The 40516-nt window shown below is 67.0% G+C and carries 38 protein-coding genes and 1 pseudogene; 32 read left to right on the forward strand and 7 right to left on the reverse strand.

Features of this window, described 5'->3' with window-relative positions:
- Positions 1–169 precede the first annotated feature (169 nt).
- The 9 genes from A6M56_RS15280 (at position 170) to A6M56_RS15320 (ending at position 9780) form a co-directional block, all read left to right on the forward strand.
- Positions 170–2194: an acetyl/propionyl/methylcrotonyl-CoA carboxylase subunit alpha gene (locus tag A6M56_RS15280; RefSeq protein ID WP_102080663.1), complete on the forward strand. Its 2025-nt coding sequence runs from the start codon at positions 170–172 to the stop codon at positions 2192–2194.
- Between the two features lie 84 nt (positions 2195–2278).
- Positions 2279–3220, forward strand: a complete 942-nt coding sequence (locus tag A6M56_RS15285; protein ID WP_045785602.1) for a 2-hydroxyacid dehydrogenase — start codon at positions 2279–2281, stop codon at positions 3218–3220.
- Between the two features lies 1 nt (position 3221).
- Entirely contained in the window at positions 3222–4151 is a 930-nt protein-coding gene (locus A6M56_RS15290) for a hydroxymethylglutaryl-CoA lyase (RefSeq protein WP_102080662.1), read from the forward strand.
- 22 nt (positions 4152–4173) lie between these two features.
- The gene (locus A6M56_RS15295) at positions 4174–4674 is read left to right on the forward strand and encodes a YbaK/EbsC family protein (RefSeq protein WP_045785600.1); all 501 of its coding nucleotides are present in this window, start codon (positions 4174–4176) and stop codon (positions 4672–4674) included.
- 8 nt (positions 4675–4682) lie between these two features.
- Positions 4683–4949: a DUF1289 domain-containing protein gene (locus tag A6M56_RS15300; RefSeq protein ID WP_045785599.1), complete on the forward strand. Its 267-nt coding sequence runs from the start codon at positions 4683–4685 to the stop codon at positions 4947–4949.
- A 1-nt stretch (position 4950) separates the two neighbouring features.
- Positions 4951–5898 (forward strand): MBL fold metallo-hydrolase, encoded by a 948-nt coding sequence (locus A6M56_RS15305; RefSeq protein WP_045785598.1) that lies wholly within the window; start codon positions 4951–4953, stop codon positions 5896–5898.
- Between the two features lie 179 nt (positions 5899–6077).
- Positions 6078–8357 (forward strand): TonB-dependent receptor, encoded by a 2280-nt coding sequence (locus A6M56_RS15310; RefSeq protein WP_102080661.1) that lies wholly within the window; start codon positions 6078–6080, stop codon positions 8355–8357.
- Positions 8357–9106 (forward strand): tetratricopeptide repeat protein, encoded by a 750-nt coding sequence (locus A6M56_RS15315; RefSeq protein ID WP_045785596.1) that lies wholly within the window; start codon positions 8357–8359, stop codon positions 9104–9106. The genes A6M56_RS15310 and A6M56_RS15315 overlap by 1 nt, the downstream gene beginning before the upstream one ends.
- Positions 9097–9780, forward strand: a complete 684-nt coding sequence (locus tag A6M56_RS15320; protein WP_102080660.1) for a Fe2+-dependent dioxygenase — start codon at positions 9097–9099, stop codon at positions 9778–9780. The genes A6M56_RS15315 and A6M56_RS15320 overlap by 10 nt, the downstream gene beginning before the upstream one ends.
- Before the next feature lie 15 nt (positions 9781–9795).
- On the opposite strand, the gene A6M56_RS15325 is transcribed toward A6M56_RS15320, so the two are convergent.
- Positions 9796–10722, reverse strand: coding sequence for an alpha/beta fold hydrolase (locus tag A6M56_RS15325; RefSeq protein WP_102080659.1), 927 nt, complete (start codon positions 10720–10722; stop codon positions 9796–9798).
- Positions 10723–10849: 127 nt separating this feature from the next.
- Here A6M56_RS15325 and A6M56_RS15330 point away from each other — a divergent pair, with 127 nt between their 5' ends.
- The 3 genes from A6M56_RS15330 to A6M56_RS15340 all read left to right on the forward strand — a co-directional run bounded on the left by A6M56_RS15330 (position 10850) and on the right by A6M56_RS15340 (position 14104).
- Entirely contained in the window at positions 10850–11398 is a 549-nt protein-coding gene (locus A6M56_RS15330) for a type 1 glutamine amidotransferase domain-containing protein (protein WP_102080658.1), read from the forward strand.
- A 76-nt stretch (positions 11399–11474) separates the two neighbouring features.
- Complete coding sequence (locus A6M56_RS15335) at positions 11475–12458, forward strand: NAD(P)H-dependent flavin oxidoreductase (protein WP_102080657.1); 984 nt, start codon at positions 11475–11477, stop codon at positions 12456–12458.
- A gap of 197 nt (positions 12459–12655) precedes the next feature.
- Positions 12656–14104: a DUF1254 domain-containing protein gene (locus tag A6M56_RS15340; RefSeq protein ID WP_286758228.1), complete on the forward strand. Its 1449-nt coding sequence runs from the start codon at positions 12656–12658 to the stop codon at positions 14102–14104.
- 21 nt (positions 14105–14125) lie between these two features.
- On the opposite strand, the gene curA is transcribed toward A6M56_RS15340, so the two are convergent.
- Positions 14126–15157 (reverse strand): NADPH-dependent curcumin/dihydrocurcumin reductase, encoded by a 1032-nt coding sequence (gene curA / locus A6M56_RS15345; RefSeq protein WP_045785590.1) that lies wholly within the window; start codon positions 15155–15157, stop codon positions 14126–14128.
- A gap of 180 nt (positions 15158–15337) precedes the next feature.
- On the opposite strand from curA, the gene A6M56_RS15350 reads away from it, so the two are divergent.
- Both A6M56_RS15350 and A6M56_RS15355 read left to right on the forward strand, forming a co-directional pair.
- Positions 15338–15922: a helix-turn-helix domain-containing protein gene (locus tag A6M56_RS15350; protein ID WP_045785589.1), complete on the forward strand. Its 585-nt coding sequence runs from the start codon at positions 15338–15340 to the stop codon at positions 15920–15922.
- Positions 15922–16461 (forward strand): GNAT family N-acetyltransferase, encoded by a 540-nt coding sequence (locus A6M56_RS15355; protein WP_045785588.1) that lies wholly within the window; start codon positions 15922–15924, stop codon positions 16459–16461. Before A6M56_RS15350 ends, A6M56_RS15355 begins: the two co-directional genes overlap by 1 nt.
- Here A6M56_RS15355 and A6M56_RS15360 read toward each other — a convergent pair.
- From A6M56_RS15360 to A6M56_RS15370, 3 genes are all read right to left on the reverse strand, one after another.
- The gene (locus A6M56_RS15360) at positions 16458–17315 is read right to left on the reverse strand and encodes a PhzF family phenazine biosynthesis protein (RefSeq protein ID WP_045787742.1); all 858 of its coding nucleotides are present in this window, start codon (positions 17313–17315) and stop codon (positions 16458–16460) included. The two genes, A6M56_RS15355 and A6M56_RS15360, sit on opposite strands and share 4 nt — an antisense overlap.
- Before the next feature lie 132 nt (positions 17316–17447).
- Entirely contained in the window at positions 17448–17876 is a 429-nt protein-coding gene (locus A6M56_RS15365) for an acyl-CoA thioesterase (RefSeq protein WP_027678466.1), read from the reverse strand.
- A gap of 29 nt (positions 17877–17905) precedes the next feature.
- Positions 17906–18760, reverse strand: coding sequence for a 3-hydroxybutyryl-CoA dehydrogenase (locus A6M56_RS15370; RefSeq protein ID WP_102080655.1), 855 nt, complete (start codon positions 18758–18760; stop codon positions 17906–17908).
- A 185-nt stretch (positions 18761–18945) separates the two neighbouring features.
- Between A6M56_RS15370 and A6M56_RS15375 the strand changes: the two genes are divergently transcribed.
- The 7 genes and pseudogenes from A6M56_RS15375 (at position 18946) to A6M56_RS15405 (ending at position 24376) form a co-directional block, all read left to right on the forward strand.
- A complete protein-coding gene (locus A6M56_RS15375) occupies positions 18946–19878 on the forward strand; it encodes a LysR family transcriptional regulator (protein ID WP_045785586.1) in 933 nt (310 codons plus the stop codon).
- Positions 19879–20133: 255 nt separating this feature from the next.
- Positions 20134–20817, forward strand: a complete 684-nt coding sequence (locus A6M56_RS15380) for a hydrolase (RefSeq protein WP_027678469.1) — start codon at positions 20134–20136, stop codon at positions 20815–20817.
- Positions 20818–20921: 104 nt separating this feature from the next.
- Positions 20922–21062: pseudogene (locus A6M56_RS15385) on the forward strand (alpha/beta fold hydrolase); the annotation flags it as partial.
- A gap of 17 nt (positions 21063–21079) precedes the next feature.
- On the forward strand, positions 21080–21400 hold the full coding sequence (locus A6M56_RS15390) for a XapX domain-containing protein (protein ID WP_045785585.1): 321 nt from the start codon (positions 21080–21082) through the stop codon (positions 21398–21400).
- Positions 21401–21404: 4 nt separating this feature from the next.
- Positions 21405–21836 (forward strand): DoxX family protein, encoded by a 432-nt coding sequence (locus tag A6M56_RS15395; RefSeq protein ID WP_045785584.1) that lies wholly within the window; start codon positions 21405–21407, stop codon positions 21834–21836.
- A 4-nt stretch (positions 21837–21840) separates the two neighbouring features.
- A complete protein-coding gene (locus tag A6M56_RS15400; protein WP_062738706.1) occupies positions 21841–23679 on the forward strand; it encodes an amidohydrolase in 1839 nt (612 codons plus the stop codon).
- Positions 23669–24376 (forward strand): YoaK family protein, encoded by a 708-nt coding sequence (locus tag A6M56_RS15405; RefSeq protein ID WP_045785582.1) that lies wholly within the window; start codon positions 23669–23671, stop codon positions 24374–24376. Before A6M56_RS15400 ends, A6M56_RS15405 begins: the two co-directional genes overlap by 11 nt.
- A gap of 12 nt (positions 24377–24388) precedes the next feature.
- Here the strand turns inward: A6M56_RS15405 and A6M56_RS15410 are convergent, their stop codons facing one another.
- Positions 24389–25111: a GntR family transcriptional regulator gene (locus tag A6M56_RS15410; protein WP_045785581.1), complete on the reverse strand. Its 723-nt coding sequence runs from the start codon at positions 25109–25111 to the stop codon at positions 24389–24391.
- 274 nt (positions 25112–25385) lie between these two features.
- Here A6M56_RS15410 and A6M56_RS15415 point away from each other — a divergent pair, with 274 nt between their 5' ends.
- The 6 genes from A6M56_RS15415 to A6M56_RS15440 all read left to right on the forward strand — a co-directional run bounded on the left by A6M56_RS15415 (position 25386) and on the right by A6M56_RS15440 (position 31589).
- A complete protein-coding gene (locus A6M56_RS15415) occupies positions 25386–26453 on the forward strand; it encodes a porin (RefSeq protein WP_062738709.1) in 1068 nt (355 codons plus the stop codon).
- Between the two features lie 147 nt (positions 26454–26600).
- Entirely contained in the window at positions 26601–27659 is a 1059-nt protein-coding gene (locus A6M56_RS15420; RefSeq protein WP_102080654.1) for an ABC transporter ATP-binding protein, read from the forward strand.
- A 77-nt stretch (positions 27660–27736) separates the two neighbouring features.
- Positions 27737–29002 (forward strand): ABC transporter substrate-binding protein, encoded by a 1266-nt coding sequence (locus A6M56_RS15425; protein WP_102080653.1) that lies wholly within the window; start codon positions 27737–27739, stop codon positions 29000–29002.
- A gap of 2 nt (positions 29003–29004) precedes the next feature.
- On the forward strand, positions 29005–29958 hold the full coding sequence (locus A6M56_RS15430) for an ABC transporter permease (RefSeq protein WP_102080652.1): 954 nt from the start codon (positions 29005–29007) through the stop codon (positions 29956–29958).
- A 1-nt stretch (position 29959) separates the two neighbouring features.
- Positions 29960–30856 carry an ABC transporter permease gene (locus A6M56_RS15435; RefSeq protein ID WP_102080651.1) on the forward strand — a complete coding sequence of 299 codons (897 nt, stop codon included), beginning with the start codon at positions 29960–29962 and terminating at the stop codon, positions 30854–30856.
- A gap of 10 nt (positions 30857–30866) precedes the next feature.
- Positions 30867–31589: an aspartate/glutamate racemase family protein gene (locus tag A6M56_RS15440; RefSeq protein WP_102080650.1), complete on the forward strand. Its 723-nt coding sequence runs from the start codon at positions 30867–30869 to the stop codon at positions 31587–31589.
- A gap of 12 nt (positions 31590–31601) precedes the next feature.
- On the opposite strand, the gene icmF is transcribed toward A6M56_RS15440, so the two are convergent.
- Positions 31602–34889 carry a fused isobutyryl-CoA mutase/GTPase IcmF gene (icmF, locus tag A6M56_RS15445; RefSeq protein WP_102080649.1) on the reverse strand — a complete coding sequence of 1096 codons (3288 nt, stop codon included), beginning with the start codon at positions 34887–34889 and terminating at the stop codon, positions 31602–31604.
- A gap of 309 nt (positions 34890–35198) precedes the next feature.
- Between icmF and A6M56_RS15450 the strand changes: the two genes are divergently transcribed.
- From A6M56_RS15450 to A6M56_RS15470, 5 genes are all read left to right on the forward strand, one after another.
- Positions 35199–36227, forward strand: coding sequence for a hypothetical protein (locus tag A6M56_RS15450; protein WP_102080648.1), 1029 nt, complete (start codon positions 35199–35201; stop codon positions 36225–36227).
- Between the two features lie 254 nt (positions 36228–36481).
- On the forward strand, positions 36482–37684 hold the full coding sequence (locus A6M56_RS15455; protein ID WP_027678482.1) for an ammonium transporter: 1203 nt from the start codon (positions 36482–36484) through the stop codon (positions 37682–37684).
- 84 nt (positions 37685–37768) lie between these two features.
- Positions 37769–38125 (forward strand): DUF427 domain-containing protein, encoded by a 357-nt coding sequence (locus A6M56_RS15460; protein WP_012760922.1) that lies wholly within the window; start codon positions 37769–37771, stop codon positions 38123–38125.
- 174 nt (positions 38126–38299) lie between these two features.
- Entirely contained in the window at positions 38300–39022 is a 723-nt protein-coding gene (locus A6M56_RS15465) for an AraC family transcriptional regulator (RefSeq protein ID WP_045785573.1), read from the forward strand.
- Positions 39023–39128: 106 nt separating this feature from the next.
- Entirely contained in the window at positions 39129–40109 is a 981-nt protein-coding gene (locus A6M56_RS15470) for a DMT family transporter (RefSeq protein WP_045785572.1), read from the forward strand.
- The last annotated feature ends 407 nt before the right edge of the window (positions 40110–40516 follow it).

Below are 40516 nucleotides of genomic sequence, written 5' to 3' on the forward strand. Positions count from 1 at the left end.
TCTCGGGCGCGCCTTTCTTTTGCCTACTTTTCTTTGGCAAGACAAAGAAAAGTACGTCGTGCCCGGCAGGGTACGAAACAGGGATGGACCAAAACCGCCCGCCCCGGCAGGGGATGAAACAAGGAATGCACCACAAGTGCAAAAACAAACACGGAGACTCAACAACACCATGCTGACAAAACTCCTCATCGCCAACCGAGGCGAAATCGCCTGCCGGGTCGCCGCCACCTGCCGCAAGCTCGGCATCCGCACGGTCGCGGTCTACTCCGATGCCGACGCCAACGCCCGCCACGTCGCGGCCTGCGACGAAGCCATCCACATCGGTGAGCCCGCCGCCCGCGACAGCTACCTCCGCGCCGACCGCATCCTCGAAGCCGCACGCGCCACGGGCGCGCAAGCCGTCCATCCCGGCTACGGCTTCCTGTCGGAAAACGAAGCCTTCGCCAAAGCCTGCGCAGACGCCGGCATCATCTTCGTCGGCCCGCCGGCCTCGGCCATCGAAGCGATGGGCAGCAAGAGCGCGGCCAAGGCGCTGATGGAAACGGCAGGCGTGCCGCTCGTCCCCGGCTACCACGGTGACAACCAGGACGCCGCGTTCCTGCGCACGCAGGCCGATCGCATCGGCTATCCCGTGCTCATCAAGGCAAGCGCCGGCGGCGGCGGCAAGGGCATGCGCGTGGTGGAATCGGGCGACGCGTTCGAAGCGTCGCTGGCCTCAGTCAAGCGTGAGGCGTCGTCCAGCTTTGGCGATGACCGCGTGCTGATCGAGAAGTACCTCACGCGCCCGCGCCACATCGAAATCCAGGTCTTCGCCGACAGCCTCGGCAATGCCGTCTACCTGTTCGAGCGCGATTGCTCGGTGCAGCGCCGCCACCAGAAGGTGCTGGAAGAAGCCCCGGCCCCGGGCATGACGCTGGAGCGTCGCCGCGCGATGGGCGAAGCCGCCGTGGCTGCCGCGCGCGCCGTGGGCTACGTGGGCGCCGGCACGGTCGAGTTCATCGTCGACGAAGACGGCACGTTCTACTTCATGGAGATGAACACGCGCCTGCAGGTCGAGCACCCGGTCACCGAAATGATCACGGGCGAAGACCTGGTCGAATGGCAATTGCGCGTGGCCTCTGGCGAGCCGCTGCCGCGCACGCAGGACGAACTGCACATTCACGGCCACGCGCTCGAAGCGCGCATCTACGCAGAAAATCCCGACCGGGATTTCCTGCCCTCCATCGGCACGCTGAAGGTGCTGCGCACGCCAGCAGCGGTGGAGTTCACCGTGGGCGCGCGAGCCAACGGCGAACCCGCCGCCGTGCGCATCGACGCTGGCGTGCGCGAGGGCGACGCCATCAGCCCGTACTACGACCCGATGATCGCCAAGCTGATCGTCTGGGGCCGCGACCGTGACGAAGCGCTCGCGCGCATGCTGCAGGCGCTGGGCAGCTTCCACCTGGTGGGGCTGTCGTCCAACGTGGCGTTCCTGCGCCGGCTTGTTGCATCGAAGCCGTTTGCGACCGCCGATCTGGATACCGGCCTGATCGCGCGCAATCACGACACGCTGTTCCCCGCCGCAGCGGACGTGCCGCAAGACGCCATCGCGCTGGCGGTGGCAGCGTTGCTCGCCCGCGAGGCGCGCAGCCTGCGCACCGACACGCGCGACCCGCATTCGCCGTGGGCACGCGGCAGCGGCTGGCGGCTGAACGGTGCTGCTGAGCGCACGCTGCGTTTCACGCATGGCGATCAGTCCATCGACGCGACCCTCATCTACGGCCGCGACGGCTCGCGCCTGAAAACGAAGGGGCATGAGGCGCCCTTCACCACGCAGCGCCATGCCGAGACCTTCACCGTCACGCTCGGCACGCACAAGGCGACCGGCCAGGTGCACGCCGATGGCGATGCCTTCCACGTCTTCACTGGCGGCGCGCACTGGACGCTCGAGCGTCACGACCCGCTCGCCCATGCCGGCGAAGCCGATGACGAAGGCGGCAAGCTCACGGCGCCGATGCCGGGCAAGGTCATCGCCGTGCTGGCCGCGCCCGGGCAGACCGTCACCAAGGGCGCGCCGCTGGTCGTCATGGAGGCCATGAAGATGGAGCACACGCTCACCGCACCCGCCGACGGCGTCGTCGAATCGGTGCTGTATGGCGTGGGCGATCAGGTGACGGAGGGCGTGCAGTTGCTGGCCTTCAAACCCGCCGAGTGACGCCACTGCGGGCCGCCGCGCGGCATGGCGGCCCCTGCTACACTGCTTGACGTATACGTCAACTCAGACCCGAAGTTGCCTCACATGCACATCCAGATCTACACGCCCGACGGCAAGCCCCAACCCTGGCTCGACGGTTTTGCGCAGGCGCTGCCCGAAGCGCGGCTGTCGGTGTGGGAGCCGGGCGCGACGCCAGACGCCGACTACGCCGTCGTCTGGCAGCCGCCCGCCGAGATGCTGCGCGGGCGCCGGGATCTGCGTGCGGTGTTCAACCTGGGCGCGGGTGTCGATGCCATTCTGGGCTTGCGTGCGCAGTCGCCGGATGCCATTCCCGAGGGGCTGCCGATCGTGCGCCTGGACGACGCCGGCATGGCCGCGCAGATGAGCGAGTACGTCACGCACGCCGTGCTGCGCTTCTTCCGCCGGCTCGACGAATACGAGCGTCAGCAGCAAGCGAAGATGTGGCGATTCCTCAAGCCGTTCAACCGCGACGAATTCGTCGTCGGCGTGCTCGGCCTGGGCGTGCTGGGCACGCACATCGCCAAGACGCTGGCAGGCTTCGGCTTTCCGGTGCGCGGCTGGAGCCGCTCCGCCAAGCACGTCGATGGCGTCGATTGCCGCGCGGGCAGCGATGCACTGCCGGGCTTTCTCGCCGGCACGCGCGTGCTGGTGAACGTGCTGCCGCTGACGGCCGACACCGAAAACGTGATCGACGCGAAGCTGCTGGCTCAACTCACGCCGGGCGCGTTCCTCGTCAACGTGGCGCGCGGCAAGCATGTGGTGGAAGACGACCTGCTGGCCGCCGTGCGCAGCGGCCACATTGCCGGGGCCGCGCTCGACGTGTTCCGCACCGAGCCGCTGCCGGCCGACCACCCGTTCTGGACCGAACCGCGCATCCACATCACGCCGCACATTTCCGCGCTGACGCTGCGCGAGATCAGCATTGCGCAGATCGCGGGCAAGATCCGCGCGCTGGAAGCCGGCGAACCGATTGCCGGCATCGTCGATCTGCAACGAGGTTATTGAGATGACACTCCCGAATTTTGTGAAGGTGGTGGAAGTTGGCCCGCGCGACGGTCTGCAGAACGAGAAGTCGCCGGTCTCGGCCGACACCAAGGTCGAACTGGTGAACCGGCTGTCCGACGCCGGCTTCGTCAACGTGGAAGCGGCGTCGTTCGTGTCGCCCAAGTGGGTGCCGCAGATGGCCGACGGCGCCGATGTGATGGCGCGCATCCAGCGCCGGCCGGGCACGCTGTATTCGGCGCTCACGCCCAACATGAAGGGCTTCGAGGCCGCTGCCGCCGCCGGTGCGGATGAAGTCGTGATCTTCAGCGCGGCCAGCGAGGCCTTCTCGCAGAAGAACATCAACTGCTCGATTGCCGAATCGATCGAGCGGTTCGTGCCGGTGGCCAAGGCCGCGAAGGATGCGGGCATTCGCGTGCGCGGATCGATCTCGTGCTCGCTCGGGTGCCCCTATCAGGGCGAGGTGCCGGTGTCGGCGGTGGTGGATGTGATCCAGCGCATGGCCGACCTCGGCTGCGACGAGATCGACATTGCCGACACCATCGGCGTGGGCACGGCCGGGCAGGTGAAAACCGTGATGGAAGCCGCCGCGGCGACGTTCCCGATCGACCGCCTCTCGGGCCATTTCCACGACACGTACGGCCAGGCGCTGGCCAACATCCTCGCCAGCCTGGAAGTCGGCATCGCGATCTTCCACGCCTCGGTGGCGGGGCTGGGCGGCTGCCCGTATGCCAAGGGCGCGACCGGCAACGTCGCCACCGAAGATGTGCTGTACCTGCTGCACGGCCTGGGCATCCGCACCGGCATCGACCTCGACAAGGTGGTGCTGGCGGGTGACTTCATCTCGCAGGCCATCGGCCGCCCGACGGCTTCACGCGCCGGACGCGCGCTGCTGCTCAAGCTGCAGGACCAGGTCGCGCAGGCCTGCATCTGACGACGGACGAAGAACAACGACGATGACTGCTACCGATACGAACGCCCCCCTGCCCGAATCCGCCCAGCGCGTGGCTGACCACCTGCGTGCGCTCGGCTATGAGAAAGACATCGTGATGCTGCCTGCCACCGGCAAGACGTCTGCCGAAGCCGCGGCCGGCCTCGGCTGCTCGGTGGCGGAGATCGCCAAGTCGATCATCTTCCGCCGCGCCGAAGACGATGCGCCCGTGCTGGTGATCGCCAGCGGCACCAATCGCGTCGACGAAGCCAAGGTTTCGGCGCACGTCGGCGCGCTGGCCAAGGCCGATGCCAAGTTCGTGCGCGAGAAGACCGGCTACGCCATCGGCGGCGTGTGCCCCGTCGGCCATGCGGTCAAGCCCATCATGCTGCTCGATCGCGACCTGTTCCAGTACGACAGCGTGTGGGCCGCCGCCGGCCACCCGCATGCGGTGTTCAACCTCACGCCCGCCGAGCTGCAAGCCATGACCGGCGCGCCCGTCGCCGACATCGCCCTGCGCGATTGACCCACGCCATGGATGCCTGCACGCGCGCGCAACTCAAGCTTGCCCTGGGCAAGCTGCGCAACAGCCGTGTGCAGGCCGAGCGCACGCAGCCGGTGGCGTCGCCGTGCATCAGCGTGTGCAAGATGGACGAAGCACGCGGCCTGTGCGTCGGCTGCATGCGCACCCTCGACGAGATCGCCGCGTGGTCGACCATGACCGACGCGGCACGCCTGGCCGTGTGGCAGACCCTGCCCGAGCGCGCCTGCGCGTGGCTCAACGACACGTCTGGCGGCTGACATGGCCGAGCACGACGTCGTCGCCTTGCCAGCGTCGATGCGCGTGTTCGAGCGCGGCTGGCTGTCGTCCAACAACATTCTCTTTTTCGATGACGATGCACACGGCGGCTGCGCGCTGATCGACTCCGGCTACGTCACCCACGCGCCGCAGACCACCGCGCTGGTCCAGCACGCGCTGCAAGGCAAGCCGCTGCGCCGCCTGCTGAATACGCACCTGCATTCCGACCACTGCGGCGGCAACGCGGCGCTGCAGGCGCTGTACGGCTGCCACACCCGCGTGCCTGCCGCGCAAGTCGACGACGTGCGCCGCTGGGACACCACCGCCCTCAGCTACGCGCCCACCGGCCAGCAGTGCGCGCGCTTTGCGCTGCCCGAAGCGGGGGCCGGCCTCGCAGACGGCATGACGTTGCGCCTCGGGGGCTTCGACTGGCAGGTCATCGGCGCGCCAGGACACGATCCGAATGCCGTCATCGTCTACAGCCCCGAGACGCGCGTGCTCGTCTCCGCCGATGCGCTGTGGGAGCGCGGCTTTGGCGTGATCTTTCCCGAGCTGGAGGGCGAGAGCGGCTTTGCCGAGCAGCAGGCCATTCTGGAGCGCATCGCCCGGCTCGACGCGCGCGTGGTGGTGCCGGGGCACGGTCGCCCGTTCACCGGCGTCAGCGCCGCCATCGATGCTGCGTTCAGCCGGCTCGCGTATCTGCGCGCCGACCCTGAGCGCAACGCCCTGCACGCCATCCGGGTGCTGGTGAAGTTCAAGCTGCTGGAGCAGCAGGCCCTCACGCACGAGGCACTGGCCGCGTGGTTTGCGCAGACCACGCTGATGCCGCGCCTTCAGGCACGCTTCTTTCCCACGACGTCGCTCGCCGAGATGCTCGACGCGGCCGTCGCCGGGCTCGTCAAGGCCGGGGCCGCCACGATCGAATACGGCCGCCTTCACAACCGCGACTGAGACGGCACGTCGCCGCCACGCGGCCGGCCCATGCCGGTAAGCGCCTGACCCCATTCGATATTTTTTGTCAACGTAAGGCAATCGCCAGTTTTTGCGTTGACTCCTTCACATGTAAACAATAACAATTCTCATTTGCATTCATCAGATCATTGGATCTCTCAAGGGAGCGGCATCACGCCATGCAAGCAGCACAGACGGAACGCAAGCGCACCGAACACTCGGTGGTCGGCTACCTCACGGGGGCGATGAGCTTTGCCGTGGCCTCCGCGCCGGCCATGGCGGACACCGACAAGCCTCACGTCACGGCCACGCTGCCCGAGCAGACCGTCACCGGCAGCAGCGGCTTCAAGACCGACGAAGCGTCGACCGGCAAGTTCACCGCTCCGCTGCTCGACACGCCCAAGTCGGTCACCGTCATTCCGGCCGAGGTGCTGCAGGACAGCGGATCCGTCACCCTCACCGAGGCGCTGCGCACGGTGCCGGGCATTGCGTTTGGCGCGGGCGAAGGCGGCAACCCGGTGGGCGACCGCCCGTTCATCCGCGGCTATGACGCCCAGGCGAGCACCTTCCTCGACGGGCTGCGCGACATCGGTGCGCAGTCGCGCGAGCTGTTCAACGTGGAATCGGTGGAAGTCATCAAGGGGCCGTCGGGCGCGTATGAAGGGCGCGGCTCGGCGGGCGGCGCGATCAACATCGTCTCGAAGGCGCCCAAGCTGGAGACGTTCACCGAGGGTACGGTGTCAGTCGGCAACGCGACGTACAAGCGCGCCACGGCGGACGGCAACTACCAGATCGGCGATCACGCCGCCTTGCGCATCAATGGCATGTACCACGATGCCGGCGTGGCCGGCCGCGATGTCACGAGCTTCAGCCGATGGGGCATCGCACCGTCCATCGCCTTCGGGCTGGGCACGCCCACGCGCGCGACGCTGTCGTACTACCACCTGCAGTCGAACGACACGCCCGACACCGGCATCCCCTACAACAACGGCAACTTCAACCGCCGCACCGATGGCCGCCCGCAGCTGTTCGGCCCCGGCGATGGCGCGCCGGTGAACGTCGATCGCAACGTCTACTACGGCCTGGGCCGCGACTTCCGCCGCGACCGCGTCGACATGGGCACCTTCACGCTGGAGCATGATGTGTCCAGCGCGCTGAAGCTGCGCAACACCACGCGCATCGCCCGCACCAGCCAGGACTATATCTGGACGCAGCCCGACGACAGCCAGGGCAACATCTACTACGGCATGGTCTGGCGCCGCACCAACTCGCGCTACGCCGTCGCCAATACCGCCGCCAACCAGACCGAGGCGACGGGCAGGTTCGAGACCGGCAGCCTCAAGCACAGCTATGCGGCCGGCCTGGAGTTCTCGCGCGAGCGCAGCCGCAATGACACCTACACCGTTGCCACCGGCAGCAACCGGTGCCCGAGCGGCACGGGTGCGGCAGGCGGCTACAACTGCACGAGCCTGTTCACCCCCAATCCCAACGACCCGTGGGCGGGCAGCATCACGCTCAGCAACAACCCGGCCGAGACGACCGTGCGCACGCAATCGGCGTACGTGTTCGACACCATCGAGCTGTCGCCGCGCTGGCAGGTCAACGGCGGCGTGCGTTTTGACCGCTATTCGGCATCGGCGACCACGTCGGCCAATGCGCAGGGCGTGCGCTCCAGCTTCTCGCGCGACGACAACCTGCTGAACTATCAGCTCGGCCTCGTCTTCAAGCCGGCGCAGAACGGCAGCATCTATCTCGCATACGGCACGTCTTCCACGCCGTCGGGCTCGGTGGCGGGCCAGGGCGCCGATACCAGCGCACTCACGCCGGACCGCTCGGGCAATCGCGGCGACGTGCTGGCCCCCGAGAAGAATCGCGCCTACGAGCTCGGCACCAAGTGGAACGTGCTCGACAACAAGCTCGCGCTGACGGCCGCGGTGTTCCGGATCGAGACCACCAACGCCCGCATCGTGCAGCAGGACGGCACCGCCGCCATGGCCGGCAACAAGCGCGTCGATGGCTTCGAGCTCGGCTGGTCGGGCGCGCTGACCAGCCAGTGGCAGGTTTTCGGGGGCTACACGTTCCTCAAGAGCGAACTGCGCAACAACGGCGGCGCAGGCGCGGCGTTTGGCGCGACGAACGGCACCGCGTTCCCCAACACGCCAAAGAACAGCTTCAGCCTGTGGACGACGTATCAGCCGATGCCCAAACTCACGCTGGGCGGCGGCGCGTACTACGTCTCGAAGGTATGGGGCAGCGCCAACCCCGCCAGCCCGAAGTGGGTGCCGGCCTACTGGCGCTTTGACGCCATGGCCGCGTACCGCATCGACAAGCACACCACCCTGCAACTGAACGTGCAGAACGTGTTCGACAAGGTGTACTTCAACCAGGCATATGCGTCGCACTATGCATCGCTGGCGCCGGGGCGCACGGCCATCCTGACGCTCGGTATCCGCTACTGATGGCGGTACATGCCGCAAGCACCGCAGCCGATGCGGCGGTCGATGCCATCCATGCGCTGCTGAGCGGCCCCGCCGGACGCGCCGCGCGCTGGCTTGCCGGTGCCGCACGGCGCGGCCATACGGAGGCGCAGACCCTCTACGGCCAGTGGCTGCTCGATGGGCGCGGCGTCAAGCGCAACGCCACCGAAGCGCTGTACTGGTTCAAGACCGCCGCGCTGGCCGGCCACGCCATGGGGGCCAACATGCTCGGCCGCTGCTACGAGCACGGCTGGGGCACCCCCGCCTGCGACAAGACCGCCACGCATTGGTACGCCCGCGCGGCAGAGGCCGGCCTCGACTGGGGCCAGTACAACTACGCCACGAGCCTGCAGCTTGGACGTGGCGTGCCGGCAGACCGCGCGCACGCATTCGCGCTCTTCCGGGCCGCTGCGGCGCAAGGGCATGCCAAGTCGATCAACGTGCTCGGCGGCTTCTATGAAGACGGCTGGGAAGTCGAGGCGGACCTGGCCATGGCCCTGCGCTGTTACCTGCGCGCGGCCGAAGGCGGCGACTTCCGCGGCCAGTTCAACGCCGCCCGCCTGCTGGCCATGGCCGGCCGCCTCGACGAAGCGCACGACTGGATGCAGGCCGTTCCGCACACCGCCACCCCGGCCTTCCTGGCGAAGGCGCATGACTTTCTTGCCGGCCATCCCGATGCGCGTCTGCGTGCGCTGGCCGGTGCGCTGGAAACCACATCACCATGCTGCTGAAGATTCCGGCCGTCCTCACCAAGCACCAGGTCGCGCAGTGCCGCGCCGTCATCGACGCCGCCCAATGGGTGGACGGCAAGGTCACCGCGGGAGCGCAGTCGGGCCAGGTCAAGCACAACCTACAGTTGCCGGAGGGCTCCCCCGCAGCGCGCGAGGCGGGTACGCTGATCCAGGATGCACTGGCCGCCAACACGCTGTTCTTCTCGGCCGCGCTGCCGCTGAAGGTGTTCCCGCCGCTGTTCAACCGCTACGCGGGCGGCCAGAGGTTCGGCAACCATGTCGACAACGCCGTGCGCCACCTGCGCGGCACCGATTTCCGCGTCCGCAGCGACCTGTCGTGCACGCTGTTCCTGACCGAGCCCGAGGACTACGACGGCGGTGAACTCGTCATCGACGACACCTTCGGCGAACACCGCGTCAAGCTCGCGGCCGGCGACATGGTGCTCTACCCGAGCAGCAGCCTGCACCGCGTGACGCCCGTCACGCGCGGCGCGCGGGTGTGCTCGTTCTTCTGGCTGCAGAGCATGGTGCGCAGCGATGCCCATCGCACGCTGCTGTTCCAGATGGATACGGCGCTGCAACGCCTGATGGCGCTGCTGGGGCAGGAAGATCCGTCCGTCATTGCGTTGACGGGGACCTATCACAACCTCTTGCGGGAGTGGGCGGAGGCGTAGTCCGCCCCGTCGCGCTCATGCAAAAAATGCCCGCATCTCCTTGAGCAGGGCCTCGGGTGCCTCCTCCGGCACGTAATGCCCGCACGGCACCGTGCCGCCGCTCACGTCGTCCGCCACGGCGCTCCACAGCCCGAGCGGCTGGAAGCACCGCTGGATCACGCCGTGCTCGCCCCACAGCACACGCAGCGGCACACGCACGCGCTTGCCGGCATCGCGGTCGGCGCGATCGTGTTCGAGGTCGATGGTGGCCGCGGCGCGGTAGTCCTCGCACATGGCGTGCACGCAGTCGGGCTCGCGCATGGCGGAGGCGTAGGTGGCCATCGCTTCGGGGGCGAACGGCTGGAGCCCGGCGTGGCGCAGCCCCATCAGTTTGCTGATGTAGAAATCGGGCGTCGCGTTGATGAGGGTCTCGGGAAACGGCGTCGGCTGGATCAGGAAGAACCAGTGCCAGTAGGCGGAGGCAAACGCCATGTCGGTGTTCTCGTACATCGCCAGCGTCGGGGCGATGTCGAGCAGCATGGCGCGCTCGACGTGCGCGGGGTGGTCGACACACAGGCGATGCGCCACGCGCGCACCGCGATCATGCGCGCATAGCCGGAAGCGCCCGAAGCCCAGGGCGCGCATCACCTCGACCTGATCCTGCGCCATGGTGCGCTTGCTGTACTCCACGTGCCGGGCGCTGCCGGCCGGCTTGGACGAGGCGCCGTAGCCGCGCAGGTCGGTGGCGACGACGGTGTAGTCGCGTGCCAGATCCTGCGCGACCTTGTGCCAGATCACATGGCTTTGCGGGTGACCGTGCAGCAACAGCAGGGGCGGACCGCTGCCGCCGATCACCCCCGCGATCTCCACGCCATTGACCGCCTGGCGGAACGGGCGAAAGCCGGGAAACAGCGCGGCGTCTGCCGCGGCGGTGGCGGCGTCGATGGAAAGCGGTGCGGTCATGCGGGTCTCCGGTCAGGTGCGATGCGTGTGCGCTGTTGGAAGTGCGATGTGCGCTCCGCATGCTAGCGCAGACCGGGCACGGCGGTTGCGGCCTCGTCCACTCCGTCTTCCCGACCAGGAGTTCGACATGACCCCGCTACATGACTTGCGCATCGCCATCCTCGTCCATGACCTGTTCGAGCAGGCCGAGCTCGCCAGCCCCAGGCAGGCGCTGGAGGGGGCCGGCGCCATCGTCAGCATCGTCTCGCCCAAGCCGGTCAGCGTGACGGGCCTGCACCATGCGGACAAGGGCGACACCTTCAAGGTGGACATCACGCTCGACGTCGCCAAACCGGAAGATTTCCACGCGCTGGTGCTGCCCGGCGGCGTGGTCAACGCCGATGCGCTGCGCACCGTGCCCGAGGCCCAGGCCTTTGTAAAAGCGTTCGACCGCGAGCAAAAGCCGATCGCCGTGATCTGCCACGGGCCGTGGCTGCTGGTCTCGGCCGGGCTGGTGCGCGGGCGCACGCTGACGAGCTGGCCCACGCTGCAAGACGACATCCGCAACGCCGGCGGCACGTGGGTCGACCAGGAAGTGGTCACCGACCGCAACTGGGTCAGCAGCCGCAAGCCCGACGACCTGCCAGCCTTCAACCGCACCTTCATCGAACTGCTGGCGCAGCAGGTCCACGCTTGAGCGCATGCGGCCTCGCGCAAGGCAGGGTGCGGGATCGTTCCTATAATCGAACGACGTTCCCCCGCCAGGAGGCGCCATGCCCGCCGCCAAGCATCTGCCGCTCGCGCTGCAGCACCTCACGCTGCCGGTGATCGGCTCGCCGATGTTCATCGTCAGCTACCCCGAGCTGGTGCTGGCGCAGTGCAAGGCCGGCATCGTGGGCGCGTTTCCGGCGCTCAACGCGCGGCCGGCCGAGGTGCTCGACGACTGGCTCACGCAGATCAACGAGGCGCTCGCCGCCTATGGCGCCGCGCACCCGGACCGGCTGGTGGGCCCGGTTGCGGTCAATCAGATCGTGCACCACTCGAACGCACGGCTGGAGCAGGACGTGGCCACCTGCGTCAAGCACAAGGTGCCGATCTTCATCACGTCGCTGCGTGCGCCCGTCAAGGAGATCCTCGATGCCGTGCATGGCTACGGCGGCATCGTGCTGCATGACGTGATCAACCTGCGCCACGCCGAAAAGGCGCTCGAAGCCGGCGTGGATGGCCTGATCCTGGTGGCTGCGGGCGCGGGCGGGCATGCCGGCACGCTGTCGCCGTTCGCGCTGGTGGGCGAAGTGCGGCGCATCTTTGACGGGCCGATCGCGCTGTCGGGCGCCATTGCCACCGGCGACGCCATCCTCGCCGCGCAGGCCATGGGCGCCGACCTCGCCTACATCGGCACGCGCTTCATCGCGAGCCAGGAGGCGCATGCGGCCGAAAGCTACAAGAGCGCCATCGTGCGGGCCGCGGCCTCGGACATCATCTACACGAACCTCTTCACCGGCGTGCACGGCAACTACATCCGCGAGAGCATCGAGCTCGCCGGCCTCGACCCCAACGCCCTGCCGCAGGCCGACAAGTCCGCCATGAACTTCGGCGACGGCACCTCGCGGGCGAAGGCATGGAAAGACATCTGGGGAGCGGGCCAGGGCGTCGGCCAGATCGCCGACCTGCCGCCGGCGGCGGAGATCGTCGCCCGCCTGAAAGCCGAGTACGACGCCGCCCGGCTGCGCCTTGCGCTGCACCTGCGCCTCTAGGCTGAGCGACGCATGAATGCCGTGCAGCACTTGAATTGACTTGCGCGGGCAGCGCTCCTACAGTCCGAGGATTCACGGTTTAATATGCGGCGCCGCAAAACCGACGACCGCGCGCTCGTATGCGCAAGCATCCCGGGGGGGATGTCCGACAGGCGTCTGGTTTCCTGTTGCGCGCGCCGACGACAAAGGAGAACACGATGACGCACTGCCCCGCGCGCGAGCGCCGGCTCACCAAGCTGGCGTCCGTGGCGCTGAGCGTGGCCGCCTTTGCCATGGCAGCCTGCTCCACCCAGAACGCGCCCACCACGGCACCGATCGAACAGCGCCTGCCGCAGCCGAACGAAGCGCTCGTGCGCTCCGCCTATGTCTACGCGTTTCCGCTGATGATGACGGATGCGCTGCTGCAGACCACGTCGGCACTCGCCCCCACCGGCACCTTCATGCATCAGCGCACGCTGGAAGACGAAGCGCTGCCCACCGGCGTGCGCCCGCGCGTGGATGTGCTCGCCAGCAGCGCCTTCGTCGACCTGCGCACCGGGCCGGTCATCCTGAGCCTGCCCGACGCGGGCCGCCGCCACCTCTGGGTCTCGCTGCATGACGCGTGGACGGATGTCTTCGAATCGCTGGGCAACCGCACCTCCGGCGCACGCGCCGCGCACTACGCGATCACGCCGCCAGGCTGGGAAGGCACGCTGCCGCCAGGGGTCAAGCAGATTGCCGCGCCGACCAGCCTGGTGTGGATCGTCGCCCGCACGCAGGTGCTTGGCCAGCGCGACATGGCCTCGGCCCGCCGCGTGCAGGACCGCTACCGCGTCATGCCGCTGGAGACGTTTGGCAAGCCGGCGGCCCGCGAGGCGGCCGGCAAGGTCCGTGCGGACAAGGCCACCGACATCGACGCGAGCCTCGATGCCGCCCGCCGCCGCGTGACCGCGCTCGATGCCAACAGCTATTTCACCCGCTTTGCCGAGTTGCTCAGGACGAATCCGCCGCATACAGCCGACTCGACGATGGTGCAGTCGCTGCGCGAGCTCGGGATCGTGCCCGGCGCCCCGTTTGACGCCAAGGCCGTGAACACGGCCACCCTGAAGGTCATGGACGCAGGCGTGGCCGCCGCGCGGGACACCCTGGCGCTTGCCGCCAGGCAGCCGCCGGTCACGCAGAACGGCTGGTTCATCCCTCGCATGGTCGGCGCCTACGGGCTGGACTATGCGCAGCGCGCCATCGTCGCCTGGGATGGCGGCGGCACCGACCTGCCCGAAGACATGCTCATCGCCACCGCCAGGACGGATGCGAACGGCATGCCCCTGGACAGCACGCACCGCTACGTCGTGCATTTCGACCGGGGCCAGCTGCCGCCCGAAAACGCCGGCTGGGCGCTGGCCGCCGTGCAGCAGCCGCCTCGCACCGCAGACCGCTCGAGCCTGCACAACGTGCTGAGCGAGGCGGACCGCCCGCGGCTGAACCGCGACGGCTCGCTCGACATCCTGATCCAGCGCACCCCGCCCAGCGGCATGCGCAGCAACTGGCTGCCGCCGCCCACCGGGCCGTTCCTGCTGCGCATGCAGCTGACGTGGCCCAAGGAACAAGCACTCGACGCAACATGGGTGCCGCCGGCCGTCCAGCGGCGCGATCCGGCGCCGCAATAGCGGTACCGCCCCATCGGGCGATCACACCTCGGCCACGCGCACCACAAGCTTGCCGAAGTTGCGTCCTTCGAGCAGGCCGAGGAAGGCGGCCGGGGCGTTCTCCAGGCCCTCGACGCGGTCTTCGCGCACCTTCACCTTGCCGGCCGCCACCCACGCGGCCATGTCGCGCTGGAACGCGTCGTAGCGACTGGCGTAGTGGTCGAGGATGATGAAGCCCTGCATGCGTACGCGCTTCTGCAGCACGGTCGCGGTGACCTTGGGCAGCCGGTCTGGCCCGGCGGCGGCCTCGTCGTTGTAGTGCGCAATGAAACCGCACACCGGCACGCGCGCGCCGATGTTCAGCAGCGGCAACACCGCGTCGAACACCTCGCCACCCACGTTTTCGAAGTACACGTCGATGCCGTCTGGGCAGGCCTGGGCCAGGCGCTTCGCGAGGTCGGGTTGCCGGCGGTCCAGGCAAGCGTCAAAGCCGAGCGTGTCGACGGCGTAGCGGCATTTGTCCGCGCCGCCGGCAATGCCGACCACGCGCGCGCCCTTGAGCTTCGCGATCTGTCCGACCACCGCGCCGACCGCGCCCGTGGCCGCGGCCACCACCACGGTTTCGCCGGGCTTGGGCTCGCCAATGTCGAGCAGACCGACGTACGCCGTAAAGGCGGGCATGCCAAGCCCGCCCAGCGCCAGCGATGGCTCCGGCATATCGCCCAGCGCGGTCAACTCGTCGCCGGCGGCAACGGCATAGTCCTGCCAGCCAGCCGCGCCGAGCACCACATCGCCCTCGCGAAACCGCGCGTCCCGCGATGCCACCACGCGGCTGACGGTACCGCCCACCATGGGCGCGCCCACCTCCACCGGCGGCGCGTAGCCGGGGCCGACTTCGTCCATCAGATTGCGCATGTAGGGGTCGAGCGACAGGTACAGCGTGCGCAGCAGCACCTGGCCGTCCTGCGGCGTGGGCACGGCAGTCTCTTCGATGCGGAAGTTGTCGAGCGAAGGCGTGCCGCTGGGGCGGCTGGCGAGAACGATGCGGCGATTGACGGCTTCACGTTGCGGCATGGCAATCTCCTGTAGACCAATCGTCTAGAAAACGGCGAAAAAATTTGCGTGGCTGGGCAATCTAGCAGCAATCGCAAGATTCAGCTGACGGTTGCGCAAGGCACTACCCTCAGCAAGGCCAATCATTCGTCGCTTCATATTCCAGTTTACTAGATGACGAATTCCATTAAACTGGAATGCATGGACATCCATCAACGTATCGCCCGGCGCCTGCGCGAATTGCGCGACGCCCAGGGGCTCTCGCTCGACGCGCTGGCCGAACGCAGCCAGGTCAGCCGATCGGCCATTTCCCTGATCGAGCGCGGTCAGAGCAGCCCGACCGCTGCGGTGCTCGATCGGCTCAGCTCCGCGCTGGGCGTGACGCTGGCCTCGCTGTTCGAAGACGGTGCGGCGCCGGCCGCGGAGCCCTCGCCCGTATCGCGCGCGGCGCAGCAGCCGGAGTGGACGGACCCCGCCTCGGGCTACGTGCGCCGCAACCTGTCGCCGGCAGCGCGTTCGCCGCTGCAGCTCGTGGAGGTGCACTTTCCGCCCGGCGAGCGCGTCGCCTATGACACCGGCGCGCGCGATGCGGAAATCCACCAGCAGGTGTGGATCATCGAAGGCACGATGGAAATGACCGTGGGCGACGCGCACTGGCGCCTCAATGCAGGCGATTGCCTGACCATGCGGCTGGACTGTCCGATCGTCTATCACAACCCCACGCGGCGGCCGGCCCGCTACCTCGTCGCACTCACAACCGTATCCGCTGCCCACTGGAGGCCCTGATGACCGACACCCTGACCATCCGCCGCGTGGGCGCCAACGAGGCAAGCGCGTGCGTCGATGCCTTGGCCGATGTGCTCATCGACTGCGTGGAGGGTGGCGCGTCGGTCAGCTTCATGGCGCCGCTGTCGCAAGACAAGGCGCGGGCATTCTGGCGCGGTGTGGCCGACGGCGTGGCCAGGGGCGAGCGCGCCCTGCTGATTGCCGAAGACGCGGCAGGCGCCATCCACGGCACCGTGCAACTGGTGCTCGCGCAGCCGGAAAACCAGCCGCACCGCGCCGACGTCGCCAAGATGCTCGTGCACCGCCGCGCGCGCCGGCAAGGCTTGGCGCAGCGGTTGATGGCGGCCATTGAAGACGAGGCGCGCGCCGAGGGTAAGACGGTGCTCGTGCTCGACACCGTGACGGGCGGCGACGCCGAGCGGCTGTACGCACGCGCCGGCTGGCAGCGCGTGGGCGTGGTGCCCAACTACGCGCTGATGCCCGACGGCGCGTTCTGCGGAACGACGTTCTTCTGCAAGCAGCTGGGCGCCGCCGATTAAATCGTCAACGTGCCGCGGCCGATTTCGATCACGCGGCCACCGACGTGGATCGTGCCGTCGGCATCCACCCGCAGCGTGAGGTGGCAGGGTCGTCCCACCGCAGCGCCCTGCTCGATGCGGTAACTGGCCGGCAACGCATGGCCCGTCGCGCGCAGCCAGCCGCCGAGGTTGGCACACGCCGAGCCGGTGCCCGGATCTTCGAGCATGCCGGTGCCGTATTCGAAGAAGAAGCGCGACACCACCGGATCATTGCTGCCGGGCTTCGGCATGGTGAAGACGTACGCATTGCGCCCGTCGTTGCGGCTGCGCGGCCACGCGTCGAACACCGACAGATCGGGGCGGGCGCGATCGACATCAGCGCGTGTCTTGACGGGCACCATCAACTGTTCGATACCGGCATCCACCCACAGCGGCGGGCCTGCCAGCGCATCGGCATCCAAGCCCAGCATGGCGGCGATGGCCGGGTCCGCCTCGCGCGTGCTCAGGGCCCCGGAGCGCGGCGGCACCAGCGACCACCCGTCGTCCTGCGCCGTCAGCGACACGATGCCCGACTGGCAACGCAACGTCAGCTCATTGCCGGGGCCATACAGTTCGCGCACCACCTGCGCGGTCCCCAGCGACGGGTGGCCCGCAAACGGCATCTCGTAATCGGGCGTGAAGATGCGGAAGCGCGCCGTGGCGCCATCGGCCTCGTCGGGAAAGATGAAGGTGATCTCGGACAGGTTGAACTGGCGTCCGATGGCCTGCATGGTGGCGTCGTCCAGGCCGCGCCCGTCTTCAAACACGGCGAGCTGGTTGCCGCCAAAGGTGGATTCGGCAAAGACGTTGAGCAGGCGGAAGGCGTAGCGCGACATGGTGGCGTCCGAAGTGTTGGGGAAGAAAAAAACGGTGTGGCGATGCGTCATCTTCAACGCACCGCCACACCGTCTCCATGCACACTTGCAGACAGTTTGCGCGAATCCGGCCTGACAGTTGGCGGACAGCCGTTACAGCAGCCGGTAGTCGTCCGTACGGGGCGTGCGTTCCATCACGGCGAACAGCGCCGGCGGTGGCGCGGCAACTTTGCGCTCGGCAAGGTCGAACCACGCGCACATGCTGGTGATTTCCGCACACAGGTCGCCCGCTTCATTGCGGATGCGGTTGACCATGATGAAACGCGAACCGCGCTCGTTGCGGCCGGCGGTCTCCACGCTCACGGTAAAGGCATCCATGAGGCGCAGTTCCTTGCGGTAGCTGACACGGTCTTCAAATACCACCGGCCCGAGCTTGTGCTGCGCGAAGGCCTTCGGGCCAAAGCCCTGCTCGGTCAGAAAACGAAACCGGCTGTGCGACGCGTAGTCGATGTAGCGCGTGTTTTTGAGGTGCTGGTTGCCGTCCAGGTCAGCCCACAGCACCTGATACGTATAGATCGACATGGACGGCTCCGATGCGGTGTGGGATTGGCTCACTTGCGATAGTCGTACACGCCGCGGCCGGTCTTGCGGCCCAGGTAGCCGGCGGCCACCATTTCGCGCATCAGCATGGCCGGGCGGTATTTCGGATCACCGAATTCGGTGTACAGCACTTCCATCACGGCCAGCATGGTGTCCAGGCCGATCATGTCGGCCAGCGCCAGCGGCCCGATCGGGTGATTGCAGCCGAGCTTCATGCCTTCGTCGATCTCCTCCGGCGAAGCCAGACCCTCGCCCAGCACGCAGAACGCCTCGTTGATCATCGGACACAGGATCCGGTTGACGACAAAGCCCGGGCTGTTCTTGACCGTGATGGGCGTCTTGCCGAGCTGCTTGGCCAGCGCTTCCACCGCCGCATGCGTGGCATCGCTCGTCTGCAGACCGCGAATGACTTCCACCAGCGCCATCATCGGCACCGGGTTGAAGAAATGCATGCCGATGAAGCGGCTGGCGTCGTGCAGCACGGCGGCCAGCTTGGTGATCGAGATGGACGACGTGTTCGACGCCACGATCGCGTGCGGCGCAGCGACCGCCTCGAGCTGCTTGAGGATCTTCACCTTCAGGTCGAAGTTCTCGGTGGCGGCCTCGATGACGAGGTCGGCGCGCTTGAGGTCGTCATAGCTGGTCGAGCCATGGATGCGTGCCAGCGCGGCGGCCTTGTCGGCTTCGGTCAGCTTTTCCTTCTTGATGAGGCGGTCCAGGCTGCCGGCCACGGTGGCAATGCCTTTCTGCACGGCGGCATCGCTGATATCCACCATCACCACATCCAGCCCGACCACGGCGCACGCTTGCGCAATGCCGTTGCCCATTGTTCCGGCACCGACGATGCCGACGACTTGAATTGCCATGAACTGCTCCTCGGTTGGTATTGCTTGGTATTGGAATGGAAGACGGGATGAAACAGATTGCAGAGGATAAACGACGCGGCGACGGGCAGAAAAGCCTCGCTGACGCTCCCGTCACATTTCACCGGTTCGCCGTATGATGGCCGGCGTCGCGCCCCCCTTTCACCCCAGGCGCCAGGACGCTGCAAATGGACCGCTTTCTCAGTATCGAAGCCTTCGTGCGCGTGGCAGAAACGCGCAGCTTTGCCGAAGCCGCCCGCCAGTTGGGCGTGACCAACTCGGTGGTCACCAACCGCGTGCAGCAGTTGGAGCGCTTTATCGAAGCGCCGCTGTTTCACCGCAGCACGCGGCACGTGCGCTTGTCCGAAGTGGGCGAGACCTACTACAAGCAATGCGCCGAAGCCGTCTGCATGCTGACGGATCTCACCGACCAGATGCGCGGCCTGCGCGCCACGCCGGCCGGCAAGCTGCGCATCCGCATGCTGCCCGGATACGCGCTCAGCCACTTTGCCGAACCGCTGGCCCGGTTCGGTGCGCAGTACCCCGATATCCAGCTCGACGTGGTGGTGGACGACAGCGTGGTCGACCCCATTGCCGACGGGTTCGACGTGGTGTTCCAGATCTTCCCGCCCATCAACGATTCGCTGATCGAGCGGCGCCTGTTCGCGCTGCGGCGCATGTTCTGTGCCACGCCAGCGTACGTGGAAGAGTACGGCCTGCCGCAGCAGCCGGCCGACCTGCTGCAGCATTCACTGGCGCTGTATTCCGGTTATCCGACACGCAAGCGCTGGGAGTTCTCGCGCAACGGCGAAACGCTCCCCGCGATGGACCTGCCCGAGCGGGTGCGCTCCAACTCCGTGCATCTGCTGCGCGACTACGCCCTGACCAGCGCCGGCATCGCCTGCCTGCCAACGCTCGTCATCAGCGACGACCTGGTCGCCGGCCGCCTCGTGCCCGTGCTGGCCGATTACGACCTGACACCGCTGCATTTCTCGGCCGTGTATCCGGCGACGCAGCGGCAGGCGGTCAAGGTGTGTGCGCTCATCGATTGCCTTGCCAGCCACCATGCCGGCGAGCTGGCTTGGGACAGACCGCTGCTCGAGCGCGGCTGGATCCGCTGACGTTGCTGAGGGCCACGCGGCCCGAATTCCACGACCGGCGCCCTCGGCCCGCGCGCGGATCCAGGGTACCGGCGGAGTGTTTCCGAACGTCGCGACGATTGTTCGGCAATCCCAAAAACTGCACTCGCCAATTCAGCCGTTCCACCCCGAACGCAACTTCCTATCATGGTTGGGCCGTTGATCGCGCCGCGTCGATGCGACGACAGGTCTGCAGCATCCCCTCTCGTAGTTCCCCATCGGAAACTGGATACGGCCATGAATCCCAAGCTGGAAGTCCTTACCCCGCAGAACTGTCAATTGATCTTCATCGACCACCAGCCGCAAATGGCCTTCGGCGTGCAATCGATCGATCGTCAGGTCCTGAAGAACAACACCGTTGGCCTTGCCAAGGCCGCCAAAATCTTCAACATCCCCACCACCATTACGACCGTCGAGTCGCAGAGCTTTTCGGGCTACACCTATCCGGAGCTGCTCGATGTGTTTCCGGATCAGCCACTGCTCGAACGCACCTCGATGAACTCCTGGGACGACCAGAAGGTGCGCGATGCCCTGGCAAAGAACAACCGCAAGAAGGTGGTCGTCTCGGGTCTGTGGACGGAGGTGTGCAACTGCACCTTCGCGCTGTCGGCCATGCACGATGCCGACTACGAGATCTACATGGTCGCCGACGCTTCGGGCGGCACATCGAAAGACGCGCACGACTACGCCATGCAGCGCATGGTCCAGGCCGGCGTGGTGCCCGTGACGTGGCAACAGGTGCTGCTCGAATGGCAGCGTGACTGGGCCCACCGCGACACGTACGACGCCGTCATGAAGCTGGTGAAGGAGCACTCCGGCGCCTACGGCATGGGCGTGGACTACGCCTACACGATGGTGCACAAGGCCCCGCAACGCACCGCGACGCCGCACGAGGCGCTGGCTGCCGTGGCTGCCAACTGACCGCGCCGCCGACCATAAAAGAAGACGCTGTTCCGGCCGGGCGACGCATGTGCAACCGCATGCGTCGCCCAGTCGCCCCTTCAACGCCCCCCTCTCTCATTCCCATGCAAACGATTACCACCCAAGACGGTACGCGCATCTTTTACGAGGACTGGGGCAGCGGCAAGCCCGTCGTCTTCTCGCAGGGCTGGCCGCACAACGCCGACGCGTGGGACGCGCAGATGCTGGTCTTCGTGCAGAAGGGCGTTCTGGAGCCCTCCTCGTGAAGCCCTATCTCATCTCCATTGCCGTCGGCATGCTGGTTGGCGTCATCTATGCACTGCTGCACGTCCGCTCACCGGCGCCACCGGCCATCGCGCTGGTCGGGCTGCTCGGCATGCTGATCGGCGAACAGATCGTGCCGGCCGCGCAGCGCCTGCTGGCCGGGGAGCCGATCACCATGGCGTGGTTCCGGCACGAATGCGTGCCGAAGATCACCGGCGCGCCGCCTCAAGTGCCGAGCCAAGCGCCGCCCCAGGCGTCCCCCACGGACCTGGCCGCCACCGGCGAATCCGGCAGCGCCACGCCGCGCAATCCGAGCTGATGCCATGACACGCCTGTCGCTCGAACCCTCGCACGCTGCCGCGCCCGCCGGCACCGCGGCGAATGTTGCCCTGCATGCCGGCCTGCTGTTCCTGCGCGTCACCGGCAGCGCCCTGCTGATCGCCGTGCATGGGCTGCCCAAGGTGCTGCACTACAGCCAGGAACTGACGCGCATTGAAGACCCATTCCACATGGGCGCCGCACCCACGCTGCTGCTCGCCATCCTGTCGGAAACACTGTGTCCGCTGCTGATTGCGCTTGGCGTGCTGACGCGCCTGGCGTGTCTGCCCATCATCGCCACGTTGCTGGTGGCCATGCTGGTGGTGCATCCGGACTGGTCGCTTGCCGATGGACAGTTCGGCTGGATGCTGCTGATCATCTTCACCACCGTCCTGATTGCCGGACCCGGACGCTTTTCGATCTATCCCAAATACTGACGCAATGACCGCCGACCTCATCCTGCACAACGGCCGCATCCACACGGTCGACCGCGAACGCCCCACCGCCAGCGCCGTTGCCGTGCGTGAGGGCCGCTTCGTTGCCGTGGGCGACGATGCCACCGTGATGGCCCAGCGCGGCGCTGCCACCCAGGTCATCGACCTGCGCGGGCGCACCGTCATTCCCGGCCTGAACGATTCACACCTGCACTTGATCCGGGGCGGGCTGAACTACAACCTCGAGCTGCGCTGGGAAGGCGTGCCCTCCCTGGCCGACGCGATGCGCATGCTCAAGGAGCAGGCTGCGCGCACGCCGTCGCCGCAATGGGTGCGCGTGGTGGGCGGCTGGTCGGAATTCCAGTTTGCCGAGCGCCGCATGCCGACGCTCGAAGAGCTGAACCAGGCCGCGCCCGATACGCCCGTGTTCGTGCTGCACCTGTATGACCGCGCGCTGCTCAACCGCGCGGCGCTGCGCCAGGTCGGCTACACCAAGGACACGCCGAACCCGCCCGGCGGCGAGATCCAGCGCGACGCATCCGGCGAGCCCACTGGCATGCTGATCGCCAGGCCCAACGCGATGATCCTGTACGCGACGCTCGCCAAGGGGCCGAAGCTGCCGCCCGAATACCAGGTCAACTCCACGCGCCAGTTCATGCGCGAGCTGAACCGCCTGGGCGTGACGAGCGCCATCGACGCGGGCGGCGGCTTCCAGAACTACCCGGAAGACTACGAGGTCATCCGCGAGCTGTCGGCGCAGAACCAGCTCACCATCCGCATCGCCTACAACCTCTTCACGCAGAAGCCGAAAGAAGAGCTGGCCGACTTCAAGAACTGGACCGGCAGCCTGCAATACCGCCAGGGCGATGACTTCTTCCGCCACAACGGCGCGGGCGAGATGCTGGTCTTCTCCGCCGCTGATTTCGAAGACTTCCTGCAACCGCGCCCCGACCTGCCCGAGACGATGGAGCAGGAGCTGGAAACCGTGGTGCGCCACCTCGTCGCGCAGCGCTGGCCGTTCCGGCTGCACGCCACTTACGACGAATCGATTTCGCGCATGCTCGATGTGTTCGAGCGCGTGAACCGCGACATTCCCTTCAACGGCCTGCCGTGGTTCTTCGATCATGCCGAGACGATTTCGCCGAAGAACATCGAGCGCGTGCGCGCGCTCGGGGGCGGCATCGCCATCCAGGACCGCATGGCCTTCCAGGGCGAATACTTTGTCGACCGCTACGGCGCAGCCGCTGCCGAACAGACGCCGCCCATCAAGCGCATGCTGGCCGAAGGCGTGCCCGTGGGCGCCGGCACCGACGCCACGCGCGTGTCGAGCTACAACCCGTGGACGTCGCTGTACTGGCTGGCGAGCGGGCGCACCGTGGGCGGCATGGCGCTGTATCCGGAAGGGCTGCCGCGCGAGGTGGCGCTCGAGCTGTACACGCACGGCAGCGCGTGGTTCTCCGCAGATCAGGGCAACAAGGGGCAGATCAAGGTGGGGCAACTCGCTGATCTGGCGGCGTTGTCGGCGGATTTCTTCAGCGTGCCCGAGGCCGATATCAAGACCATCGAATCGGTGCTGACGGTGGTGGGCGGCCGCATCGTCTACGGCGCCGCCGAGTTTGCCGAATTCGGCCCGCCGCCGATTCCAGTGCTGCCGGAGTGGTCGCCCGTGGCGCGCGTGCCGGGGCACTGGCGGCCGGCTGCGCCCATGCAGCAGCAGGTGCATCAGTGCGTCGGTTCGTGTTCGGTGCACGGCCACGCCCACCAGAAAGCGCGCACGGCTAATGTGCCGACCACCGACTTCCGCGGCTTCTGGGGCGCCTTCGGGTGTTCGTGCTTTGCCTTCTGAAGCGGCGACGGCGGCAACGGCCACACCAGCGTCAGCGCGTTTCCTGATCGCACAGGGAACGCTGCTGGCGTTCGTCGCGGGTTATGTGGATGTGGTCGGCTTCGCGGCGTTGTTCGGACTGTTCACCGCGCATGTCACCGGCAACTTCGTGATGATCGGCCTGGAACTGGCGGGCTCCGGCCAAGGCGTGCTTGCCAAGCTGCTGGCGCTGCCCATGTTCGTGATGGCCGTGGCGGCGACCAAACTCGCCGTGACGGCGCTCGCGCGGCGCGGTGTGGCGCCGCTGCGGCCGCTGCTGCTTGTGCAGGCTGTTCTGCTGCTGGCCTTCATGGCGGCGGGCCTGCTGGCGCTGCCGATTCAGTCGCCCGATGCACCGGCCACCATCGTTGTCGGGCTGATCGGCGTCGCGGCGATGGGCGTGCAGAACGCCAAGGCGCGCATCGTGCTGTCGGAACACGCCCCCACGACGATCATGACGGGCAACACCACGCAGATCGTGATCGACGTGGTGGAGCTGCTGTCGCCGGGCGCTACGCAGAAGGACGTTGCGCGCACGCGGTTGCGCAAGATGGTGCCGCCGCTTGCCGGCTTTGCCATCGGGGCGGTGCTGGGGGCGCTGGCGTTTGCGACGCTATCGTTCTGGTGCGTGTTGCCGCCCGTGGGGATTCTGGTGGGCCTGGCGATCCTGCAACGCTAGGCCACCGCCCGGTCAGAGCTTGACGCGGCGGAAGAGCGTCGAGAAATCGATCGACTCCACCTGCCGGGGCTCCAGCTCCAGCGCAGCGATGTATTCACCCAGGTGTTCGCCCATCAGCCGCGCGGCACGCTCGCCCTCGCGGCGCTCCACCGCATCGAGAATGGCCAGGTGTTCGTCGTGGCCGCAGCTCGGCCGTGCGGGAGACTCATAAAGCCCGATCAGCAGCGAGGTGCGCGCCACCAGCGTGCGCAGCATCGCCGTGATGATGGGGTTGCCGTTGGCCTCGGCAAGCTGGATGTGGAAATCGCCCGACAGGCGGATCCACTCACGCCAGTTGCCCGATTCCCGGCTGGCATGTTCTGCCGCGGCCAGCGCGCGCAATTCGGCGAGTTGAGCCGCGGTGGCGTGCTGGGCCAGCTCCCGCACCGAGCCGGTTTCCAGAATCAGCCGCGCCCCAAAGACCTGTCGCGCTTCCGCCGCGTCGTGCACGGCGATGATCGCGCCGCGATTGGGCTGCAGCTCCACCACGCCCTCATGCGCCAGCTTCACCAGCACCCGGCGCAATGTCCCCCGCGTAATCCCAAAAGCCTTGCATAGCTGTGCCTCGACCAGGCGCGTGCCCGGCGGCAGCTTCTGCTCAAGGATCGCCTCGTACACCGCATCGGAAATGCGGGCGTCGATTTCGGCGTTGTTGCGGCGGGGCCGGGAGATCGGAGGGGTCGTAGGCGCTGGCATCTCGCCATTCTAATCGAGCAAACCGCGCTTGGATTGTGCACAACCCTGATGCCAATCCGGACGACCTTGGTGCGACATCCTCAAGAAATCTCCCCGCCTCCCACAAGGTTTTGCACCAGAAGCAGGCGAAAACCTGGGATTTTGCATGGCACGGTTACTGCATAGAGGACCTCCGTGATTGTGCACAATCCAAACGAAGCTTGTACTCAACATAGAACGCAATGCCGGGAGCGGCCACGCGGTCGCGCCAATTCATTTAGGGGGATCACCTGTCATGAGCACCACCACCAAGCTGGGCGCTGCCGCCCTGGCATTCGGGCTGTCTGGCGTCGCTGCGGCGCAGTCGAGCGTGACGCTGTCGGGCGTCATCGATACCGGCGTGAGCTGGACCAACCATGCCGGCAACGGCTCGCAAAGCCTGACCGGCGTGTCGGACAGCATTCTCGGTGTGTCCAACTTCGGCCTGAGCGGCAAGGAAGACCTCGGTGGCGGCCTGAAGGCGCTGTTCAACCTGCAGGCGGGTTTCAACCCGAGCAACGGGCGCATGTCGTCCAACGGGACGCTGTTCTCGCGCAATTCGTATGTCGGGCTGAGTTCGTCGTCGGGCACGCTCACGGCCGGCAAGCAATGGAACTTCAACGACGACTGGCTGGTGGGCAGCGTCTTCAAGGGCGGCTACAACTCGGGCTCGATCTTCAAGTTCAGCGAGTTCGACGCCGTCAGCGAGATCTACAACAACACGGTCAAGTACGTGTCGCCCGACCTGGGCGGGGCGCAGTTCGGCGCGATGTACGGCTTTGGCGAAGCTGCGGGCTCGATCTCGCAGGGTTCGCTGTTCAACCTGGCGGGGCGCTATAGCGCCGGCCCGCTGTACCTGGCCGCCAGCTACGACCAGGAGCGCGATGGCAGCGGCACCGGCTCGCTCTACAAGCTGATCACCGTGGGCGGCAGCTACACAATTGGCGCGACCAAGCTGCGGCTGGGCGCGGCGCGCGCCGATGTGGGCGGCACGGGCGCGTTCCAGTCGATTCCCAGCATGTCGGCGCGCAAGGCCTACGCCGTGGAAGGCGGCGTCGACTACGCCTTCACCACGGCCTTTACCGGCTCGGCCGATGTGCTGTACCGCCGTAACACGACGCTGTCGAACAGCTCGATGGTCTACCGGCTGCTGGGCCTCTACAGCCTGTCGAAGCGCACCACGCTGGTGGCCAACGTGGCGTATCTGAAAAACTCGTCGAGCGCGACGGAAGCGCTGGTCAACACCACATCGGGCGCCATCGGCGGCGGTGTGCCGGGCACAAGCCAGACCTCGGTGGCGCTGGGCGTGCGTCACACCTTCTGACCCGCGCGAAGCCGGTCGCGCCACCTGCCCCGGTATGTGGCGCGGCTGCCCGCAGATGCGGCCATACGCACCAGAACGACGCATGCCCGGCCCGCGCGCCGTGAAATTGCCGCGCGCAGACAGGCATACCTATTGCACCAACCCGACATGACCCGCGCCCCCACCGCTCCCGCTGCCGTCGCTGCTTCCGCTGCCGACTCCCTCGAACTCGTTGCGCTGACCAAGCGTTACGCGCAAGACGCCGTGGCGGTCGATGCCATCAATCTGCGCGTGCCCGCCGGCAGCTATTGCTGCCTGCTGGGCCCGTCGGGCTGCGGCAAATCGTCAACGCTGCGCATGATTGCCGGCCACGAGCATGTGAGTGACGGCGACATCCTGCTGGGCCACCGCAACATCACCAACCTGCCGGCGGCGTCGCGCGGCACGGCCATGATGTTCCAGAGCTACGCGCTGTTTCCGCATTTGAGCGCGCTCGACAACGTGGCCTTCAGCCTGAAGATGCGCGGCATCAACACTCGCGAACGCCGCCAACGCGCGCAGGCGTTGCTCGAACGCGTGGCGATGGGCCACCTGGCGCAGCGCCGGCCGGGCGAGTTGTCGGGCGGCCAGCAGCAACGCGTGGCGCTGGCACGTGCGCTGATCATGGAGCCGCGCGTGCTGCTGCTGGACGAACCGCTCTCTGCGCTGGACCCGTTCCTGCGCACGCAGATGCGCGCCGAGCTGCGGCGCTGGCAGCAGGAGCTGGGGTTGACGTTCGTGCATGTCACGCACTCGCAGGAAGAAGCGATGGCGCTGGCCGACCAGATGGTGGTGATGAACCACGGCCGCATCGAACAGGCCGGCAGCCCGCGCGAGATCTACAACCAGCCGGCCAGCGCGTTCGTTGCCACCTTCATCGGCGGACACAACCTGCTGGAAGACGCGCATGGGCCCGTGGCGGTGCGCATCGATCGCATGGCCCTGCACGCCGATGAGGCCACCGCCGGAGACCGCCCGCGCGTGCAAGGCCGCATCTGCGACATCGAATACCAGGGCACGCACGTGCTGGTGAGCGTGGAAGGCGTGGCGCTCTCGCCCTCGCAACGCGTGACGGTGAGCCTGCCAGAGACCGACGCCGCCATCGCGCGCCTGGCGCTGCATCAACCCATCTGGGCTTCGTGGGATGCCGCGCAGGCGCACCGTCTGCCGGCCCGCTCCGCCGCCTGACACCCGAGACCCGACATTCCAATCCGCAGCCTGACGGCTTCAGGCGCTGCCTTCACCTTCACATCAGGGGTTGCAACATGTCTGACGATTCCAACGACTTCAAGGCCGGCCGCCGCACCGCACTCAAGGGCGTGGCCGCCATCCTGGCCACCGGCGTCGTACCCGCGATCCACGCGCAAGAAAAGCTGACGCTGCGCTACCTCGGCACGGCGGTCAACCAGGACAAGCTGATCGCCGAAAAATTCGAAGCCGACACCGGCATCCGCGTGCAGTACGTGGCCGTCACCACCGACGAGATCACCAAGCGCGCCGTGACCGCTCCGAGCAGCTTCGACCTGATCGACACGGAGTATTTCTCGCTCAAGAAGATCGTGCCGACCGGCAACCTGCTGGGCATCGACGCGCGGCGCATCAAGAACGCCGACAAGATCACGTCGCTGTTCACGAAGGGCGAGGTGGCCGGCAAGAAGGTGGGCGACCAGGGCACCGCGCCCAAGAAGGTCATGTACCTGCCGGGCCCCAATGCGACCACGTTCGCGACCTCGCCCACGCAGTTCATGACGCTGATCCCGACCGTGTACAACGCGGACACGCTGGGCATTCGCCCCGATCTCATCAAGCGCCCCATCAACTCGTGGGCCGAGCTGCTGAACCCCGAGTTCAAGGGGCGCGCGTCGATCCTGAACATTCCGTCGATCGGCATCATGGACGCGGCGATGGTGGTGGAAGCCAAGGGCCTGCACAAGTACGCCGACAAGGGCAACATGACCCGCGCCGAAATCGACCTGACCATCAAGACGCTGATCGAAGCCAAGAAGGCCGGCCAGTTCCGCGCGCTGTGGAAGGACTTCAACGAAAGCGTGAATCTGATGTCCTCGGGCGAGGTGGTGATCCAGTCGATGTGGAGCCCGGCGGTGACGGCCGTGCGCAGCAAGGGCATCGACTGCACGTTCCAGCCGCTGAAGGAAGGCTATCGCGCGTGGGCTGCCGGCTTCGGCATTCCGAAGACGGTGTCGGGCAAGAAGCTCGATGCGGCATATGAATTCATCAACTGGTTCCTCGACGGCTGGGCCGGTGCGTACCTGAACCGCCAGGGCTACTACAGCGCCGTGCTCGAAACAGCCAAGGCCAAGATGGAGCCGTACGAGTGGGCCTACTGGATGGAAGGCAAGCCCGCCGCCAAAGACATCAAGAGCCCGCACGGCGATGTGCTTGCCAAGGCCGGCAGCGTGCGCGACGGCGGCAGCTACGAACAGCGCATGGGCGGCATCGCCTGCTGGAACGCGGTCATGGACGAGAACGAGTACATGGTCCGCAAGTGGAACGAGTTCGTCGCCGCCTGATCATGACGACCACAGCACCGTCCACATCGTCCGAACCGTCGGCAGCGTCGGCGCCGGCCAACGACGCACCCGCTGCCGCCCGGCGCCCGGTCGGTCCGGGCCTGCAGGCGCTGCCGTTTGCGGCGGTGTTCGTGGTGTTCTTCCTCATCCCGCTCGGGCTGGTCGCGATGGTCAGCTTCTGGGATTTCAACGAGTACGCGCTGCTGCCGACCTTCACCTTGCGCAACTACGCCAAGCTGTGGGAAGGCTGCGGCCACCTCAATGAATACGGCGATCTGTGCGTGACCGCGTCGACGTATCTGTCGACGCTGCGCTTTGCGTTGGGCACCTGGGCGCTCACGCTGGTGCTGGGTTTTGCGCTGGCGTACTTCCTCGCGTTCCACGTGCGCTCGGCTGCCATGCAGACGCTGCTGTTCGTGATCTGCACGGTGCCGTTCTGGACGTCCAACGTGATCCGCATGATTTCCTGGATTCCGCTGCTGGGCCGCAACGGCCTCGTCAACCAGACGCTGCAGGCCATGCACCTGATCGACCAGCCACAGGACTGGCTGCTGTATTCGAACTTCTCGGTGCTGCTGGCGTACGTGCACCTCTACACCATGTTCATGATCGTGCCGATCTTCAATTCGATGATGCGCATCGACCGCGCGTTGCTCGAAGCCGCGCGCGATGCGGGCGCCACCGCGTGGCAGACGCTCTGGCATGTGATCGTGCCGCTGTCGCGCAGCGGCATCCTGATCGGCTCCATCTTCATCCTGACCATCGTGATGGGCGATTTCGTCACCGTCGGCGTGATGGGCGGCCAGCAGATTGCCTCGGTCGGCAAGATGATCCAGGTGCAGACGTCGTACCTGCAATTTCCGCTGGCCGCCGCCAATGCCGTGGTGCTGCTGCTGACGGTGCTGATGATCATCTGGGGTCTGACCCGCGTGGTCGACATCCGCAAGGAGCTTTGACATGCAAGCGCGCTTTCGTGAACCACGCGCCCCCGGCTTCTGGCCGCTGGCATGCCTCTTCGCGCTGTTTGTGCTGTTCCTGTACGGGCCGATGCTGACGATCTTCGCACTCAGCTTCCAGGGCCCGGACGGCGGGCTGACGTTCCCGATGAACGGGCTGTCGCTGCACTGGTATCGCCAGCTGGCCGAGGGGCTGGGCGTGGTGGATATCGGCGCGGCGTTCCGGCGCTCGCTCGCACTCGGCGCGGTGGTGATGGCGCTGACCATGGGGCTCTCGCTGCTGGCCGCGCTGGCGTTTCGCAAGCGGCTGCGCGGCGGCGGTGTGCTGTTCTATGTGACGGTGGCCAGCCTGATCATGCCGTCCATCGTGGTGTCGCTCGGCATCGGCCTGCAGTTCCGGCTGATCGACTCGGGCCTCAAGGCGCTGCTCACCGCGTTGGGCATGAGCGATCAGGCCGACAGCTTTGGATCGTCGCTCGGCCTGTGGACCTCCGCCCTCGGTGCGCACCTCACGTGGACGCTGCCGTTCGGCCTGCTCATCATGTTCGCCGTCTTCAACCGCTTCAACCCGGCCTACGAAGAAGCCGCGCGCGACCTGGGCGCCACGCCGTGGCAGACCTTCCGCCACGTCGTGCTGCCGCTGATTGCGCCGTCGCTCATCGGCGTGGGCATGTTCGGTTTCACGCTGAGCTGGGACGAGATCGCGCGCACCTCGCAGGCGATTGGCGATGTCAACACGCTGCCGCTCGAGCTGCAAGGCTTGACCACCACCGTCACGACGCCGTCCATCTACGCGCTGGGCACGCTCACCACCGTGGTGTCGTTCGTGGTGATGGGGCTGACGATGCTGGCCATTGTTCGACTGCGCCGCCGCCAGAGCGCCGGGCGTGTCGACTGAACGCGTGCCAATGACCATCGCTACCGAATCCTCCCGCCCGCGCCGGCTGCTGTTGATCAACCCCAACACCACAAGCGCGCTCACACAGACCATCACACGCTTCGTGCAGGCCGCATTGCCCAGCGATGTTGTTGTGGAATCCGTCACCGCCCGATTTGGCGCGCCGTATATCGCCACCGAAGTCGGCTACGCGGTGGCCGCGCACGCCGCGCTCGACGCATGGACGCGGGCGGAGCAGCCAGCCATCGACGCCGCCATCATCGGCTGCTTTGGCGACCCGGGGCTCTTCGCGCTGCGCGAGGTGGCGCCGTGCCCCGTCACCGGCCTGGCGGAAGCCGCGTTGATGGAAGCGGCAACGTACGGCAGTTGCGCGGTCATCACGGGCGGCCACGCGTGGGGTCCGATCCTGGAGCGCTTGCTGCCCACGCTGGAGGGCGGCCACACCGTGCGCGACATCCATACCGTCGAACTCGACGGGGCCGCGCTATACGCCGCGCCGGATGCGGCAGAACAGATCTTGATCGGCGCCTGCACGACCGTCCTGCGGCGCCAGCCCGTGGATGCGATCGTGCTGGGCGGCGCCGGGCTGGCGGGCCTCGCGCAGAAGCTGCAAGCCCACGTTCCCGTACCGCTCATCGACAGCGTGACAGCAGCCGCGCGCCAGGTATGGCATGCCCAGCGCGGCGGGCATGGCGCGCTGCCGGCGTGGATTGCGCCCGCCACGCACGCTTGAACGGGGTGCGGGCTACATGTTGCGCCGGTACTGCCCGCCCACCTCGAACAGCGCATGCGTGACCTGCCCGAGCGAGCAGACGCGCACCGCATCCATCAGCACGGCAAACACGTTCTGATCGTCAATCACCGCGCGCTGCAGGCGCTGCAGCATGGCGGGCGCTTCCCGGGCATGCCGCGCATGAAACGCTTCCAGGCGCGCGAGTTGGCTCTGCTTCTCTTCCTCGCTGGACCGTGCCAGTTCGATGTGCGGCGGCACCACGCTCTCGGCGTCGGGGTTGCGGAACGTATTCACACCGATGATCGGCAGCGAGCCATCGTGCTTGCGCTGCTCATACAGCATCGACTCTTCCTGGATCTTGCCGCGCTGGTAGCCGGTTTCCATCGCCCCCAGCACACCGCCGCGCTCGGCAATGCGTTCGAACTCCTGCAGCACGGCTTCTTCCACGAGGTCCGTCAGCTCGTCAATGATGAAGCTGCCCTGGTTCGGGTTCTCGCACTTGGCCAGGCCCCACTCGCGGTTGATGATGAGCTGGATGGCCAGGGCGCGCCGCACCGATTCGGCCGTCGGCGTGGTGATCGCCTCGTCGTAGGCATTCGTGTGCAGGCTGTTGCAGTTGTCGTAGATGGCGATCAGCGCCTGCAGCGTCGTGCGGATATCGTTGAAGGCAATCTCCTGCGCGTGCAATGACCGGCCCGACGTCTGCACGTGGTACTTCAGCTTCTGGCTGCGCTCGTTCGCGCCGTACTTGTCTCGCAGGGTGACCGCCCAGATGCGGCGCGCGACGCGGCCGAGCACGCTGTATTCCGGGTCCATGCCGTTGGAAAAGAAGAACGACAGGTTCGGCGCAAAGTCATCGATGTGCATGCCGCGCGCGAGATACGCCTCCACATACGTGAAACCGTTGGCCAGCGTGAAGGCGAGTTGCGAGATCGGGTTCGCGCCCGCCTCGGCGATGTGGTAGCCCGAGATCGACACCGAGTAGAAATTGCGCACCTGGTGGTGCACGAAATATTCCTGGATATCGCCCATCACCTTGAGCGAAAACTCCGTCGAGAAGATGCAGGTGTTCTGCCCTTGGTCTTCCTTCAGGATGTCGGCCTGCACCGTGCCGCGCACGTTCTGCAGCACCCACGCGCGAATCTTTGCCTCTTCGTCCTGCGTCGGCTCTCGCCCATTGTCGGCGCGGAATTTGTCGAGGTTCTGGTCGATGGCGGTATTCATGAACATCGCCAGGATCGTCGGCGCCGGGCCGTTGATCGTCATGGACACCGACGTGTTCGGGCTCGTGAGGTCAAAGCCGTCGTACAGCACCTTCATGTCGTCAAGCGTGGCGATCGACACCCCTGAGTTCCCGATCTTGCCGTAGATGTCCGGGCGCACGGCCGGGTCTTCGCCGTAGAGCGTGACGGAGTCGAACGCGGTGGAGAGCCGCTTGGCCTCCATGCCTTCCGAGACGAGCTTGAAGCGACGGTTGGTGCGGAAGGCATCGCCCTCGCCCGCGAACATGCGCGTCGGGTCTTCGTTTTCGCGCTTGAAGGCGAACACGCCGGCGGTGTACGGAAAGCTGCCCGGCACGTTCTCGCGCATCAGCCAGCGCAGCACTTCGCCGTCGTCTTCGTACGGCGGCAGCACGACCTTGCGGATGGTGGTGCCCGAGAGCGTGGTGTGCGTGAGCTGCGTGCGGATTTCCTTGTCGCGAATCTTGACGACGTATTCGTCGCCGGAATACGCGCGGCGCAGGTCGGGCCACATGGCGAGCAGCTTGCGCTCGGCGGCACCGAGCTGCGCGTCGCGCTCGGCCGCCTGCTTGTCGAGCGCCGACAGCGTCTGCACGGTGGCGCCCGCTTGCTCCAGCATGCGATGGCTGGCACGCAACTGCTGGCGCTCGCGCGCGAGGCGGCTTTGCGCGTCGACGCGGCGGTGGTAGCCGCGCACGGTGTCGGCCACTTCGGCCAGGTAGCGGGCGCGCGCCGGCGGCACGATGGCGTCGTGGCTCGTGGAGCATTTGCCGGCTGGGCGCGGAAGCGTGCGGCTCGACAGCGCCATGCCGCGCTCGGCCAGCCGATCGGCCAGCGCGTGGTACAGCGCCGTCACGCCGTCGTCGTTGAAGTGCGAGGCCTGCGTGCCGAACACCGGCATGTCTTCGGGGCGGGCGTGCCATTGCTCACGGTTGCGCTGCACCTGCTTGGCGACGTCGCGCCAGGCGTCCTGCGCGCCCTTTCGGTCGAACTTGTTGATCGCCACCAGATCGGCAAAGTCGAGCATGTCGATCTTCTCCAGCTGGCTGGCGGCGCCAAACTCGGGCGTCATCACATACAGCGACAGATCGACATGCGGCACGATGGCCGCGTCGCCCTGCCCGATGCCGGAGGTCTCGACGATGACGAGATCGAACCCGCCCGCGCGGCAGGCGGCAATCACATCGGGCAGCGCGTCGGAAATCTCGCGACTCGCCTCGCGCGTGGCCAGCGAGCGCACGAAGATGTTCGGATGATTGATCGCGTTCATGCGAATGCGATCGCCCAGCAGGGCACCGCCCGACTTGCGCCGCGACGGATCGATCGAGATGACGGCGACGCGCAGCGTGTCCTTCTGGTCGAGCCGGAAGCGGCGGATCAGCTCGTCGGTGAGCGACGACTTGCCTGCGCCGCCCGTGCCCGTGATGCCGACCACCGGCGTCGGCGTGGCTGCTGCAGCCCCGCGTACGGCGTCGCGCAATGCCGGATCGATGCGGCCCGATTCCAGTGCCGTGATCAGCTGCGCGAGGGCGCGGCGGTCGCCGTTGGCGACGGGCTCCAGCGTGGCAGGCGCATAGACGGAAAGATCGATGTCGCAGCGCTGCACCATGTCGGCAATCATGCCGGCCAGGCCCATGCGCTGACCGTCTTCGGGGCTGTAGATGCGGGCGACGCCGTAGTCCTGCAGTTCTCGGATCTCCGCCGGCACGATCACGCCGCCGCCGCCACCGAACACCTGGATGTGCTCGCCGCCGCGGGCGCGCAGTGCGTCGATCATGTACTTGAAGTATTCGACGTGGCCGCCCTGGTAGCTGGACACCGCGATGCCCTGCACGTCTTCCTGCAACGCCGCGTTGACCACCTCGTCCACCGAGCGGTTGTGCCCGAGGTGGATGACCTCGCAGCCCATCGACTGCAGGATGCGCCGCATGATGTTGATCGACGCGTCATGCCCGTCGAACAACGATGCGGCCGTCACGAAACGCACCTTGTTGCGCACCGGCGCGGCTGCGCTGGCAGGCGTGGGATCGGCCGCGCGGGCAGCGGAAAGATCGGTCATGTCTCCACCTTCGATAAGTGGGGCGCCGGCGCTGGATGTGTTGTGCGGCGCACAAGGCGACGCGTGCCGGTCGGCGGGTCGAACAGACAGTATTTTCGGGGTTGGCGCGGTCGTCAACGGGCCGCACGGGCGATCACCTGTTGAGCCCTCCGCGCAAATAGGCACGTCGCCACCCGGGCCGGTTTGCGCAAATCGCGGACGACCGGAACGGTCCGATCTCGGTGCAACACCCAGCTTGCACACAATCGATACAACTCGTTAGAGTCGGCTTTTGGTCGGAAACGGGTCCGGCCACAGGGGGAACGTCCAATGCCAAGCCGCGCAACGACGATGCGCTGGTGTCTGATTGCCTTGCTGGCGTGGTCCGGCCACGCCCTGGCGTGGGACTACACGCCCGGCGCCATCCCGGGGCTGATCAGCGTGCTTGGCTTCCTGACGGTGCAATCGCAGGCGCTCGACCGCGCCATCCAGCGCTTTCCCGGCCAGCGTGAAGAGCTGATCCGCGCCCGTACCCAGTTCGACAACACCTTCCCGCAGGCGCTGGTCCGCACACGCCGCCTGATCGCCGGCATTCCGCTCTCCGACGACGAGCGCCAACTGCTGATCGAGCGTGCACTCGACGTCCACCAGCCGAGCGTGGGCATTTCCACGCAGACGCCGCAGACCGCCCACTCGCTGGCCGAACGCGTGGTGGCGCGCGCGCAAGGCAGCCAAGACCGCGCCACGCTGCAAACGCTGCTGGCGGTGGTCTACGACGACCGGCCCGCCGAAGAGCTGAGCAGCCGCTTTACGCAGGCCGTGACGTTGTCTGACTGGCCGAACGCGCGCGGCGCGAGCGTCAACCTGCGGCTGCCGTTCTCGTGGGAACGCGTGCCGCCCACGCCGCCGCGCAAACCCGACCCGGCGCGCGTGGCGATCGGCGCGTGGGCCAACCAGGGCGGCTCGGGGCTCTCGCGCATGGAACTGATCGTGCGCCCCACCGAAGGCGACCTTGAAGCCGTGCCCGACAACCGCGAACCGCGCTGGATGCGCGATGCCGTCAAGCAAGCAGTGGCGGGACCCTGCCGGCTGCTGGGCTGGGGCACGCAATCGTTCGGCGGGCGCAGCGGCGTGTGGGCCAGCTACATCGGCGAATCGCCCGGGCCGCATCCCCCGCGCGCGACCGGCAACACGCTGGTCGGCCGCGTCTTCATGGTGCCGACCGACGGCGCGCTGCTGATGCTGCACATGCAGTCTCCCGCCACGTCGCCCGAGCAGGCCAGCGCCGTGCGGCTGCGGTACGAGCCGCTGTGGAACGGCGTGGCGACATCGTTCAGCGTGTCAGGCGCCAAGCCGTAACACCCCCCACGCCGTACGCACCACGACGGCGCATCCCCCCTCCTGCCGCACCAATTCAAAGCAGAGACGCACCGATTTCGAGCCACCCGCAGCGAGCAGTGCGAAGGCGATGTCCTTCGCACGGCCCTGGTGCGCCATGCCACCTTTTTGCACACCGTTGGAACAACTTTTGCATCTGTCGGCGCTTTTTGCGTCATTTATGGGCACACGCTGCACCCGGATGACGCTGACCCTCAACCCGCACGACAACCGCAATGAACTCCATCAAAACCGGGGGCGACGCGCTCTTCATCCTGCTGGGCGCGATCATGGTGCTGGCCATGCATGCCGGCTTCGCGTTCCTTGAGCTGGGCACCGTCCGCAAGAAGAACCAGGTCAATGCGCTGGTCAAGATCCTGGTCGACTTTGCCGTGTCGACCATCGCGTACTTCTTCATCGGCTATTCGATCGCGTACGGGGTCAATTTCTTTACCGGCGCCGACGTGCTCGCCCAGCAGAACGGCTACGAGCTGGTGAAGTTCTTCTTCCTGCTGACGTTCGCGGCCGCCATCCCGGCCATCATCTCCGGCGGCATTGCAGAGCGTTCGCGCTTCGAGCCGCAACTGGCGGCGACCTTCGTGCTGGTGGGCTTCGTCTACCCGTTCTTTGAAGGCATCGCCTGGAACCAGCGCTTCGGCATCCAGCACTGGCTGCAGAGCGTGACAGGCGCAGAGTTCCACGACTTTGCCGGCTCGGTGGTCGTGCACGCGGTGGGCGGCTGGATCGCGCTGCCGGCGGTGCTGCTGCTGGGCGCGCGCCACGGCCGCTACAAGGACGACGGCCGCATCGCCGCGCATCCGCCGTCGAACATCCCGTTCCTGGCGGCCGGCGCCTGGGTGCTGGCGGTCGGCTGGTTCGGCTTCAACGTGATGAGCGCGCAGACGCTCGACAAGATGAGCGGCCTGGTTGCCATCAACTCGCTGATGGCGATGGTGGGCGGCACGCTCACCGCGTGGTGGATGGGCAAGAACGACCCGGGCTTTTCGTACAACGGGCCGCTGGCCGGCTTGGTGGCCGTGTGCGCCGGTTCCGACGTGATGCACCCGCTCGGCGCACTGGCCGTCGGCGGCATTGCAGGCGTGCTGTTTGTCTGGATGTTTACGCGCGTGCAGAACGTCTGGCGCATCGACGACGTGCTCGGTGTGTGGCCGCTGCACGGCCTGTGCGGCGCCTGGGGCGGCATCGCGGCCGGCATCTTCGGTTTGAAGGCGCTCGGCGGCCTGGGCGGCGTGTCGTTCTGGGCGCAGGTGGCGGGCACGGCCGGCGGCATCGCCATTGCGCTGATCGGCGGCACGGTGGTGTACGGCACGCTGCGCAAGCTCGTCGGGCTGCGGCTGGACCGCGAGGCCGAATTCATGGGCGCCGACCTGGCCATCCACCGCGTCTCGTCCACGCCGGAATCGGAAACGCACTGGTAAGCAGGCGCCGGCAGTCAGGAGAAGGCGCGCGCGGCGCTTGCTACAGTGAAAGCGTCTTCCCTCGCCCAACTGCAGGAGTGCCGCATGCCCGATATCGATCCGAATCACCCCATCACCGTCGAGTCGAACCCGCGCCGCGTCACGGTGACGCTCAACGGCTTCACCATCGCCAGCACGCACCTGGCGCGCACGCTGCGCGAGGCGTCGTACCCGCCGGTGCAGTACATCCCGCGCGACGATGTGCAGATGAACCTGCTGGAGCGCACGCAGCATCACACCCATTGCCCATACAAGGGCGATGCGTCGTACTACACGATCGTGGCCGGCGATGTGCGCGCCGACAACGCCGTCTGGACGTACGAACAGCCCAAGCCCGTCGCACGAGAAGTGGCGGGCTATCTGGCGTTCTATCCGAACAAGGTGACGATCCAGGAGGAGTGAGGGCGCAGACGCAGCTGACATGCCGCCGTCATGCCGCTGTCATGCAAGCGGTGCACGATGCGCGTGTTCCTCTTCTCACGGAGCCTCTTTCCGTGAAAGTTCCGAGACCCGGCGCAGACGATCTGTGGCCGGGTATTTTTTTGGGCGAGTGCCGGTGCTATTCTCGGCGGCACCATGCTGGACTTCCGCACTTACGGCCTCGCCGCGCCCCCGCACTCGCACGACTTCATGCAGGTCGTGATGCCCGCACGCGGCATCCTCGAGATGGATGTCGACGGCCGCAGCGGCCGTGTCGACATGCACCACGCCGCGCTCATTCCGGCGGGCGCCACGCACGCGTTTGAAGCCACCGGCGCCAACCGCTTCATCGTCTTCGACATCCCCGGGCAAACCGCAGATGCGCCCAGCCTGGGCGGCCTCGCCGACCGCGTGTTCTTTCCGCTCACGCCGGGCCTGCGGGCACTGACGACATGGCTCCAGGACGCGCCCGTCGTCGACGCCGCGCTGGCCACTGCGTGGTCGTCACTCGCGCTGGCAACGCTGGCCGCGCATCCGGCCAATCAATCCACGCAGATCCGCGCACGCCCCGATGCGCGTGCGGAGCGCGCCTGGCACGCCATCGAGCACCGCTACGCGGAGCCGCTTACCGTCGATGCGCTGGCCGCAGAAGCGGGCGTCAGTGCGCGTCGCCTCGCCACGCTGTTCCGTGCCGCCTACGGCACCACGCTGCATGCGCATCTGGCTGCGGTACGGCTGCGGCATGCATTGACGCTGCTGGAAAGCACCGCCCTGCCGATCGCCGAGGTTGCCGCACGCACCGGCTACTACGACCAAAGCGCCCTCACGCGCCACCTCAAGGCCACGCACGGCATCACGCCCGCCGCGGTGCGCCGCTAGCCCGGGCCCTTTCCGTTTTTGCCAAAGCGCAGCCGTCTTCGCCAAGACGTGCGGCACGCGCACGCGCAGAGTGCCGGTTCGATTGATCTTTTCGGACAGGCGCTCCATGGCTGTTGGCGACACCTCCTCTGCAACGCAGCTGCATCACGGTCAGCACGACGCGCGGCGCGACCACCTCACGGGCATCGGCTACGGCGTCGCGGCCGGCGCGCTGTGGGGCGTCATCTTCGTCGCGCCGAAAATGCTGCCGCAGTTTTCACCGCTGGCGCTGTCGGCCGCGCGGTACGTGCTGTACGGCGTGCTCTCGCTCGCGCTGGCGCTGCCGGTGTGGCGCACGCTGTGGCGCAAAACGACCGGGCGCGACTGGGCGGCGCTGCTGCTGTTATCGCTGCCCGGCAACATCCTGTACTACCTGTGCGTGGCGGGCGGCGTGCAGCGCGCGGGCGTGGCGCCGGTCTCGCTCATCGTCGGGCTGTTGCCCGTGACGGTCACACTGGCCGGCGCGGCCGAACGCGGCAGCCTGCCGTTGCGGCAACTTGCCGTGCCGCTGCTGATGGCCGTGGCCGGCGTGGTGTGCATTTACCTCGATGCGCCCGACGTGCATTCGAGTGCCAGCGGCAGAACCTATTTCATCGGGCTGTTGATGGCAGCGGGCGCGCTGGCCTGCTGGACCGTGTATGCGGTGTGCAATGCGCGGTACCTGCGCGCGCGGCCGCAGTTCACGAGCCGCGAATGGTCGCTGTTGACGGGCGTCGCGACCGGGGTGCTGTCACTGGCGCTGGCCGTGCCGGCGTTCTTGCTGCCCGGCATGGCGACGGCGTCTGCGCAGCCCGCATCGGCGTGGGCGATGTTCTGGCTGGTGAATATGGGCGTGGCGCTCGGGGCGTCTGTGCTCGGGAACAGCCTGTGGAATGCAGCCAGCCGCAAGTTGCCGTTAACGCTGTCGGGGCAGTTGATCGTGTTTGAGACGGTGTTTGCGTTGGTGTATGGGTTTGTTTATGAGGGTCGGTTGCCGCATGGGTTGGAGGTGGCGGCGGGGGTTTTGTTGGTGAGTGGGGTGGGGTTGGCGGCGAGGCGACATGGGTAGGTTTTTTTGGGGTTGTTTTTTGCCTTGGTGGTCCATCCCTTGTTTCATCCCCTGCCGGGGCTGACTCACTTTCTTTGGTCTTGCCCAAAGAAAGTAAGCAAAGAAATGCGCGCCCGAGATGGCGACCCATCCCTTGAATTTGCGTAACCGGGCGGAGGTGGGGAAAACTCGCTTCGCTCAGACAGTTCCCCACCTTTTTTCCGCCCGCTTACGCAAATTCAAGGCGCCATCAAGGGCAGGAAAGTCAAAGGCCAAACCATCTCAACGCAAGCCCAAACGACAAGGCCAACCGCGCGATGGGTTGGCCTTTCTCTTTTGACGTTGAGCCCTTGATGGCGCCTTGGATTTTTGTTGCGGGGAGGAAAAAGAGGGGAGGCTGTCTGAGCGCAGCGAGTTTGCCTCCCCTC

The organism is Ralstonia sp. RL (genome assembly GCF_001683835.1).
In the GTDB taxonomy this organism is placed as follows: Bacteria; Pseudomonadota; Gammaproteobacteria; order Burkholderiales; family Burkholderiaceae; genus Ralstonia; species Ralstonia mannitolilytica.

Excerpts from the sequence above, each read along its gene's own strand:
- A6M56_RS15280 (WP_102080663.1), top strand. The coding sequence starts at position 170 with ATGCTGACAAAACTCCTCATCGCCAACCGAGGCGAAATCGCCTGCCGG.
- A6M56_RS15285 (WP_045785602.1), top strand. The coding sequence starts at position 2,279 with ATGCACATCCAGATCTACACGCCCGACGGCAAGCCCCAACCCTGGCTC.
- A6M56_RS15290 (WP_102080662.1), top strand. The coding sequence starts at position 3,222 with ATGACACTCCCGAATTTTGTGAAGGTGGTGGAAGTTGGCCCGCGCGAC.
- A6M56_RS15295 (WP_045785600.1), top strand. The coding sequence starts at position 4,174 with ATGACTGCTACCGATACGAACGCCCCCCTGCCCGAATCCGCCCAGCGC.
- A6M56_RS15300 (WP_045785599.1), top strand. The coding sequence starts at position 4,683 with ATGGATGCCTGCACGCGCGCGCAACTCAAGCTTGCCCTGGGCAAGCTG.
- A6M56_RS15305 (WP_045785598.1), top strand. The coding sequence starts at position 4,951 with ATGGCCGAGCACGACGTCGTCGCCTTGCCAGCGTCGATGCGCGTGTTC.
- A6M56_RS15310 (WP_102080661.1), top strand. The coding sequence starts at position 6,078 with ATGCAAGCAGCACAGACGGAACGCAAGCGCACCGAACACTCGGTGGTC.
- A6M56_RS15315 (WP_045785596.1), top strand. The coding sequence starts at position 8,357 with ATGGCGGTACATGCCGCAAGCACCGCAGCCGATGCGGCGGTCGATGCC.
- A6M56_RS15320 (WP_102080660.1), top strand. The coding sequence starts at position 9,097 with ATGCTGCTGAAGATTCCGGCCGTCCTCACCAAGCACCAGGTCGCGCAG.
- A6M56_RS15325 (WP_102080659.1), bottom strand. The coding sequence starts at position 10,722 with ATGACCGCACCGCTTTCCATCGACGCCGCCACCGCCGCGGCAGACGCC.
- A6M56_RS15330 (WP_102080658.1), top strand. The coding sequence starts at position 10,850 with ATGACCCCGCTACATGACTTGCGCATCGCCATCCTCGTCCATGACCTG.
- A6M56_RS15335 (WP_102080657.1), top strand. The coding sequence starts at position 11,475 with ATGCCCGCCGCCAAGCATCTGCCGCTCGCGCTGCAGCACCTCACGCTG.
- A6M56_RS15340 (WP_286758228.1), top strand. The coding sequence starts at position 12,656 with ATGACGCACTGCCCCGCGCGCGAGCGCCGGCTCACCAAGCTGGCGTCC.
- curA (WP_045785590.1), bottom strand. The coding sequence starts at position 15,157 with ATGCCGCAACGTGAAGCCGTCAATCGCCGCATCGTTCTCGCCAGCCGC.
- A6M56_RS15350 (WP_045785589.1), top strand. The coding sequence starts at position 15,338 with ATGGACATCCATCAACGTATCGCCCGGCGCCTGCGCGAATTGCGCGAC.
- A6M56_RS15355 (WP_045785588.1), top strand. The coding sequence starts at position 15,922 with ATGACCGACACCCTGACCATCCGCCGCGTGGGCGCCAACGAGGCAAGC.
- A6M56_RS15360 (WP_045787742.1), bottom strand. The coding sequence starts at position 17,315 with ATGTCGCGCTACGCCTTCCGCCTGCTCAACGTCTTTGCCGAATCCACC.
- A6M56_RS15365 (WP_027678466.1), bottom strand. The coding sequence starts at position 17,876 with ATGTCGATCTATACGTATCAGGTGCTGTGGGCTGACCTGGACGGCAAC.
- A6M56_RS15370 (WP_102080655.1), bottom strand. The coding sequence starts at position 18,760 with ATGGCAATTCAAGTCGTCGGCATCGTCGGTGCCGGAACAATGGGCAAC.
- A6M56_RS15375 (WP_045785586.1), top strand. The coding sequence starts at position 18,946 with ATGGACCGCTTTCTCAGTATCGAAGCCTTCGTGCGCGTGGCAGAAACG.
- A6M56_RS15380 (WP_027678469.1), top strand. The coding sequence starts at position 20,134 with ATGAATCCCAAGCTGGAAGTCCTTACCCCGCAGAACTGTCAATTGATC.
- A6M56_RS15395 (WP_045785584.1), top strand. The coding sequence starts at position 21,405 with ATGACACGCCTGTCGCTCGAACCCTCGCACGCTGCCGCGCCCGCCGGC.
- A6M56_RS15400 (WP_062738706.1), top strand. The coding sequence starts at position 21,841 with ATGACCGCCGACCTCATCCTGCACAACGGCCGCATCCACACGGTCGAC.
- A6M56_RS15410 (WP_045785581.1), bottom strand. The coding sequence starts at position 25,111 with ATGCCAGCGCCTACGACCCCTCCGATCTCCCGGCCCCGCCGCAACAAC.
- A6M56_RS15415 (WP_062738709.1), top strand. The coding sequence starts at position 25,386 with ATGAGCACCACCACCAAGCTGGGCGCTGCCGCCCTGGCATTCGGGCTG.
- A6M56_RS15420 (WP_102080654.1), top strand. The coding sequence starts at position 26,601 with ATGACCCGCGCCCCCACCGCTCCCGCTGCCGTCGCTGCTTCCGCTGCC.
- A6M56_RS15425 (WP_102080653.1), top strand. The coding sequence starts at position 27,737 with ATGTCTGACGATTCCAACGACTTCAAGGCCGGCCGCCGCACCGCACTC.
- A6M56_RS15430 (WP_102080652.1), top strand. The coding sequence starts at position 29,005 with ATGACGACCACAGCACCGTCCACATCGTCCGAACCGTCGGCAGCGTCG.
- A6M56_RS15435 (WP_102080651.1), top strand. The coding sequence starts at position 29,960 with ATGCAAGCGCGCTTTCGTGAACCACGCGCCCCCGGCTTCTGGCCGCTG.
- A6M56_RS15440 (WP_102080650.1), top strand. The coding sequence starts at position 30,867 with ATGACCATCGCTACCGAATCCTCCCGCCCGCGCCGGCTGCTGTTGATC.
- icmF (WP_102080649.1), bottom strand. The coding sequence starts at position 34,889 with ATGACCGATCTTTCCGCTGCCCGCGCGGCCGATCCCACGCCTGCCAGC.
- A6M56_RS15450 (WP_102080648.1), top strand. The coding sequence starts at position 35,199 with ATGCCAAGCCGCGCAACGACGATGCGCTGGTGTCTGATTGCCTTGCTG.
- A6M56_RS15455 (WP_027678482.1), top strand. The coding sequence starts at position 36,482 with ATGAACTCCATCAAAACCGGGGGCGACGCGCTCTTCATCCTGCTGGGC.
- A6M56_RS15460 (WP_012760922.1), top strand. The coding sequence starts at position 37,769 with ATGCCCGATATCGATCCGAATCACCCCATCACCGTCGAGTCGAACCCG.
- A6M56_RS15465 (WP_045785573.1), top strand. The coding sequence starts at position 38,300 with ATGCTGGACTTCCGCACTTACGGCCTCGCCGCGCCCCCGCACTCGCAC.
- A6M56_RS15470 (WP_045785572.1), top strand. The coding sequence starts at position 39,129 with ATGGCTGTTGGCGACACCTCCTCTGCAACGCAGCTGCATCACGGTCAG.